General features: G+C 58.3%; 43 protein-coding genes (1 of these 43 running past the window's edge). 25 read left to right on the forward strand and 18 right to left on the reverse strand.

Features of this window, described 5'->3' with window-relative positions:
• Positions 1 to 222 precede the first annotated feature (222 nt).
• The 6 genes from treC to tadA all read left to right on the forward strand — a co-directional run bounded on the left by treC (position 223) and on the right by tadA (position 8,269).
• Positions 223 to 1,872, forward strand: a complete 1,650-nt coding sequence (gene treC / locus FQ185_RS25370) for an alpha,alpha-phosphotrehalase (RefSeq protein ID WP_149419830.1) — start codon at positions 223 to 225, stop codon at positions 1,870 to 1,872.
• Positions 1,873 to 1,979: 107 nt separating this feature from the next.
• The gene (locus tag FQ185_RS25375; protein ID WP_149419831.1) at positions 1,980 to 3,203 is read left to right on the forward strand and encodes a carbohydrate porin; all 1,224 of its coding nucleotides are present in this window, start codon (positions 1,980 to 1,982) and stop codon (positions 3,201 to 3,203) included.
• A 62-nt stretch (positions 3,204 to 3,265) separates the two neighbouring features.
• On the forward strand, positions 3,266 to 5,800 hold the full coding sequence (ptsP, locus tag FQ185_RS25380; RefSeq protein WP_149419832.1) for a phosphoenolpyruvate--protein phosphotransferase: 2,535 nt from the start codon (positions 3,266 to 3,268) through the stop codon (positions 5,798 to 5,800).
• Positions 5,801 to 5,802: 2 nt separating this feature from the next.
• Positions 5,803 to 6,102 carry a PTS transporter subunit EIIB gene (locus tag FQ185_RS25385; protein WP_149419833.1) on the forward strand — a complete coding sequence of 100 codons (300 nt, stop codon included), beginning with the start codon at positions 5,803 to 5,805 and terminating at the stop codon, positions 6,100 to 6,102.
• Between the two features lie 293 nt (positions 6,103 to 6,395).
• Positions 6,396 to 7,772, forward strand: a complete 1,377-nt coding sequence (locus tag FQ185_RS25390; protein WP_149419834.1) for a multicopper oxidase family protein — start codon at positions 6,396 to 6,398, stop codon at positions 7,770 to 7,772.
• Positions 7,772 to 8,269, forward strand: coding sequence for a tRNA adenosine(34) deaminase TadA (gene tadA / locus FQ185_RS25395; RefSeq protein WP_149419835.1), 498 nt, complete (start codon positions 7,772 to 7,774; stop codon positions 8,267 to 8,269). Before FQ185_RS25390 ends, tadA begins: the two co-directional genes overlap by 1 nt.
• A 123-nt stretch (positions 8,270 to 8,392) precedes the next feature.
• Here the strand turns inward: tadA and cmoB are convergent, their stop codons facing one another.
• From cmoB to FQ185_RS25450, 9 genes are all read right to left on the reverse strand, one after another.
• Complete coding sequence (cmoB, locus tag FQ185_RS25400; RefSeq protein ID WP_149419836.1) at positions 8,393 to 9,349, reverse strand: tRNA 5-methoxyuridine(34)/uridine 5-oxyacetic acid(34) synthase CmoB; 957 nt, start codon at positions 9,347 to 9,349, stop codon at positions 8,393 to 8,395.
• The gene (gene cmoA / locus FQ185_RS25405; RefSeq protein WP_178113600.1) at positions 9,346 to 10,125 is read right to left on the reverse strand and encodes a carboxy-S-adenosyl-L-methionine synthase CmoA; all 780 of its coding nucleotides are present in this window, start codon (positions 10,123 to 10,125) and stop codon (positions 9,346 to 9,348) included. Before cmoA ends, cmoB begins: the two co-directional genes overlap by 4 nt.
• 125 nt (positions 10,126 to 10,250) lie before the next feature.
• Positions 10,251 to 10,886 (reverse strand): lysoplasmalogenase, encoded by a 636-nt coding sequence (locus tag FQ185_RS25410; RefSeq protein WP_149419838.1) that lies wholly within the window; start codon positions 10,884 to 10,886, stop codon positions 10,251 to 10,253.
• A 2-nt stretch (positions 10,887 to 10,888) separates the two neighbouring features.
• Entirely contained in the window at positions 10,889 to 11,281 is a 393-nt protein-coding gene (locus FQ185_RS25415) for a protease inhibitor I42 family protein (RefSeq protein WP_149419839.1), read from the reverse strand.
• 134 nt (positions 11,282 to 11,415) lie between these two features.
• Positions 11,416 to 11,844 carry a hypothetical protein gene (locus FQ185_RS25420; protein ID WP_149419840.1) on the reverse strand — a complete coding sequence of 143 codons (429 nt, stop codon included), beginning with the start codon at positions 11,842 to 11,844 and terminating at the stop codon, positions 11,416 to 11,418.
• Between the two features lie 176 nt (positions 11,845 to 12,020).
• Positions 12,021 to 14,438, reverse strand: a complete 2,418-nt coding sequence (lon, locus tag FQ185_RS25425; RefSeq protein ID WP_149419841.1) for an endopeptidase La — start codon at positions 14,436 to 14,438, stop codon at positions 12,021 to 12,023.
• A 723-nt stretch (positions 14,439 to 15,161) separates the two neighbouring features.
• Positions 15,162 to 15,524: a DUF6124 family protein gene (locus FQ185_RS25435; RefSeq protein WP_149419842.1), complete on the reverse strand. Its 363-nt coding sequence runs from the start codon at positions 15,522 to 15,524 to the stop codon at positions 15,162 to 15,164.
• A 503-nt stretch (positions 15,525 to 16,027) separates the two neighbouring features.
• The gene (locus FQ185_RS25440) at positions 16,028 to 18,439 is read right to left on the reverse strand and encodes a glucose/quinate/shikimate family membrane-bound PQQ-dependent dehydrogenase (protein WP_149419843.1); all 2,412 of its coding nucleotides are present in this window, start codon (positions 18,437 to 18,439) and stop codon (positions 16,028 to 16,030) included.
• Positions 18,440 to 18,652: 213 nt separating this feature from the next.
• Positions 18,653 to 20,035: a carbohydrate porin gene (locus FQ185_RS25450; protein ID WP_149419845.1), complete on the reverse strand. Its 1,383-nt coding sequence runs from the start codon at positions 20,033 to 20,035 to the stop codon at positions 18,653 to 18,655.
• Positions 20,036 to 20,319: 284 nt separating this feature from the next.
• On the opposite strand from FQ185_RS25450, the gene FQ185_RS25455 reads away from it, so the two are divergent.
• Both FQ185_RS25455 and FQ185_RS25460 read left to right on the forward strand, forming a co-directional pair.
• Positions 20,320 to 20,550, forward strand: coding sequence for a VF530 family DNA-binding protein (locus tag FQ185_RS25455; protein ID WP_149419846.1), 231 nt, complete (start codon positions 20,320 to 20,322; stop codon positions 20,548 to 20,550).
• Positions 20,551 to 20,552: 2 nt separating this feature from the next.
• Positions 20,553 to 21,224: a Pr6Pr family membrane protein gene (locus FQ185_RS25460; protein ID WP_149419847.1), complete on the forward strand. Its 672-nt coding sequence runs from the start codon at positions 20,553 to 20,555 to the stop codon at positions 21,222 to 21,224.
• 104 nt (positions 21,225 to 21,328) lie between these two features.
• Here the strand turns inward: FQ185_RS25460 and FQ185_RS25470 are convergent, their stop codons facing one another.
• Both FQ185_RS25470 and FQ185_RS25475 read right to left on the reverse strand, forming a co-directional pair.
• Positions 21,329 to 22,114 (reverse strand): siderophore-interacting protein, encoded by a 786-nt coding sequence (locus FQ185_RS25470; RefSeq protein WP_149419849.1) that lies wholly within the window; start codon positions 22,112 to 22,114, stop codon positions 21,329 to 21,331.
• Positions 22,111 to 22,686: a PadR family transcriptional regulator gene (locus FQ185_RS25475; RefSeq protein WP_149419850.1), complete on the reverse strand. Its 576-nt coding sequence runs from the start codon at positions 22,684 to 22,686 to the stop codon at positions 22,111 to 22,113. Before FQ185_RS25475 ends, FQ185_RS25470 begins: the two co-directional genes overlap by 4 nt.
• A 519-nt stretch (positions 22,687 to 23,205) precedes the next feature.
• On the opposite strand from FQ185_RS25475, the gene FQ185_RS25480 reads away from it, so the two are divergent.
• The 11 genes from FQ185_RS25480 to FQ185_RS25530 all read left to right on the forward strand — a co-directional run bounded on the left by FQ185_RS25480 (position 23,206) and on the right by FQ185_RS25530 (position 36,333).
• Complete coding sequence (locus FQ185_RS25480) at positions 23,206 to 23,697, forward strand: CS1 type fimbrial major subunit (protein WP_149419851.1); 492 nt, start codon at positions 23,206 to 23,208, stop codon at positions 23,695 to 23,697.
• A gap of 100 nt (positions 23,698 to 23,797) precedes the next feature.
• Positions 23,798 to 26,320 (forward strand): CS1-pili formation C-terminal domain-containing protein, encoded by a 2,523-nt coding sequence (locus tag FQ185_RS25485; RefSeq protein WP_149419852.1) that lies wholly within the window; start codon positions 23,798 to 23,800, stop codon positions 26,318 to 26,320.
• Positions 26,321 to 26,401: 81 nt separating this feature from the next.
• Positions 26,402 to 27,613, forward strand: coding sequence for a hypothetical protein (locus FQ185_RS25490; protein ID WP_256730501.1), 1,212 nt, complete (start codon positions 26,402 to 26,404; stop codon positions 27,611 to 27,613).
• A 54-nt stretch (positions 27,614 to 27,667) separates the two neighbouring features.
• Positions 27,668 to 28,408, forward strand: coding sequence for a molecular chaperone (locus tag FQ185_RS25495; protein ID WP_149419853.1), 741 nt, complete (start codon positions 27,668 to 27,670; stop codon positions 28,406 to 28,408).
• A 21-nt stretch (positions 28,409 to 28,429) separates the two neighbouring features.
• Entirely contained in the window at positions 28,430 to 28,918 is a 489-nt protein-coding gene (locus tag FQ185_RS25500; RefSeq protein ID WP_149419854.1) for a CS1 type fimbrial major subunit, read from the forward strand.
• Positions 28,919 to 29,346: 428 nt separating this feature from the next.
• Positions 29,347 to 29,823, forward strand: coding sequence for a CS1 type fimbrial major subunit (locus FQ185_RS25505; protein WP_149419855.1), 477 nt, complete (start codon positions 29,347 to 29,349; stop codon positions 29,821 to 29,823).
• A 111-nt stretch (positions 29,824 to 29,934) separates the two neighbouring features.
• A complete protein-coding gene (locus FQ185_RS25510) occupies positions 29,935 to 32,457 on the forward strand; it encodes a CS1-pili formation C-terminal domain-containing protein (RefSeq protein ID WP_149419856.1) in 2,523 nt (840 codons plus the stop codon).
• 5 nt (positions 32,458 to 32,462) lie between these two features.
• Positions 32,463 to 33,725, forward strand: coding sequence for a hypothetical protein (locus FQ185_RS25515; protein WP_256730502.1), 1,263 nt, complete (start codon positions 32,463 to 32,465; stop codon positions 33,723 to 33,725).
• 59 nt (positions 33,726 to 33,784) lie between these two features.
• Positions 33,785 to 34,531: a molecular chaperone gene (locus FQ185_RS25520; RefSeq protein WP_149419857.1), complete on the forward strand. Its 747-nt coding sequence runs from the start codon at positions 33,785 to 33,787 to the stop codon at positions 34,529 to 34,531.
• Positions 34,532 to 34,566: 35 nt separating this feature from the next.
• A complete protein-coding gene (locus tag FQ185_RS25525) occupies positions 34,567 to 35,070 on the forward strand; it encodes a CS1 type fimbrial major subunit (protein WP_149419858.1) in 504 nt (167 codons plus the stop codon).
• A gap of 12 nt (positions 35,071 to 35,082) precedes the next feature.
• On the forward strand, positions 35,083 to 36,333 hold the full coding sequence (locus tag FQ185_RS25530; protein WP_256730503.1) for a hypothetical protein: 1,251 nt from the start codon (positions 35,083 to 35,085) through the stop codon (positions 36,331 to 36,333).
• 76 nt (positions 36,334 to 36,409) lie between these two features.
• On the opposite strand, the gene FQ185_RS25535 is transcribed toward FQ185_RS25530, so the two are convergent.
• Both FQ185_RS25535 and FQ185_RS25540 read right to left on the reverse strand, forming a co-directional pair.
• Positions 36,410 to 41,080 carry a dermonecrotic toxin domain-containing protein gene (locus tag FQ185_RS25535; protein WP_149419859.1) on the reverse strand — a complete coding sequence of 1,557 codons (4,671 nt, stop codon included), beginning with the start codon at positions 41,078 to 41,080 and terminating at the stop codon, positions 36,410 to 36,412.
• A gap of 164 nt (positions 41,081 to 41,244) precedes the next feature.
• Positions 41,245 to 44,358 (reverse strand): transglycosylase domain-containing protein, encoded by a 3,114-nt coding sequence (locus tag FQ185_RS25540; protein WP_149419860.1) that lies wholly within the window; start codon positions 44,356 to 44,358, stop codon positions 41,245 to 41,247.
• Positions 44,359 to 45,144: 786 nt separating this feature from the next.
• On the opposite strand from FQ185_RS25540, the gene FQ185_RS25545 reads away from it, so the two are divergent.
• From FQ185_RS25545 to FQ185_RS25560, 4 genes are all read left to right on the forward strand, one after another.
• Complete coding sequence (locus tag FQ185_RS25545; protein WP_149419861.1) at positions 45,145 to 46,566, forward strand: amino acid permease; 1,422 nt, start codon at positions 45,145 to 45,147, stop codon at positions 46,564 to 46,566.
• Positions 46,567 to 46,774: 208 nt separating this feature from the next.
• A complete protein-coding gene (locus FQ185_RS25550; protein ID WP_149419921.1) occupies positions 46,775 to 47,149 on the forward strand; it encodes a GtrA family protein in 375 nt (124 codons plus the stop codon).
• Positions 47,146 to 48,087 carry a glycosyltransferase family 2 protein gene (locus tag FQ185_RS25555; protein WP_149419862.1) on the forward strand — a complete coding sequence of 314 codons (942 nt, stop codon included), beginning with the start codon at positions 47,146 to 47,148 and terminating at the stop codon, positions 48,085 to 48,087. The genes FQ185_RS25550 and FQ185_RS25555 overlap by 4 nt, the downstream gene beginning before the upstream one ends.
• 1 nt (position 48,088) lies before the next feature.
• Entirely contained in the window at positions 48,089 to 49,597 is a 1,509-nt protein-coding gene (locus FQ185_RS25560; RefSeq protein WP_149419863.1) for a glucosyltransferase domain-containing protein, read from the forward strand.
• A gap of 9 nt (positions 49,598 to 49,606) precedes the next feature.
• On the opposite strand, the gene FQ185_RS25565 is transcribed toward FQ185_RS25560, so the two are convergent.
• The 3 genes from FQ185_RS25565 to FQ185_RS25575 form a co-directional block, all read right to left on the reverse strand.
• Entirely contained in the window at positions 49,607 to 49,891 is a 285-nt protein-coding gene (locus FQ185_RS25565; RefSeq protein ID WP_149419864.1) for a putative quinol monooxygenase, read from the reverse strand.
• A 56-nt stretch (positions 49,892 to 49,947) separates the two neighbouring features.
• A complete protein-coding gene (locus FQ185_RS25570) occupies positions 49,948 to 51,567 on the reverse strand; it encodes an FMN-binding glutamate synthase family protein (RefSeq protein ID WP_149419865.1) in 1,620 nt (539 codons plus the stop codon).
• Between the two features lie 178 nt (positions 51,568 to 51,745).
• Positions 51,746 to 52,546 carry a LuxR C-terminal-related transcriptional regulator gene (locus tag FQ185_RS25575; protein ID WP_149419866.1) on the reverse strand — a complete coding sequence of 267 codons (801 nt, stop codon included), beginning with the start codon at positions 52,544 to 52,546 and terminating at the stop codon, positions 51,746 to 51,748.
• A gap of 126 nt (positions 52,547 to 52,672) precedes the next feature.
• On the opposite strand from FQ185_RS25575, the gene FQ185_RS25580 reads away from it, so the two are divergent.
• Positions 52,673 to 53,494, forward strand: a complete 822-nt coding sequence (locus tag FQ185_RS25580) for a carbon-nitrogen hydrolase family protein (protein WP_149419867.1) — start codon at positions 52,673 to 52,675, stop codon at positions 53,492 to 53,494.
• Between the two features lie 240 nt (positions 53,495 to 53,734).
• Positions 53,735 to 55,060 (forward strand): APC family permease, encoded by a 1,326-nt coding sequence (locus FQ185_RS25585; protein ID WP_149419868.1) that lies wholly within the window; start codon positions 53,735 to 53,737, stop codon positions 55,058 to 55,060.
• 124 nt (positions 55,061 to 55,184) lie between these two features.
• Here FQ185_RS25585 and FQ185_RS25595 read toward each other — a convergent pair whose 3' ends face one another.
• Together FQ185_RS25595 and FQ185_RS25600 are read right to left on the reverse strand one after the other, a co-directional pair.
• The gene (locus tag FQ185_RS25595; protein WP_149419869.1) at positions 55,185 to 56,591 is read right to left on the reverse strand and encodes an ATP-binding protein; all 1,407 of its coding nucleotides are present in this window, start codon (positions 56,589 to 56,591) and stop codon (positions 55,185 to 55,187) included.
• On the reverse strand, positions 56,588 to 57,671 hold the 3' portion of the coding sequence (locus tag FQ185_RS25600) for a DAHL domain-containing protein (protein WP_149419870.1). 728 nt of this gene lie beyond the right edge of the window; the window shows 1,084 of its 1,812 coding nt (coding positions 729–1,812); the start codon falls outside the window, past its right edge; its stop codon occupies positions 56,588 to 56,590. Before FQ185_RS25600 ends, FQ185_RS25595 begins: the two co-directional genes overlap by 4 nt.

Genomic DNA, 57,671 nt, shown 5'->3' on the forward strand with positions numbered 1-57,671 from the left:
GATCGGGATGATCATCGCCATGGTCGTACCGTTTGTTTTGACCTGCGGGTTGAGCATGAAGATTGTCCGGCCGGGGTATCGGGTTGCCTGATAGATCGTATTCGTCGGATCGCCGCCCGGAGCAGGCTCGCTCCCACATGGGAATGCAATCAACTGTGGGAGCGAGCCTGCTCGCGATGAGGCCCTAAGGGCCTGTACAAAACTTACTGAAGGAATAGCGCCATGCAAGACTGGCAACGTTCGGTCATCTACCAGATCTACCCGAAGAGTTTTCACAGCCACGCCGGCAAACCAACGGGTGATTTGCTCGGCGTCGTGGCCAAGCTCGACTACCTGCACTGGCTGGGTGTCGATTGCCTGTGGATCACGCCGTTCCTGCGTTCGCCCCAGCGCGACAACGGTTACGACATCAGCGACTACTACGCCATCGACCCGAGCTACGGAACCATGGCTGATTGCGAACTGCTGATCGCCGAGGCCGGCAAGCGCGGGATCAAGCTGATGCTCGATATCGTGGTCAACCACACGTCCATCGAGCACACCTGGTTCCAGCAAGCCCGCAGCAGCCTCGACAACCCGTACCGCGATTTCTACATCTGGCGTGATCAGCCAAACAACTGGGAGTCCAAATTCGGCGGTTCGGCCTGGGAGTACGAAGCCCAGACCGGTCAGTACTTCCTGCACCTGTTCGATCACACCCAGGCCGACCTGAACTGGGACAACCCCAAGGTGCGCGCCCAAGTGTTCAAGATGATGCGTTTCTGGCGTGACAAGGGCGTGGGTGGTTTCCGTCTCGACGTAATCAACCTGATCTCCAAACCGGCGGATTTTCCCGAGGACAACAGCGACGGTCGGCGCTTCTACACCGACGGCCCGAACGTCCACGAATACCTGCAGCAAATGCACCGCGAAGTGTTCGAGGGCCACGACCTGATCAACGTCGGCGAGATGTCGTCCACCAGCCTCGAACACTGCATTCGTTACTCGCGGCCGGAGTCGAAAGAACTGTCGATGACCTTCAACTTCCATCACCTGAAAGTCGATTATCCGAACCTGCAGAAGTGGGTTCGCGCCGACTTCGACTTCCTCGCACTCAAGCGCATCCTCTCCGACTGGCAGACCGGCATGCAGGCCGGTGGTGGCTGGAACGCACTGTTCTGGTGTAACCACGATCAGCCACGAGTGGTCTCGCGTTTTGGCCATGACGGTGAGCATCGGGTGGTATCGGCGAAGATGCTTGGCACCGCGCTGCACTTCCTCCAGGGCACGCCGTTCGTGTACCAGGGTGAGGAACTGGGTATGACCAATCCGGGCTTCGATCACATCGATCATTACCGCGATGTCGAGACGTTGAACATCTTCCGGCTCAAGCGCGAGGCGGGCGCAAGCGACGCCGACAACATGGCGGCGATCATGCAGAAGTCCAGGGACAACGGCCGCACGCCGATGCACTGGAATGCCGAACCGAATGCCGGCTTCAGCGTCGCTGAACCCTGGATTGGCGTGCCGGCCAACGCCGCGCAGATCAACGTGGCCGCGCAACGTGATGACCCGGATTCGGTGCTGCATCACTACCGTCAGCTGATTGCCCTGCGCCGCACTGAAGCGTTGATGTCCGACGGCGTTTACCGGCAACTGCTGCCCGAGCACACGCGAATCTGGGCCTATGTCCGCGAAGGCCATGGCGAACGATTGCTGGTGCTGAACAACTTTTACAACACGCCGTGTGAAGTCGAACTGCCGGATGAGGTCCTCAGCGAAGCGATGAGCCAACGCCTGGTGATCAGCAACTACCCGGACTGTCCGCCGCGAAAGCGACAGGTCTTTTTACGGCCCTATGAGTCGTTCGTCCTGCACCTGACCGACGACTGACGCTTAACCAAAAAAAGCACCGTTTCAAAAAACACGCAGAACGCTGCGCGGGGGAGTTTTGCGCGCCGATTTTGCCGAATCACACAATAAAAATAATTGGGTAGCTCTTGAAAACAACAATAAATCGCAGCCTTGCAGCGGCGAGTGTGTGCCTGGCGTTGCCGTTTTCGGCTCAGGCGCTGGAGTTTGGCGGTTACTTGCGTAGCGGTGCAGGAACCTCGGTCAACAGCAGTTCCCAGTCGTGTTTTCAATTACCGGGGGCACAAACGAAATACCGCTTGGGCAACGAATGTGAACAGTACGGGGAGCTGGAATTGCGACAGGACTTGTACACCCTGGACGATGGCTCGGTGTTCAGCGTCGACGGGATGGCTTCGTTGTATAACCAGTACGACCGCGGTCTGACCTTCGAGGGCGACAATGGCTCGGTGCGGATGCCGCAGCTGTACGCGCAGTGGTCGAATCTGCCGAGCCTCAACGGCGGTTCACTGTGGGCCGGCCGGCGTTACTACAAACGGAACGATATCCACATTTCCGACTTCTACTACTGGAATCAGAGCGCCACGGGCGGCGGTATCGAGGACATGCTGATCGGTGACCTGAAATACAGCTACGCCTTCTCGCGCAAGGACAACCTGTACCAGAAGGACTACATCAACCGACATGATTTCAACGTGGCCGGATTTAATACCAACCCCGACGGGGAACTGGAGTTGGGCCTGAGCTACATCGACAAACCCGACAGCCGCGACGCTCATCGCGGTTGGGCGATCACTGCTCAGCATGTGCAAAAGGGCTTTCTGGGCGGCAAGAACAAACTGGCCTTTCAGTACGGCGAAGGCCCCGGCACCGGGTTGGGCTATACCGGTAACGTGCAGCTGGATGACAGCAACAAAAGTTACCGTGTGGTGGAATTCTTCGATTGGCAGGTGACGCCACGCTTCGGCGGGCAAGTCGAGGCGGTTTACCAGAAAGACATTCGCCCGGACGGCAGCGATCAGAACTGGATTTCCCTCGGCGTTCGCCCGGCTTATGCGCTCACCGAGCAGTTCAAACTGGTGACCGAACTGGGCCACGATCAGGTCGAGGCCACGGGCGGCACGCGCAAGCTGAGCAAGTTCACCTTCGCCCCGACCTGGTCGCCCAAAGGTCCGGAATTCTGGGCTCGCCCCGAGGTGCGTTTGTATTACACCTATGCGAGCTGGAACGAGGCGGCCAAACGGGCGGCCAATGAACTGGCGGCGGGGTCGGCGTTGTCCGACACCGGCGCCTTCGGTACGGCGCGCCACGGTTCGAATGTCGGATTGCAGGTCGAGTACTGGTGGAAATAAGCGATGCTGTCGGAGCCTCGCGCTCCATCGGCACTTCAAAGAACAAAACAGCAGGTGACGTCATGGCCACACCCCAACAATTGCAACTGCTCGCGCCGCTGTCCGGCGTATTGATGCCACTGGACCTTGTACCCGATCCGGTGTTTTCCAGCCGCGTGATCGGCGATGGCCTGTGCATCGATCCGACTTCAACGACGTTGTGCGCGCCGCTGTCAGGGGTTGTCAGCAACGTGCAGGCCAGCGGGCATGCGATCAGCATCACCGGCGAAAATGGCGTGCAGGTGTTGATGCACATTGGCCTCGACACGGTGAACCTGGCCGGGAAAGGGTTCACGCGGTTGGTGGAGGAGGGCCAGCAGGTTGACGTCGGGCAGTCGCTGATCGAGTTCGATGCCGATTTTATTGCATTGCATGCCCGCAGCCTGCTGACGTTGATGCTGGTGGTCAGCGGTGAGCCGTTCACTTGGCTGACACCGGAAACGGGTTTGATAGAAAGCGGCCAGCCGCTACTGAGTTTGAAGCCCATCGAGCAGGCGACGGATGAGCCCGTGCCGGAAGAGAGCGAAGCACTGTTTTCCAAACCGGTGACACTGGCCAATCCGAACGGTTTGCACGCCCGCCCGGCAGCGGTGTTCGCCCAGGCGGCGAAAGGTTTTTCGGCGAGCATTTACCTGCATAAACAGCAGGCGAGTGCGAACGCGAAATCCTTGGTGGCAATCATGGCGTTGCAGACGGCACACGGTGACGTTGTGCAAGTCAGCGCGGCTGGCCCGGATGCTGAAGCGGCGATCAAGGCACTGGCCGAGTTGCTGGCGACTGGATGCGGTGAAGCGGGGGCGACCTCGGCGCCGGTTGAGGCGAATGCGATTGAGGCTTCATCGCTGACGGTGTTGCGTGGGGTGTGCGCATCGGCCGGGTCGGCGTTTGGCCAAGTGGTGCAGATAGCCGAACAACCCCTGGAAGTGAATGAATTCGGCGCCACACCACAGGTTGAACGCGATCATCTGTCCCGCGCCCTGGCCGAGGCGCTGCTGGCCCTGCAACAACTGCGCGACAACGCCATGGGCAGCGCGCAGGCAGACATCTTCAAGGCGCACCAGGAACTGCTCGAAGACCCGGGTTTGCTGGAGGCAGCTCACGTGCTGATCAACGAAGGCAAAAGTGCCGGGTTCGCCTGGCGCGCGGCCACCGAGTCGGCAGCAACCGTGTTCAAAAGCCTGGGTAATGCTTTGCTGGCGGAGCGGGCGGCGGACCTGGCCGATGTCGGCCAGCGAGTGCTCAAGCGGATCCTCGGCGTACAGGATCAGGCGATGGAGCTGCCGGAAGGGGCGATCCTGATTGCCGAACAACTGACGCCGTCACAGACCGCCGGGCTCGATACCCGCAAGGTACTGGGTTTCGCAACGGTCGGTGGCGGCGCTACCAGCCACGTCGCGATCCTCGCGCGGGCGTCCGGTTTGCCGGCGATCTGCGGGTTACCCGTTCAGGTGCTGGAGCTGGCCAACGGCACCCAAGTGTTGCTCGACGCCGACAAGGGCGAGCTGCATCTGGACCCGGATCTGGCGGCCATCGAGCAGCTGCAAGCCAATCGTCAGCGCCAGCAGAAGCGCCATCAACATGAGTTGGCGCACGCAACGCTGGCGGCGTGTACCCGCGATGGACACCACGTTGAAGTGACGGCCAACATCGCCTCACTGGCTGAAGCGGAGCAGGCCGTGGCACTGGGAGGCGAGGGCGTCGGTTTGCTGCGTTCGGAGTTTCTTTATCTGGATCGCAATCATGCGCCGAGCCATGACGAACAGGCATCCACCTACAGCGCCATCGCCAAAGTACTCGGACCTGCGCGCAATCTGGTGGTGCGGACGTTGGACGTCGGCGGCGACAAACCGTTGGCCTACGTGCCGATGGACAGCGAAACCAATCCGTTCCTCGGCATGCGCGGCATTCGATTGTGTCTGGAGCGCCCGCAGCTGTTGCGCGATCAGTTCAAAGCGATCCTGAACAGCGCCGGGCTGGCCCGTCTGCACATCATGTTGCCCATGGTCACGCAGCTGTCGGAGTTGCGCCTGGCCCGGCAGCTGCTTGAGGAAGAGGCGCTGGCATTGGGCCTCGCTGAACGGCCGAAACTGGGGATCATGATCGAGGTGCCGGCAGCGGCGCTGATGGCTGACCTGTTTGCGCCCGAAGTGGATTTCTTCTCGATCGGCACCAACGACCTGACCCAATACACTTTGGCCATGGACCGCGATCACCCGCGTCTGGCCAGTCAGGCCGACAGTTTTCATCCGTCGGTGCTGCGTTTGATTGCCAGCACCGTGAAGGCCGCCCACGCCCATGGCAAATGGGTCGGTGTGTGTGGCGCCATGGCCTCGGAAACCCTGGCGGTGCCATTGTTGCTGGGACTTGGGGTGGATGAACTGTCGGTGAGCGTGCCGTTGATTCCGGCAATCAAAGCGGCGGTTCGCGAAGTGGATCTGCTGGACTGCCAGGCCATCGCCCAGCAAGTGCTGGGCCTGGAAAGCGCCGAGCAAGTGCGCGAGGCGTTGCGGCTGTATCACGAGGCGACGGTCGATACTTCACTGGTACTGGAGAACTGAACATGTTCGAGAAAATGCAGCGGGCGTTCTGGAAAGCGTTGACTCCGGATCTGGTGGTGGATGAGCCGAAGGTGGTGGCTCAGGTTGTTTCGGGCCTGGCGCCGGAGGTCGTGGCGGCGTTGGGTGGTGTGGATAACCTCAAGTCGCAGCAGTCTGTGGCGTTGACCCGGGTTCGGGTGGAATTGCGGGATGTGGGGCGGATGGATCGGCAGGCATTGAATGTGGCCGGTGTGCCGGGGGTGATGATGCTGGGCGAAGGTGTTGTGCATTTGTTGATGGGGTTGGTGGTTGCCGGACGTTAAGTGATCAGCGTCAAGAGCCACCCCTCACCCCAGCCCTCTCCCCATGGGGGAGAGGAGGGAAGGGAGCCGATCTTCAAGCTTTTCAAACCTGAGTTCGACTCGATTTTTCAGGTCGATGTAGCTCCAAGAACAACACGGTCAGTCCCCTCTACCCCCTGGGGAGAGGGTTAGGGTGAGGGGCGGCCTCTGCGGCCATCCGCCGCCCCACCCTTACTGTTTCTCAACCGCAGGTGTATCGTATTCGCCTTTTACAGGCCCCGTGCTTGTCGCTGATACGTGAGGTAGTTGAGTTCATGTCCTTTACCCGTCGCCAAATCCTCGGTGGCCTGGCCGGTCTTGTTGTCGTTGGTATCGGAGCGGGGGGCGCATCGCGGTACTGGTTGGGCAAGATGGCCGACGCTGACGCCGGCCACGACTACGAGCTGATCGCCGCACCGCTGGACGTCGAACTGGTGGCCGGGCACAAGACCCCAGCCTGGGCATTCGGCCCCTCGGCACCGGGCACCGAGTTGCGCGTTCGACAGGGTGAATGGCTGCGGGTGCGCTTCATCAATCACCTGCCGGTCGCGACCACCATTCACTGGCATGGCATTCGCCTGCCGCTGGAAATGGACGGCGTGCCCTACGTCTCGCAGCTCCCGGTTTTGCCGGGCGAATACTTCGATTACAAATTCCGCGTGCCCGATGCAGGCAGCTACTGGTATCACCCGCACGTGAACAGCAGCGAAGAACTTGGCCGTGGTCTGGTCGGCCCGCTGATCATCGAAGAGCGCGAGCCGACCGGTTTCAACTACGAAAAAACCTTGAGCCTCAAGAGCTGGCACGTCGATGAGGAGGGTGCTTTCGTCGCGTTCAGCATTCCGCGCGAAGCGGCGCGTGGCGGCACGGCGGGACGCTTGTCGACCATCAACGGCGTCGCCCAGGCGGTGATTGATTTGCCCGCCGGGCAGATCACCCGCGTGCGTCTGCTCAACCTTGATAACACGCTGACCTATCGTCTCAACATTCCTGGCGTCGAAGCGCAGATCTACGCGCTGGACGGCAACCCCATCGAACCGCGTCCATTGGGCAAGGAATATTGGCTGGGACCTGGCATGCGTATCTGCCTGGCGATCAAGGCACCGCCGGCCGGTGAAGAGTTGTCCCTGCGCAACGGACCGGTTCGCCTGGGCACGTTCCGCTCGGTGGCCAACAGCGACGCACCAACCGAATGGCCGCCCGCGCTGCCCGCCAACCCGGTGGCCGAACCGGACCTGGCCAACGCGCAGAAACTCAACTTCAATTTCGAATGGGTGGGCTCGGTGTCGGTCAACGTCGATAACGGCAAGCCGCCGAGCCTGTGGCAGATCAACGGCAAGGCCTGGGACATCACCGACAAGACCTGCGCCGACCGCCCGATTGCCAAGCTTGAGAAGGGCAAAAGCTATATTTTCGAATTGAAGAACATGACTCAGTACCAGCACCCGATTCACCTGCACGGCATGAGCTTCAAGGTCATCGCCTCGAACCGGCACAAGGTCATCCCGTACTTCACCGACACCTACTTGCTGGGCAAGAACGAACGCGCGCAAGTGGCGCTGGTGGCGGATAACCCTGGGGTGTGGATGTTCCATTGCCATGTGATCGACCACATGGAAACCGGCCTGATGGCCGCCATCGAGGTGGCGTGATGCGTCAGATACGTCCCGCTGCGATCATCGACCGTAGCCGCGATCGAGACTTCATGCGCGAAGCGTTGGTCCTGGCGGCTCAAGGCGCTGCGCTGGGCGAAGTGCCGGTGGGCGCGGTGTTGGTGCAGGACGGCGAAATCATCGGCCGTGGCTTCAATTGCCCGATCAGTGGCAACGACCCGAGTGCACACGCCGAGATGGTTGCCATCCGCGCTGCCGCCCTGGCCGCGAGCAACTATCGCCTGCCGGGCAGTACGCTTTACGTGACGCTTGAACCGTGCAGCATGTGCGCCGGATTGATCGTGCATTCGCGGATTGCGCGGGTGGTTTACGGTGCGCTAGAGCCCAAGGCCGGGATTGTGCAGAGTCAGGGGCAGTTTTTTACCCAGGGATTTTTGAATCACCGGGTGCTCTATGAAGGCGGGGTGTTGGCTGAGGAGTGCGGGGCAGTGTTGAGCGAGTTCTTCAAGGCCCGAAGAGCCAAACCAGCAGACTAAACACCGCCCCCCTGTGGGAGCGAGCGATAGCGGACTGACATCCAACATCTTCGTTGGCTGAAAGGTCCTCATCGCGAGCAGGCTCGCTCCCACAGGTTTATCTGGTGTCTGGGAGATCGGCGGCTACTTACGGGCGACGATCACGGCGCGCATCGGCGCCGGCAGCCCTTCAACCGTTTTGCTGTGATCTTCCGGGTCAAGGAAATCACTCAGCGACTGATACTTCATCCACTCGGTCCCGCGTTGTTCCTCGACCGTGGTCACGCTGACATCAACGCATTTCACATCCGTGAACCCGGCACGCCGCAGCCACAATTCGAGCGCCGGCACCGACGGCAGGAACCACACGTTACGCATCTGCGCATAACGGTCTTCGGGTACCAGCACCTGTTGCTGATCGCCTTCGATCACCAGCGTCTCCAGCACCAGTTCCCCACCCTTGACCAGGCAATCCTTCAGCGCCAGCAAATGCTCGATCGGTGAACGGCGGTGATAAAACACGCCCATGGAAAACACCGTGTCGAAGCCTTCCATGTTCGGCGGCAGGTCTTCGAAAGGAAACGGCAGGTGCCAGGCATTGGGTTCGGACAAGTAGCGCTGCACCGCCTGGAACTGGCAGAAGAACAGCCAGTTCGGGTCAACACCAATCACGCTGTCGGCGCCAGCGCCGAGCATGCGCCACATGTAGTAGCCGTTGCCGCAACCGACATCGAGGATGCGTTTGCCCTTCAAATCCAGATGCGGTGCGACTCGTGACCATTTCCAGTCCGAGCGCCATTCGGTGTCGACGTGCACGCCAAACAGGTCGAACGGCCCTTTACGCCATGGCGACAAACCCATCAGCGCGGTGCGCATTTGAGCGCGGGTTTCATCGTCGCAATCGGTGTCCAGCGTCAGGCCATTCAGTAAATCGACGACCCTCGGCTGAATCTTCGGCAACGCGTCCAGCGCACTTTGCCAGCGCTCCAGGTCGCCGTGACCCTTTTCCATTTTCTTGTCGAGTTGCGCTTGCAGGGTGTTGGCCCAGTCGGCCAGCGGAGTACCGGCCAGACGGCGGGCGAGGGGGGACAGATCAATCATGGCAAGGCAATCAACGAGGCAAAGTTAAGACACTGGAACCACGGCACGACTTTCGAGAACCCGGCAGCCAACAGGCGCTCGCGGTGTTCTTCGAGGCTGTCGGGCTTCATGACGTTTTCGATGGCGCTGCGCTTCTGGGCGATTTCCAGTTCGCTGTAGCCGTTGGCGCGTTTGAAGGCCACGTGCAGGTCGGTGAGCAACGCGTGTTCTTCAGGATCGTTGAAGCGCAGCTTCTCCGAGAGGATCAAGGCACCGCCGGGCAACAGCGACTGTTGGATACGGCTGAGCAACGCGGTGCGCTGGTCCGGGGCGATGAATTGCAGGGTGAAATTCAGCGCCACCACCGAGGCTGGCTGAAACTCGAGGGCGAGGATGTCGCCTTCGATCACTTCCACCGGCAGCAACTCCTGAAACATCGAGTCCTGACCGTTGAGGTATTCGCGGCAGCGTTCGACCATCGCCGCCGAGTTATCCACAGCGATGACGCGGCAGCCATCGGTGCGCACGTGGCGGCGCAGGGCCTGAGTTACCGCACCCAGCGACGAGCCCAGGTCGTAGAGCACGCTGTTGGGTTGGGCAAACTGCGCGGCGAGCACGCCGAGGTTTTCAACGATGGTTGGATAACCGGGCACCGAGCGCTTGATCATGTCCGGGAACACCCGCACCACGTCCTCGTTAAAGGCGAAGTCAGGCACCTGGGCCAAAGGCTGGGCGAAAAGGCGATCGGGGTCTTTGCTCACGGCGGTTCCAGCGGCGTAGATGGAAAAGGCCGGCATTTTAGCCAACTTGGCGCGCGGATGCGCGGGTTGTCTGATAAACCGCCGGGCATACTTCGCACTGATCGTTCCCACGCTCTGCATGGGAATGCCACCCGGGACGCTCCGCGTCCCTTCGCGATCTGTCAGCGCGGTTTTTCAGCGAACGCCGACGCCGTGATCCCCCATTGCCCCAGCCAGTAGCTGAGGATGATCACGTAAGGCGCAGCATGAAACGGCGAAACAAATCGATTGATGCCAATCACGCTGTCGGAAAACACAAACGCCACGGCACCCGCCGCCGCCAGCAGCGCCGAGCGCTTGGGCACATCGGTGCCGAGCCGGGCCAGCGCCCGCCAGAGCATGGCGCTGATCGCCAGACCATAAACGATCACCGGCACCAGCAACGGCCCCAAACCGTTTGAAATCAGAATCCCCAGCAGCACGGCGCCAACACCGAGGGCCAGGATCAGCGGCAACACCGCCAATCGCCGGCAATCGCTCAAATAAGCTTTCAGATAGGCGAGATGGGCGACCAGAAACGCCCCGAGACCGAACACGAACAAATCCACCGGCCATGCCAGCAAGACATCGCCGACCAGAGAGAAAATCAAGCCAAGGCTGATCCAGCGCCGATACTCGCTGGGCGGTGCGTCGTGCAGCCAACCAAGCAGGGCCAGCACCGGCATCGGTTTGACCAGCAGGCATAGCAGCGTCGCATGCACGCTGAGGCCATACACAAAGCTCACCGCGCCCATCAACGCAAGAATCAGCCAACCCATGATCAGTTAACCGAGATCGCGCAGTCGAAGGTGTCCACGGCCGGCACTTCCGGCGCCCAAGGCTGCTGGGACGTCAGGCGCAAACGCCCGGTACCGGTAGCGACCGCTTGAAAGCGCCAGGTCGAGATCCCGGCCGCGCCGACGACGCCAGCGTCTTCCGGGTTGCTGTAAACCTCGGGGCTGAGCGCGCGCAATACGCCACCGGCCGAATCCTGGATCGCCCAGCGGTAACCCGTAGTCGGGTTGCTGGGCAGGGTCAGGATCAGGTTTTGCCCGTTGTGCAGCTTCGCCGGGCATTCGCTTTGTTTTTCCACGGTCACGTTCTGTTTCGGTTGCGTGGAACAGGCGGCCAGCAGGGCGAGGCTGAGGGGGACAAACAGGCGGGTGGGGGACATAAGGTCAGTGGCTCCGGCATTTACGACGAACGGCGAGCATAACTGAAGTAGCACCGGATGCTAATTGGACGGTGCCAAAAATCTCACCGACAACTTGCCCACGTCGTCGGCAGATTCCGCAATGCGTTAACCTCTTAGGGGATTTGAATGCCGAAGATGCTTTCAATATTTAACGATTTCTGATGGACCAAAAAAACAATGTCCAGATGCCCGTAATAAAGTTTTTTTATCGGGTCAAGGCATATCGTTATTTGTCCATCTTGCGGGGTGCTGTCAAAGTGCTGGCCGTCTTTCATGCCGTTGTAACTAACCTTGATGAGCTCTTTCTCCAGCGGATAGTTATAGCGTCCATTCGGAGGCAAATCCTGCTGCCCATTACCAAGAATGCTGTCCACAATATCTATTCTAAAATCAAAACCGGTCAGGTCCTGCCAGCGCGAGCCTTGCAGGGTGACAACGTTACTATAGATAGTCCCATATAGTTTGTTGGCGGGCAGAATTTCATGGTTAATGTCGAATTTCCATATGCCTGTGGCTGACTGTTGAGTGGGGGAGTTGTTCATACCTGCTCCGGGTTTGAATTTATAAAAAGATTCAGCCCGGTTAGTTTTGGAATTTGTCAGTCGTAATGTCTACTGTCATAAATAACAGTGTTTAGTAACGTTTCTCTATAGGTGTGCAGTATTTAAAGCATAAAGCGAAACGCTGCCAATCGAGGTTGACAGCGTCTCAGTCGAAGTCAGAACAATATCTTCGCCACATCCGCGAAACGTTTGGCAAAGTGCACGGTAATTCCCTCCTTGAGGTAATCCGGCAATTCGTCAAAGCTTCCACGGTTAGGCTCTGGCAGGATCAGTTCGAAGATCTTCTGCCGCCGCGCCGCGATCACTTTCTCGCGCACCCCGCCAATCGGCAGTACATGCCCGGTCAGCGTCAGTTCGCCGGTCATGGCGATGCCTTTTTTCGGTGCCTGGTTGCGGGCGAGGGAAAGCAGGGCGCTGGCCATCGTCACGCCCGCGCTCGGGCCGTCTTTCGGGGTGGCGCCTTCTGGCACGTGCAGGTGGACGAAAGCTTCGTCGAAGAACTTCGGATCCCCACCAAACGACTTCAGATTGGAGCTGACGTAGCTGTAGGCAATTTCTGCCGACTCCTTCATCACATCGCCCAGTTGCCCGGTGAGTTTGAAGCCCCGGTTGAGCGTGTGAATGCGCGTGGCTTCGATCGGCAGGGTCGCGCCGCCCATGCTGGTCCAGGCCAGCCCCGTGATGACGCCGGTACCGGACAGCACTTGCTCGTTGCGGAAGACTGGATGACCGAGTGAGGCTTCGAGGTCTTTCGGGCCGATCTTGATCACCGCTTTCGGCTCGTCGATCAATTTCACCACGGCTTTGCGCACCAGTTTGCCCAGTTCTTTTTCCAAGTGGCGCACCCCGGCTTCACGGGCATATCCGTCGATCAATGCTTTCAACGCGCTGTCGCTGATGCTCAGGCTGCCTTTGGACACGCCGGCCTTTTCCAGTTGCTTGGGCCACAGGTGACGCTTGGCGATGGCGATTTTTTCTTCGGTGATGTAACCCGACAGACGGATGATTTCCATCCGGTCCAGTAACGGGCCGGGGATTGAGTCCAGGGTGTTGGCGGTGCAGATGAACAGCACTTTCGACAGGTCCAGACGCAGGTCCAGGTAGTGGTCGAGGAATTCGACGTTCTGTTCCGGGTCGAGGGTTTCCAGCAGCGCCGAGGCCGGGTCGCCCTGGTAGCTCTGGCCCATCTTGTCGATCTCGTCGAGCATGATCACCGGGTTCATCACTTCGACGTCTTTCAACGCATGGACGAGTTTGCCCGGCTGCGCGCCGATGTAGGTGCGTCGATGGCCCTTGATCTCGGCTTCGTCGCGCATGCCGCCGAGGCTGAAGCGGTAGAACGGCCGGCCGAGGGATTCGGCAATGGATTTGCCAACACTGGTTTTACCTACGCCCGGCGGGCCGACCAGCAGCACGATGGAGCCGCTGATCTCGCCTTTATATGCACCGACCGCGAGGAATTCGAGGATGCGGTCCTTGATGTCGTCGAGGCCTGCGTGGTGTTTGTCCAGGACTTTGCGCGCGTGCTTGAGGTCAAGTTTGTCCTCGCCGTACACGCCCCACGGCACCGAGGTCGCCCAGTCGAGGTAGTTGCGGGTGACCGCGTATTCCGGCGAACCGGTTTCGAGGATCGACAGTTTGTTCATTTCCTCTTCGACGCGTTTTTGCGCCTGAGCGGGCAGAACCTTGCCTTCCAGGCGCTGTTCGAACTGTTCGATGTCGGCGCTGCGGTCGTCCTTGGTCAGGCCCAGCTCTTGCTGGATGACCTTGAGTTGTTCTTTGAGGAAGAACTCGCGCTGATGCTCGCCGATCTTGCGGTTAACTTCGGCGGAAATTTCTTTTTGCAGGCGCGCGACTTCGACTTCCTTGCGCAGCATCGGCAGGACTTTTTCCATGCGCTTGAGCATGGGCACGCAATCGAGCACTTCTTGCAGTTCGTTGCCGGTGGCCGAGGTGAGGGCGGCCGCGAAGTCGGTCAGCGGCGACGGGTCGTTGGGGCTGAAGCGGTTGAGGTAGTTCTTCAGCTCTTCGCTGTACAGCGGGTTGAGCGGCAGCAGTTCCTTGATCGCGTTGATCAGCGCCATGCCGTAGGCCTTGACCTCGTCGGTCGGCTCGGTGGGCTGGTGCGGGTATTCGACTTCCACCAGGTACGGCGGGCGATGGTGTTTGAGCCAGGTGCGAATGCGCACACGGGTCAGGCCTTGGGCGACGAATTGCAGTTTGCCGTTTTCGCGACTGGCGTGGTGAACCTTGACCAGGGTGCCATAGAGCGGCAGGACCGAGGTGTCGAAATGGCGCGGGTCTTCCTGGGGGGTGTCCATGTAGAACAGGGCCAGGGAGTGGTGCTCGGAATTGCTGACCAGGTCCAGGGTTTCGGCCCACGGTTCTTCATTGACGATGACCGGCAGCACTTGGGCCGGGAAGAACGGGCGGTTGTGGATCGGGATGATGTAGACCTTGTCCGGCAGGTTCTGGCCTGGCAGGGCGAGGCCTTTGCCGGTGGAGTGGTGTTCGGCGTTCTCTGGGTCGGCGTATTCGCTCGGGTCTTCGGGGAATTCTTGCTGGTCGCTCATGGGGCACCTGCGCAATTGGGTATGGGTGTTAGATGGGGCGGGTGGTGGGTGGTTTCAATGGCAGGGTGCTTTTCGTGATGTGTGTTCGGGTTTTTGACAGGTGCTTTGACTTGGCGGCCTTTGGGCCGACCATGTTGTGGGTTGACCGGGTACATATCCATTCCTGCGGTAACGGCGGCTGGCGGTTTCGCCCTTACGGCGACTCACTTTTTTTTCAAACGCCAAAAAAAAGTAAGCAAAAAAAGGCTCGCCCCGAGCGTCCGGCCCCTCGCTTGGGCTCGGCGTTCCTTCGCTCCGGTATCCATCCGGGGACACTGCCCTCCGGTCTGCTTCGCGACGACCTACATGCAGCGTGTTCGACTGCGTCGAACGGCGCTGCGCGCCACTCCCCGGATGAACACCTCCACTCAGCCTCCCGAAGGGGCGGGTGGGTCAAGATCAAGAGCTGCAGGCGAGCTAACGCTCGGCCTGATGAGTGGTTTAGAGCGGGCGGGTGTACGCCGAACACTGTGGGAGCTGGCTTGCCTGCGATGGCGGCCTGACAGCCGACCGGTCTCTTTCTGCTGCACCCAGTTGATCGTTCCCACGCGCAGCTAAGGAATGCAGCCAGGGACGCTCCGCGTTCCGCTTTCGGATGTGACGCAGAGCGTCATGGGATGCGTTCCTTTGCTGCGCGTGGGAACGATCAAACGATCAACAAATCGCGGCGAGGGAGCACTGCGTTTACTGAAGTGGTTCGATTTGATCCAGCACTCGGTTCGCGGTGATCTCCGCCAGCATGATGCTGTTTGAAATGCCTAGCAGGGCATTGCGTGCTCCACCGTCCAGATGGTCGACCAAGTGATGGACCATCACATCGACAGAGGCCAACGTCTCGACCAGATAAACCACCAGGGTTTCGGTCGTGGCGGCTGGGTCCACCGTGAACAGGGTGCTGGGCGTGCGTGGGGTGGCTTTGATGTCGGCAATCGACGGGAAGTGGAAATCGAGGGCGCGTTCAGCGGCTTCGTTGAGTTTGTTTGAATCGGCAGATTCGTAGGGGGAAACAGCGGCAGTTTCGGGGGGATTTGGTGTTGCTTTGAACATGGTGAAGCTCCATTCGAGGACCGGGAGTTCGCCACGACTGCGACCAAGCAGTTGGGTGGCGAACCATACGCAGGTTGGTCGACCAGGGAATGGAACCCGGCAGGGCCGAAGCCCTCCCACGCACAGCTCGCCATGAAGCAAGCACGAAAAGTGCGCCATTCTAAACCTGGGCGACCAAACCCGTTCGCTGAATTTGCAGCGACTCTCAAAGCCTATCTCCCCAACTTCCGAGACGACAACCGACAGAGCCTGTCGGAATCCTCTCCAGGCCCCGCTAAATCTGTAGGACATACGCAAATTTTTTCAGGCCGATCACGATCAAAATGCGGGAGCGAGCCTGCTCGCGAAGGCTGTTTAACATTCAACATTGGAGGTGCTGACACACCGCTTTCGCGAGCAGGCTCGCTCCCACAGGGGATGTGCGGTGGAACGGGAAATCCAGCGGCCACAAAAAAAGGCGACCCCCTCACAGGAGTCGCCTTTGCTTCAAACGCCGCTAAACCTTACTCGGACAGTTTGAACGCCATCACATAGTCACCTTGCTTGGTGCCCAGCGATCCGTGACCACCTGCAACAACAAGCACGTATTGCTTGCCGTCCTTGCCGGTGTAGGTCATCGGCGTGGTTTGCGCGCCGGCCGGCAGGCGGCCTTCCCACAACTGCTTGCCGTTTTTCACGTCATAGGCACGCAGGTACTGGTCGAGGGTGCCGCTCAGGAAGCCAACGCCACTGGCGGTGGTGAAGGTGCCGCCCAGGCTAGGCACGCCCATGCTCAGCGGGATCGGAACCGGTGAGCTGTCGCGTACGGTGCCATTCTTGTGCATCCAGATAGTTTTGCTGGTGGTCAGGTCGATCGCGGCCACGTAGCCCCATGCTGGCGCCTGGCATGGCAGACCCATTGGCGAGAGCAGGGCTTCGAGGACCACGCCATACGGCGCGCCTTTGTTCGGCTGCACGCCTTCGGTTTCGCTTTTACGCGGGCCCTGGGCGGAGATTTCGGCGGCCGGGATCATTTTCGATTTGAACGCCATGTAGCTCGGGTTTACGAAGGCGATCTGACGCACCGGGTCAACCGCGATACCGCCCCAGTCGAACACGCCGAAGTTGCCTGGATAAACGATCGAACCTTGCAGCGATGGCGGGGTGAACGGGCCGTCGTAGCGCATGGATTTGAAATCGATCCGGCAGATCAGTTGGTCGAACGGGGTGACGCCCCACATGTCGCGTTCTTGCAACGGCGGCGGCATGAGGTTGAGGTCGGATTTCGGTTGGGTCGGCGAAGTGTGATCACCTTCGACAGCGCCTTGCGGCACCGGTACTTCGTTGATCGGTACGATCGGCTTGCCGGTGCTGCGGTCCAGCACGTAGATGCTGCCTTGCTTGGTGGACGCGAGTACCGCTGGCTTCACGCCGTCTGCGGTTTTCAGGTCCATCAGGGTTGGCTGGCCGCCGACGTCCATGTCCCACAGGTCATGGTGGGTGAACTGCATGTGCCAGCGCACCTGGCCGGTTGCGATGTCGAGGGCGGTCAGGCCGGCGGCATGCAGTTCCGATTCAGGCGTGCGATTGCCACCGAACTGGTCCGGGGTCTGGTTGCCCATCGGCAGGTAGAGCATGCCGAGTTTTTCGTCGACGGCGAACATGGACCACATGTTCGGCGAGTTGCGGGTGTAGACCTTGCCGTCGGCAATCGGCGTGGTGTCGTCCGGGTTGCCGCTGTCCCAGTTCCACACCAGTTTGCCGGTGTGCACGTCGAACGCGCGGATCACGCCGCTTGGCTCGTCGGTGGAGACGTTGTCGGTGACGTGGCCGCCAATCACCACCAGGTCTTTGGTGACCGCAGGTGGCGAGGTGGAGTAGTAGCCGCCAGCGTTGAAGCCGCCGATGTTGGCGGTCAGGTCGACCTGGCCCTTGTCGCCGAAGTCTTCGCACATCTTGCCGGTGTCGGCGTCGAGGGCGATCAGGCGGGTGTCAGCGGTCGGCAGGAAGATCCGGCGTGGGCAGACGTTGCTGACTGGCGCCGGGCTGGCGCTGCCGGTCGGGCTTTGCTCGGACGCATAAACGGCGTCATCGTGATACGTCACGCCACGGCAGGTCATGTGCGCCCAACCCTTGAAGTTCGCCGCTTTCTGCGTGGAGAGCTTCGGATCGAAACGCCAGATTTCCTTGCCGGTGTCCGGGTCCAGTGCGATCACCTGGCTGTGCGGCGTGCACACGTAAAGCATGCCGTTGACTTTCAGCGGGGTGTTTTCGGCGGTGGTTTCACCCGGGTCGTTCGGCCCTGGCAGGTCGCCGGTGCGATAGGTCCAGGCCGGAACGAGCTTGTTCACGTTCTGCGGGGTGATCTGCGCCAGTGGCGAATAACGATCGCCATGGGCGCTGCGGCCGTAGGAGTTCCAGTCACCGTCGGGCATGGCCGGGGCGGTGTTGGTCATGCCTGGCACGCTGTCGCGATCCAGTTGGCCTTTGATTTCGCCGGGGTTGGTGAACTGGCTGGCCAGTGCAGCGACGCCAGCGATGACCACGGCCACGCTCAGGGCGCCGGTGCCCATCGGGGCAGCGCCTGCGCGCAACAGCGGACGGCGGAACCACGGCAGCAGCATGACGAGGCCCAGCGCAAACAACATCGCCAGACGCGGTACCAGCTGCCACCAATCGAGGCCGACTTCCCACAAGGCCCAAACGGTACTGGCGAACAACACCAGTGCGTAGAGGCCCAGCGCAGCGCGGCGTGCCGCAATCAGCAGCACGCCGGTCAGTGCCAGACCGATACCGGCCAGCAGGTAGTACAACGAGCCGCCGAGCATACTCAGCTTGATCCCGCCGGCCAGCATGGCCAGGCCCATTAGCAGAAGCAGGATACCGAGCAGGCTCGGCAACAGACGGCTTCGACTCAAAGCACCATCAGTGCTCATAGTGTGGTTCTCCGTGACGTTTTAAGTAGTCCCGCGCAAGTTCACTGTAGATGACGATCTGGCGTGGGCATGGTTCATGTAAAAAGTGTTTGGGCGCCGCATTCCCTGTGGGAGCGAGCTTGCTCGCGATAGCGCTGGGTCAGACAACATCAATGTTGGCTGTACTGGCCTCATCGCGAGCAAGCTCGCTCCCACAGGTTTTTGTGGTGTTGGTTAGAACGACGACTGGATCTTGATCCCGCCAATCAGTGCGTCATCGACCTTGTCCACGCCACCGGGGTGACGGATGTATTGCAGGTTCGGGCGCACGGTCAGCCAGTTGGTGACGTGCACGCCGTAATAGAGTTCTGCGCTGTATTCGGTGTCTTGCGGCGGCAGGAACGACGGGTCGTCGTAGTCGAACACGGCGCGGGCTTGATTGGTCGCCTCGGCGTTTTTGCGATAGGCCGGGTTGACGTGGACGCGAGCCATGGCGAAACCGATGTCGTCTTTGGCGCGCGCATCGAACAAGCCCTTGTAGACGACGCCTGCCTGGACATAGTTGTCGATGGCGTTGGTCTTCTTGTCGTGCATCGTGCCGTTGGCGAACACGCTCAGGCCGCGAGAGTTGTCGCTGGCGCGGCTGGTCAATTGCTGCTGCACACCGAGCCATACACCGTGTTTGCTAGACGCGCTGCGGTAAGCCTCGCCACTCAAGGCTGCCGGCTGACCGTTGCTGTCCTTGTAGGCATCAGTGGCCTTCGCATTGCTGTAGTAATAACCGGCGCGGTACTCGCCCGGCAGGCCATTAAGTTTCGGCGACCAGACCAATTCCACCGGCAGAATCGCGCCCTGAGTGCCACTGCCGCTGAGCTTGAAACCGTTGTCGCGATCGAGGTTCGACGGGTTCTGCTCGTAGGCGCCGACCTGTGCGTACAGCTCCGGTGTCAGGTGATATTTGACCCGCATCGCCCATTGGCTGACCGGCCAGTTGTACCAGATGCCGCCCACCCAGTTACCGACCTGAGAACCGCAGAACGCCAGGTTCTGGAAGTCGCAGGGGAAGCTGTTGAAGTCTTCGCCTTCGCCGAAACGACCGACCTTGATGTCGAGTTTCTGATCGAAGAATTTCTGCTGATACCACATCTGTGTCAGCCGCCAGGTCTGGCCACGACCCCAGACTTCCTGGGCCGAGGTGAAACCACCCACACGCGGATCGTTGATCCGGTCGTTGCTGATGTTGTTGCCGTTGCGTTCGGTGATGGTCAGCTGAAACTCAGCGTCGTCCCAACCCAGAATCTTCTGCAAGTCCAGATGGGTACCGAATCCGAACTGATCGCTGTAGCGAGCGGTTCGATCATGGTCGTAGCCGCCATGCAGGTTACTGCCCATTTCGCCGGTGTAATCGACTTTGAAGTCGTAGCCCTTTTGCGAAAGTTCGGTACGAGCGCCGTTCCAGTCGCCGAGCATCCACGGTGAGTCGCTATCAAAGGCCGGGGCCGCATGAACGCAGGTGGCGAGGCCGAAAGCGCTGAGGCTGCCAATCAGCTTCAGGGCTTTTCGGCTGGCAATAGCTGGCAAGACAGCGCTGTCTCGCGAAGTTTGAAAATCAGGCATAGAGAAGAAATTCTTGATCTTTTTCTGGGGGATGAACTGAAACGACAGGGATGAAGCGGGCAGCGGAAGCGTTTCAGCTTGACGGGCGTAAGGATAATGTCCTGTTACAAATAGAGAAAGGGCTTTTACTGACATGGATCCTTTCGGATTTGGTAACAGTGTCGCGCGGCGATCTGTCGCGGTTCACCTACATTTAATGGATAACGCCACAGGGCCCTTCCACCTGGCCACCCCCTCGGCTAAGGTGCGCGGCTTCCAATTCCTACTTCGCTCGAAGGCCCGGCATGACCGAACAGAACAACAACCCGCTGCACGGCGTGACACTGGAGCAAATCCTCAACGCCCTGGTTGAACACTACGAGTGGTCGGGGCTGGCCGAGCGTATCGATATTCGCTGCTTCAAGAGCGACCCAAGCATCAAGTCGAGCCTGACATTCCTGCGCAAGACCCCGTGGGCGCGGGAGAAGGTCGAAAGCTTGTACGTGAAGTTGATGCGCACCAAGCGTCCGCTCTGACTGTGGTCACCCAAGCGACGCCAGGTTCTGCCGCAAGGCGTCGTTTTGTAGCCGTGGCTGCGGTTCTTGGCTGGGCGGGATTGAGCATTCAGCTGTACCTGATTTTCTACTCACGCTGGACGCTGGAGGCCAGCCTGCTCGGTGGGCTGGTGAGCTTCTTCAGCTATTTCACCGTGCTGAGCAATACGCTGGTGGCGACGGTGCTGACGTGTGAGCTGACTTCCCGCGAGTCGGCGGCGCGACGCTGGTTTTTGCAGCCGTGGGTAAGCACCGGGGTTGCCGTGAGCATCGCCGTGGTCGGCCTGGCGTACAGCGTGTTGCTGCGCCATTTGTGGCATCCCGAAGGCTGGCAATTACTGGCCGATGAGCTGATGCATGACGTCATGCCGTTGCTGTTTCTTGTTTATTGGTGGTGCTGGGTGCCCAAGGGCACGTTGCGGTTGCGGCACATCGCGGTGTGGGTGATTTACCCGGTGGTTTACTTCGCGTATGCGCTGTTGCGCGGGCATTTGCTGGCGACTTATCCGTACCCGTTCATTGATGTGGAGAAGCTGGGTTATCCACAGGTGTTTATCAATGCGGGTGGGTTGTTGGTGGGGTTTGTGCTGATTGCGTTGTTGGTAGTTGGGTTGGATCAGTGGCTTGAGCGTCGTGGCAAGCATCGGGATTTGTAGTGTTTGGTATGCCGTCTTCGCGAGCAGGCTCGCTCCCACATTGAATCGGCGTACACCAACTCCTTGTGGGAGCGAGCCTGCTCGCGAAGGGGCCCGAGAGGAAATTACTCCTCGTCAGTATCATCCAGCCGCCAGTAACCGACCGCTTTGACAAACGGCTCATCCAACCCGTGCTCATCGAGCAACACCCGGCGGATCTGTCGCGACACTTTGGTTTCGGTCGCGATCCAGGCATACAGATTGCCGGTGGGGACTTGCAGCTGCTTCACGGTGGTCAGCAAATGGTCCTTGCCACCTTCGCGCAGCACCCAGATCACATCGACCTCGGCAGCGCTCTGGAGCGCTTGCTGCTCCTTGCCGTTTTCCACTTCCACAATCACCAGCGCACGCCGATTGGCTGCCAGACCTTCCAGCCGTCGAGCGATGGCGGGCAGGGCGGTTTCGTCGCCGATCAGCAGATAGCTGTCGAAGATGTCCGGCACGATCATCGACCCCCGTGGCCCGCCGATGTGCAGGAACTGCCCCGGTTTAGCCTGCTCGGCCCAAGTCGCAGCAGGGCCGTCACCGTGCAGGACGAAGTCGATGTCCAGCTCCTGCGAATTGAGGTCATAGCGTCGCGGCGTGTAATCGCGCATGGCCGGCATCGGCCCGTTACTTTTGCCGGCACCGAGTACCAGGGTCTCCAGTGCCGCCTGTTCCGCCGCGTTCTGCGGGAACAGCAGTTTGACGTGATCGTCCGTGCCGAGGCTGATAAAGCCTGCCAGCTCAGGGCCACCCAAGGTAATTCGACGCATGCGCGGGGTCAGGTCGACCACGCGCAACACCTCCAGACGACGGCGTTTGATCTCGTGCATGACGCGGTGAATGGTTTGGGTATCGACTGCAATCATTCGGTTTTCTCCTGTGCAGCTTGAACGGTGGGGCCGTCGACGATGGCTTTGGCGGTGTTGTTGAGCAGGGCGGCGACTCGCAGGATTTCTTCCGGGCTCCAGCGACCGTGGTGCAGTTGCAGCGCGTGCCGCAAGTTATGCACAGCCTCATGGATTTCGGCGGGGCGATCGTGGCCGCGCAACGAGCGTTTGCTGACGTCGATGCGCATTCGCACACCGTCCAGCGCAATGGCTTGCTCGCTCAGGGACAGGCGCCCGGCATCGGTGACGGCGTAGCGTTTTTTTCCGCCTTCAGCGTCGCCCTGGATCATTTCGCTTTCTTCCAGAAACGTCAGGGTCGGGTAGATCACACCGGGGCTGGGGCTATAGGCGCCGTCGAACATGCCTTCGATCTGGCGGATCAAGTCGTAGCCGTGGCAGGGCTGTTCGGCGATCAACGCCAGCAGCAGTAATTTCAGGTCGCCGGGGGCAAATACTCGTGGTCCGCGACCGCCGCGTTCGCGGCCGGGGCGTTTCTCGAAGCCGTCGCGGCCGTCACCGTGTTCGCGGTGGGGGGAATGATGGTCTCTCATTTTTGCGTTCTCTCGTCGTGTTTAGATACAACTTAAGATATATCTTAAGGCTCACGCAAGCACCGCCGACGAGTGGCATACAGCCCATTGGCGGTCTGTGAGCAAAAGAGTCGAGGATTTTTTCAATGCGCGAACAGCAACGGAAGCATGCACAACGTGAGGTTGGAAATACCTGTATGGATTGATCAAACGTATTTGTTCATAGAAATATGCGGTTTTGAAAAAAATCTAAGTGGTTTTTAGTCTTAAGCTGTTTCCTGTGAAATATTTTCACTTGTTTTTTGTTGGAAGTAATTATTTCTTTTTATTTGCTGTTTTTTTCTTCTTTGTTCAGTTCTCTATGAGCTACACCTGCTGTCGAATTTTCCTACTTACTTTGCTTTTCGTTTAGATGATCATCTGCCCCGTTAAAAGTTTGGCAACGATCTTGGTTTTGGCGTCCAGAAGTAAGGATTGTTATAGATTGTTTCTGTGTGGCTTTAACTTTTAAAAATATTTTTTCATACCAGGTACATAAGCATGTTCAAGAAAATCGCCTTCGTAATTCCAATGGCTGTTCTTTCTCTGAGTTCTGCCATGGCGTTCGCTGCTGACGACGCGCGCAGCTCCATTAACATAAGTGCCACCATTCCAAGCAAGGAGTTCCACGCCCAGCCACGGAACCCCAACTTCGGTGCCGACGAAAAAATGGCCTATAACCTGGTGACGGGAACGTTGGCGCCGCTGCGTGCGACTTATGATGTGCTACACATCAACGGGTCGGTGGCTGCCTACGTCCAGGGCGGTCCTCAGCCACTGTCCAATGGCGCCAGCAGCATCGATCTGACTTACACCTTCAATGGCGTGACCCTGACGGAGACGTCGCAGGAGGTTGTCGGCGACACCGAATCCAACGGCGGCATGCAGGCCGAACTGGTCATTGCCGCAGCCAAGCCCGCCGACACTCAACACGGACTGTTCACCGCGACCCCTGTGGTCATCTTCGACGCTATCCCGCGTGTAAGTCTGTAACAAGGTTTGAACTAAGGATTCATAACTGTTATCGGTCGACGGGCAATTTTTTGCCTGTCGATCGCAGTTTTCGAGTAGTTGTATTCAGAGTATTCAGTTCATGTTCCCGATGACTCTTGTCGTGGCGGCGCTCGCACTTTTTTTGTGCGCAACTGCCATGGCCGCGCCCATGGGTAACGGCCACACACTTGGAAGTCTGCTCGCACAGGCCAAAGGTCTGCCGATTGAGTTCGAAGAACATTTCTTTGATGTGCCGTTGGCGGTGCGCGTGGAACTCGACCAGCAGTTTCTTGGCGAGGCGATGGTCGTATTGGCTCGCGACGATAGTCTCACTCTTGTTGACTTCACCGATGTCGGTGACAGCACGATTAAGTCCGGTGAACGCGATATCTGGGCTAATTATCTGAGCCAGGGTGTGAAGCTCGGTGACTGTCCAGGCCAATGCCCCGGACAAATGCTGGCTATGCATTACAGTCTCGAAAACTCGCTGGTTTCCATCCTCACGCAAGGCGCCGAGCGTGACGATCAGGCGCAGCGTTATTACAACTTGCCCGAAGCAGGCAGCAGCGGCTTGATTGTACGTAACCAGCTAAACCTAAATGGCGGCCGGAACCTGAAACCCGGTGGACGATATGGCCTGGAGGCCAGCAGCAGCGTGGGCAAATGGACCCAAACCGTCAACTTGCAAATGTCTCGATCAGGCGGCATGGATGATCGGCTCAACCACGCGGTGCATGAGCTTCATACCCAACGTGAACTGGAAGGCCATTTTCTGCGTCTGGGCTACTTCACTCCCAACTCTGAAGGGTTGGCCCGGCAACCGCGAACGTTTGGCGCAAGTCCCGACACGGCGTTGGGTCTCATGTACGGAAGCTCTGACAGCCTGGTTATCAATAATCCAAAACCGGCGGTTTATCCGATCTACGTCACCGCCAATCGCCAGGGGGCGGTGGAGATTTACCGTGACGGCTTGTTGATCAACACGCAAGTTGTGCCGGCAGGGTTGCAGACACTCGATACCCGACCGCTGCCCGGCGGCATTTATGAAGTGGAAGTGCGATTGATTGAAGACAGTCAGGTCACTTCCAGTCATCGGGAACTGGTCTATAAACCCAACAACTGGCGCAATCACGACCAGCGCTGGCGCTACAACCTGTTCGCCGGCCGTGAATCGAGAGTGCTGAACAATTGGGATGAGCAGGCCGATGGCGATATGACTGCCGGCGCTGCGTTCAACTTTTTGCTGCATCCACGAGTGATCCTGGGCATGACGGGTCGGCAGGTGCGCGACAGCCTGCAATACGGCACCTCCATCGATTGGACCGTCATCAACAACACCAGTCTTTTCGCCAACGTTTATCAGACCGAAAACCACGGTACCGGCCTGGATCTGCAGGGGCTGTATTCCTACGCCGGGGGCAGCATTGTCGTCAGCCACAACCGTAGCTGGCTCGACACAAGCCGGCTATACGAAACGCTTCCCGACGGCACGCGGGTGCGTCAGCGCCATGTATTTGTCGGGCAGACCAGCAACTCGTCACTGTCGTTGAACCATCGACTCAACAGCAAGAACTCGGCCAGTTTCCGGCTGTCCCACAGTGATGGCAATACCCGAGGCATGGGTGTGGATCTGGGATGGCGCCAGCGCACGCAGCTATTGGGCAGCGATGCCAACTGGCAGTTGTCGCTGTTCGATCGGCCGGGCAGTTTCAGCTCTGGAAGCCGCCGCAATCGCGGGATCGATCTGAGCGTCAACATCGCGTTGGGAGGACCGGGGGAGCAGTGGGCCGGCAGCCTCGGTTCGCGTACCGCTCGCGAGGGTGGTCGCGATCACAATGCCTCACTGACCTATCGCACGGAGCTTAAGGATCACCTGCTGCAAAGTGTCTCCGCCACGGCGACCAGCGATACCTATGGCGTGGGTATGTCCGCCATGGCCACGATGCAATCGGATCTGGTCAGTGGCGATGGTTTCCTCCAGCGCTCCTCCTATAACAATGCTCTGACCGGGGGGTTGAACCTGGACAGCACCATCGCCGTCGGTGCGCGGAAAATGGTCATGACCAGCCAATTCCACCGCGACGGCGCGGGCATGATCATCGACGTGGAATCGGACATCGATGGCATTGCCCTGCGCGCCGACGATTTGAGCGGCGCCAGCGCGGTCTTGCGGGCAGGCCGCAATTTTGTGCCACTCACAGCTTATAAAAGCAGCTCGGTGAGCTTCGATTTCGAGGGCAATCACGTGCCTGCCGCGACCATCCAGCCAGCCCGCTCCAGCTATCACCTGAACAAGGGCGGCGTGGAGTACCGCAAAGTCACTATCAACAAAACCGTGACAGTGCTCGGGCGCCTCGTCGACTCCCAGGGCAAGCCGCTCAAGGGCCATCACATCATCAACCACGCCAGCCGTGGCGTGAGCGAAGTCGACGGGTTTTTCTCGATGGAAATGAACGCCGGCTCGCCGACGTTGCAAGTACGTTCCGGTAATCAGTTGCTCTGCCAGTTCCGTCTCGATCCGAACAACGCGCGTCGTGAAAACGATGTGCTGATGGTCGGGGATTTGCGCTGTTCGCCGCAGACGTTGGCGGATGTGACCTTCGAATCCCGAAAGGCTGGGTGACTGGGTTTTGTGTGTGTTGGAGTTTCAGGTGAGCCGACTATGAATTTATCTTTTTCGTTAAGAGCAATGGCGGTTTTCTGCGTGGCGGGAGGCTTGCTGGCAGGGCTTCATGCGCCACCGGCCGAAGCGGTGGTGCAGGAAATAAGTGCCAGGTTCGTGCCTGATCCGGCGAATCCAACGTTCAACACATTTGTCAACACGACCCCGCAAAGCGGCGTGTGCCCGAATCGAATGCCTGGTCGTTGCCAGAGCCTGGGCATTTTCAGCCTGCGGGTACCCGGCCTGGTGTTTAATTCCTCCCGGGCCATTCCTGCCGAGCATGCCAACCCAAGACAGGGGGCGACCTTCAGTGTGCCGTCCAGTTGGCGGAATCTTCAGGTTTTTCACTCCAGGACAGGCGAGCGTGAGACGGTTCAGATACGTGTCGCAGGCATTGGCGGGACCTGGCGGATGCAAAGGCCTCCGGGGGTGAGTGCCTGGGGGCGGCCCGGACTTCACTGGAACGCGCAATGGAGTATCGCGCCGGCTCCCTGTACCAGCACCGGCCTGGCACTTGCGGGTGTTAATTTTTCGTACTTTTTCTGGTTGATTCCCGAAGGTGCAGGCGCCTGTAGCAGATCGCCGTTCCAGGATATTCCGTGGTTCAACTTCACCTCGGTCGAATACGTTTATGAGCTCAGAACGCCTGATCCCCTTGGCATGTCGTCAGGGCAATACAAAGGCTCGCTGACCTATACCACAGGTCCTGGGGGAGACTTCGACATGGGCGATGTATTGCTGCCGAACGACACCACGGTGGCCCTGAATTTCACCCTGGATGTCGTCCATTCGCTCAAAGTTGAAATCCCGCCGGGCGGTAATCGCATCGAGTTGGTGCCACAGGGCGGTTGGCAAGCCTGGCTGAATCAGGGACGCAAACCGGTGCGCCTGTTCCGCGATCAGACCTTTCATGTCTCCTCATCAAGCCGCTTCAAAATGCAGCTCGAATGTCAGTACTCCGCTGGTAATACCTGCGCATTACGCGATGCCGATTCGACAGTCGTTATTCCGTTGAACACCAGTGTGACGCTACCCAATGGCCTGACCGATGCTGCGGGCCAAGCGGTACAGCGTCGGCCCTTGCGCCTTGATGGCAGCGGCACCGAGTTGTTCCAACCCGGATTTTATCTCGACCGAAAACCGGCAACCCTGCACTTTGAAATTGCCAGGGAACACGTCGAAACGATGTTGCGCGAGGGTGCTTCAAAAACCTGGTCTGGGGATGTCACGGTGATCTGGGACTCGGAAGTCTAGGCCGTGCTTTTGTTGTTCCGATATGTCTGAGTTTGATAATTGAGGGGGTATGTCATGAAACGCCTGTTGGTAGTTTTTGGTTTTTCGCTGTTGTCTCACGCAGTCCTGGCCGGACCGCAAATCAATGTCGGAGTGGTTTACGACTATCTCGATGGCGAAAAAAGTTCTTATTTGAAACGGGTATTCAATGGCGGCGACAGCACGGCGTTCGTCAAGATCAACATTCTCGAAATCATCTATGACGCCGATGGCACGGCTCGCGAAGTGTCACTGGCGAGCACCGCCGACGGCGCATCCCGCGACGGTTTGATTGCCAGCCCCGCGCGGCTGATCGTACCGGCCAACGGCATGCAGGGCTCGCGTTTGCTTTTCTTGGGCGAGCGAGAAAAGGAACGTTATTTCCGGGTGCGATATGTGCCGGTGGTACCGGAAAAGGAGGACGAGTTCGCGGTGTCTGCCCAAGAACGAGACGCCTATAAAAAAAGCCTGTCCGCCGGGGTCAATGTGCTGGCCGGTTATGGCACGGTATTTTTCGTTCGTCCGAAAGAAACACGCTTCGCCAGCGTGATCGAGAACGAAGCCAGTCATTACCGGATTCGAAACAACGGCAACAGCGTGGTGGTGATCGATGAGTTCAAGGACTGCTCGTTAAGCAACGAGCAGGAGTGTCAGCCAACTACAAAACACCACATCCTCAGCGGTCGGACTTTCCATTTCGAAAAGCAGGTTGGCCGTCACTATCGTTTCACGATGACTGAAGGCTCGAAAACTCAAAACCTGGCTGTCAAAGGTTAAGGCCGACAACAGGCGAACATCATGATCAAACAATTGATAACCCTCACTTCCATGGTGCTTGCGACGCTGACCAGTGTTGGTGCGCCAGCTATTGTCGAGCGCCAGACCTTTGCAGTGTCGGTCACTGTGCCGAACGCGGAGTTTTATGTAATACCGGTGAACCCAGGCTGGATCGGTCGTGAACAGAAACTGAACTGGAACCTGACCACGGAGGAGCTGAGTCCGCTGCGCAAATATTTCGATGTGAGAAACAGTAACGGCGCGATCGCTGTCCGGTTGAGCATGGAACCTTATCTGAGCAATGGCAGGGACAGCGACAACATCGCCCTGGCCGTCCGGTTCAACCATACGCGGCTCACGGTGGATAACACGCAGGTTATTTCGCAACTGGACGGCAAAACCGGCAAACGGGTCGAGTTGGAAATTGCCGCAATCAAACCGGTCTCCGGTTACAAGCCCGGTGATTACCACGGCAGCGTACACATGATATTCGAGGCCATTTCTCCTTGACGGAGGAGAATGACAATCTCGAACCCCTCCAGATCGAAAAAATAGTGGTTTTTTGTGCAGGCAAGAAGAGTGGAATTAGTGTTAACTCTCTAATCTTGATATATCAGCCTTTATTTACGGTTCTTGTAGTATTGGTCTTACAGAAGTTCCCGCATTTGGGTCGCTGTCAATACCAGGTATATAGGGTTTTTGTAGTACTGCTCTTACAGTCAACCATTGGGTTTAGTTGGTTTTTGTTTTTTTTCTCTCCACAGTAATGGTGTTCCGGCTACGAGGGTGTCGGAACTTGCCTGCTTACTTTCCAGATCAATTGGTCGATCATCTTTCGGCGTTGAAAGTTCAGCTGACTAAATGGCTGCTCGTGACAGTTTTTACTCATCCAAGAACTTTCAATGATTCGACTCTTTTAAAAAGACAGGTATTGACCAATGTTCAAGAAAATCGCGTTTGCTGCTCCTTTGGCTGTTCTGGCACTGAGCTCCTCGATGGCGTTTGCCGCCACCGAAGCCAAGCACTCCATCAGTATTGTTGCCCATGTTCCAACCGACGATTTCTACGCGGTGCCGGTGGATTCGGACCTGGTCAACAAGGATCAGGACATGAGCTACAACCCGTCTACCGGTGCGATGAGAACAGTCGACGGGCACTTTGACGTTCTGCACACAGCAGGCAAGGTTCATGCACGTCTGGAAGGTGCACCGAAACTGATTGCCGGTAACAAGACCATCGATTTGAAAGTGGAACTTAATGGCAGGGAACTCACCACCACGTCCCAGGAAGTGGTCGGTGCCGAGGAGTCTAACGTTCGCTACCGTGCGCCGTTCAAGATCAGCGCCAAAGGCACTCAGTTTGATGCCGGCGACTATACCGGCGTCGTTATGTTGGTGGTTGAACCTTCCGTCTAAGTAAGAACCGAGACGGCAGATCGTTTACTTATTCAAAGTAACGTAACCGGTTGGCAAATTTTTTGGTTTGTCAGCCGGACTTTGACTTCCTTGTAATCAGAGTACTTTTTCATGTTCCCGATGACGCCCATCGCGGCAGCGCTTGCGTTGTTGTTATGTAGCAGCGCATTTGCGGCGCCCACTTCTATTGAAAATACCCCCAGAAGTTTGCTGGCCCAGGCGAAGGGCCTGCCGGCGGATTTCGAGGAGCATTTTTTTGATGTGCCGTTGGCCGTTCGGGTCGAGCTCGATCAACAGCCCCTTGGCGAGGCGATGATTGTGTTGTCCCGCGATGACCGGGTCACGTTGCTCGAATTCACCGACACCAGCGAAAGCCGTTTCGGCGCCAGCGAGCGCGAAACCTGGGCTGATGTTCTCAAGCCCGGCGTGGCGCTGGGTGCTTGTTCCGGCCAGTGCCCGGAACAGATGCTGGCAGTTCACTACAACCTTGAAAATTCCTTGCTGTCGATCGTCACCGAAAATGCCGAGCGCGACACTGAAGCCAAGCGTTTTTACGATCAACCTGAAGGCGGCAGCAGTGGCTTGATGGTGCGTAACCAGCTCAATCTCAACGGCGGTCAGGATCAGGACCTGGGCGGGCGTTTTGGCCTGGAGGCCAGCGGCAGCCTGGGCAATTGGAGCCAGACCTTCAACATGCAACTGGCACGCCTTGGCGGCCCGGACACCAAGACCTACCACGCGGTGCATGAGCTCTACACCCAGCGCGAACTGCAAGGCAGTTTTTTTCGTCTGGGTTATTTCACCCCCAATTCCGAAGGCCTGACCCGTCAACCACGTTCATTCGGCACCAGCCCCGACACCGCCGTGGGCGTGATGTATGGCAGCTCCGATAGCCTGGCGATCGACAGCCCGAAACCCAGCGTCTATCCGATTTATGTCACCGCCAATCGTCAAGCCTCGGTGGAGATTTATCGCGATGGTTTGCTGATCAACACCCAGTCGGTACCGACGGGTTTACAAACCCTCGACACCCGCCCATTGCCCGGCGGTATTTACGAAGTGGAAGTGCGGCTGATCGAAGACGGCCAAACCACCTCGACCACTCAGGAGCTGATTTACAAACCGAACAATTGGCGCAATCACGACGAGCGCTGGCGCTACAACCTGTTCGCCGGGCAGGAAAGCAAACTGCTCAGCAACTGGGACCAACAGGAGAGTGGCGATGCGACGGCGGGCGCTGCGATCAACTACCTACTGCACCCTCGGGTGATTCTTGGGCTGTCGGCACGTCAGGTTCGCAACACCCTTCAGTACGGCAGTTCCATCGACTGGAGCCTGGCCAACAGCATCAACCTGTACGCCAATCTGTATCAAACCGAAGACCACGGTACCGGCGCCGATCTGCAAGCGCTTTACAACTATGGTTCCGGCAGCCTGGTGGTGAGCCATAACCGCAGTTGGCTCGACACCACCAACACCTATGACACTTTGCCCGATGGCACCCGAGTGCGCCAACGCAATGTGTTCACCGGCGAGACCAGTAATTCATCACTGGCGCTGAACCACCGGATCAGTCGCAAAAGTTCGCTCAACGCACGAGTCTCCCACAGCGACGGCAACGTCGAAGGTGTCGGCGTGGACCTGGGCTGGACGCAACGTACGACGGTGTTGGGCAGCGACGCTAACTGGCGGTTGTCGCTGTTCGATCGTCCGGGCAGTTACAGCAGTGGCGATGCGCGCAATCGCGGCGTTGATCTGAGCATCAACATGGCGCTGGGTGGTCCGGGCCAACAAGTTTCCGCCAGCATCGGCAGCCGTACGGCCCGTGACGGCAGTCGCGACAACAACGCGTCGATCGGTTACCGCAAAGACCTGCAAGACCACGTGTTGCAGAGCGTCTCGGTGACCGCGTTGACAGACACTTACGGCGTTGGCCTGTCGAGCCTGGCGAACTTTCGCACCGATGCGATCAATGGCGACGGCTTTCTCCAGCGCTCGTCCTACAACGGCAATTTTACCGGCGGCTTGAACCTGGACAGCACCGTGGTCGTCGGTGCTCAGCGCATGGCCCTGACCAGTCAGCATCAGGGGCGCGGCGCAGGGATGATCGTCGATGTCGAGTCCGATATCGACGGGATCGCGTTGCGCGCCGACGACCTCAGCGGTGGCAGCGCCGCATTGCGTCCTGGGCGTAATTTCATTCCGCTGACGGCCTACAAGAACAGCTCGGTGAGCTTCGATTTCGAAGGCAATCACGTTCCGGCGGCCAGCATCGAACCGGCGCGCACCCGCTATCACCTGAACAAGGGCGGTGTGGAGTACCGCAAGGTGCGGGTGATGAAAACCCTGACGGTGCTGGGACGCCTGCTAGATCCGCAAGGTCGGCCCCTCAAGGGGCATCACGTGATCAACCATGCCAGCCGCGGCGTGAGTGAAGTCGACGGGTTTTTCTCCATGGAGATGCATGCCGGTTCACCAACGCTGGAAGTGCGTTATGCCGACCAGTTGCTGTGCCAGTTCAGGCTCGATACAGACAGGCATCGCAGTGAGAACAACGTGTTGATGATCGGCGACCTGCGTTGCACGCCGGATACGTTGGCGAATGCAACTTCCACTGCCGACACGGCGAGCTGACAGACATGAATATTTTCACCAAGACTGGAAAAAAACTCAGTGTATGGACGTCACTGGCGATGCTGTGCGGGATATGTTCGTTACCGGCGCAAGCGGCTGTACTGAACATTGAGGCCACCTTTGTCCCGGATTCGGCAGCTCCGCATAAAAATGAATTCGTGAACAAAACCCCCTCTCAAGGTTTCTGCCTTCAACTCCCTCTGGCCTGTAAGGCGGAAGCAATATTCAGTTTGATCGCGCCGATTTCCTTCACGGCCAATGCGCCCATTCGCGCCAATCATACGGATCCACGCCAGGGAGGGATGGCCAGCGTGCCATCGCAATGGAGTGACGTGGAGGTGACCCACTCGTCCGGAGATAAACATACCGTCAAAGTCCGGATTGCCGGCATCGGACACGAATCGTTGTTGCCAATACCGATCGAGAAGATAACCGGGGCGACCGGAGGGGCGGGTTGGGACAGACTTTGGCAAGGTGGGTCCTGGATGTATGCCCCGTCACCCTGTCAGGGCGTTGGATGGTCCACGGTGGGGGAGTTTGGCTTTAACAGTTTCTGGAAAGTCCCCCAGGGTGCGGGAGTCTGTGCCAAACAGGCCCTGTTCGATATTCCGTTGCCTTTCAAGTATCAGTACTTCGTGTTTGGTTATCAGCTGATCACACCAAATCCCTTGAACATGCAAAGTGGTAATTACACCGGCTCAATCACGTTCAGCGTCGGCCCGCGACAAGATTTCGACATGGGTGATGTGATGCAACCGGATGACACTGCATTGACCCTTAATTTCAATCTCGATGTTCAGCACACACTGAAAGTCGACATTCCCCCCGGCGGCGAAAAAGTCCAGTTGGTCCCGGAAGGCGGCTGGCAAAGCTGGCTGCAGGCGGGACGCCGGCCGGTGCGGCTGTTTCGGGATCAGACCTTCAATATCTCGGCGTCGTCGCGCTTCAAGATGCACATTTATTGTAATGGCCTGGGAGGCTACGATTGCGTGATTGAGGATAGGGATGCGAGAAATGCGGTCGAGTTACAAGTCAGCGTCAGCCTGCCCGACGGTTTGACGGATCTCTCCGGGCAACCCGTCAGGCGCCAGCGATTGAGGAAAGGTGAGGCCAATGCGCAACAGTTCCAGCCCGGTTTCTATGTGGACCGAGCGCCGGGGATTCTGCATTTCGAAGTCCCGCAAAGTCAGATGGTATTCATGCTGAGTCCCGGTAAGAGAGGCTTCTATTCCGGCGGTGTCACGGTGATCTGGGACTCGGAGGTCTGATGGGCAGCACATCGATGAGGCGCGCCAGTGTTGTATTCAATGTCATGAGGTTCAAAGGTATGAAACGTCTGTCGTTACTGATGGTGCTGAGCGGGTTTTCCTTGGGTATTCAGGCCGGGCCGCAGATCAACGTTGGCACGGTTTACGACTATCTGGATGGTGACAAGAGCACGTACCTCAAGCGCGTGTTCAACAGCGGTGACAGCACCGCGTTCGTCAAGGTCAACATTCTGGAAATCATCTACGACGCCGACGGCACGTCCCGGGAAGTGCCGGTCAAGACCCAGGCGGATGCCAGCAGCCGGGATGGTCTGATGGCCAGCCCCGCGCGATTGATTGTGCCGGCCAACGGCATGCAGGGCACACGTTTGTTGCTGATGGGGAATCGCGATAGCGAACGCTATTTTCGCGTGCGCTTCATTCCGGTAGTGCCGGAAAAGGAAGACGAATTCGCAGTGTCAGGGGAAGAGTGCGAAGAATACAAAAAGACCCTGTCAGCCGGCGTCAACGTCATGACCGGGTTCGGCACGGTGTTCTTCGTACGCCCGAAAAACAGCCGCTTCGACAGCGTGATCGATGACAATCCGAACAACTATCGGCTGCGCAACAACGGCAACACAGTGGTGCTGATCGATGAGTTTCGCAATTGCTCGTTGAAGAACGAAACCGACTGCGAGCCAACCACCAAACACCATGTTCTTGCGGGCAAGACTTTTGAGTTCGAGAAGAAACCCGGGCGTGAATACCGCTTCAATCTGGTCGAGGGCGACGCCAAAAAGACGCTGCGCATCGCGAGCCCTTCGTGACGGCAAACAACCCTCATCTACAACAGGTACCTGACATGATCAAGCAATCGGCCATCGTCTTGTGTTTAGGCGGTATGACGCTGATGAGTTGTGTGGCGTTCGCGGCACGGGAAGAGCACAGGTTCGAAGTGTCGGTAGATATTCCGACCCTGCGGTTCTACGTCATACCGGCGGAGACGGACTGGATTCATCGAGAGCAAATTCTGCCGTGGAATATCAACACCTCAACCTTGGGCGGGCTGCGCAAAAACTTCGACGTCAAACACGACACCAGTGCCATCGAGGCGCGGCTGGAGAGCGAGCCGTACCTGTCCAATGGCCGTGACGAACAGAACATTTACTTGCGTGTCAGCTTCAACGGCATGGAGTTGAGCCACGACGCGCAACCGCGGCAAGTGGTATCGGCCGAACAGGCAATGACGGGTGGGCGTTTTCCCCTGGAGATACAGCCGAAAGTACCCGCTGGCGGCTATAAGCCGGGCAACTACTACGGGAATGTCCATCTGATCTTCAACGCCGTCGCGCCCGCAGGCATCTAAGGGACTTGTTCAGTGAAAAGTACTTCAAGGCTAGTCGCAACAGCACAGAGCTGTCTCGTCATCCTGGGCATTATGATCGCGTTGCTGCCCCTCTCCGCAGGTGCCGTGACGCAGCAAATCCGTGCGGTGTTCAAACCCGCCCCCGCCAATCCTCAATACAACGAATTCGAGAACAGAACGCCTCTCAGTGGCTTCTGTCTCGATAACCCGCCGCAGTGTCAGGCGGCGAAATTGTTCAGCCTGCGGTTGCCCATTGGCTCCTATTCGAATGCGACCATTCAGGGCGGGCATTCCAACGAACGTATGGGCGCCATGTTCAACATTCCGTCGCAGTGGCAGACCATTACTGTCACCCATCCCGCGGCGCCACCGCAGGTGGTGAAGTTTAGGGTTGCCGGAATGGGGGTGGCGTACAAATTGCCAAAACCGGCACCAGAACTGACAGATGGAGCCGGGCATAACTTTCTTTGGGAGGGATTTACCTGGAGTTACGCCGGTCCCCCGTGCACAGGCCTGATGGGGGCTGGCAATGACATCGGCTTCAACAGTTTCTGGAGGCACCCCATTGGCGCGGGTACCTGTGCCAAGAAGGCGATGTTCGATATTCCGCAGCCGTTCAACTATGAAACGTTCGATATCACCTATGAACTGATCACCCCGAACCCTCTGGACATGGTCTCGGGCCAGTACACCGGACAACATGTGTTTCGAGTGGGCCCGAACCAGGATTTCGATCTGGGCGATGTCATGGTTACCAATGACGACACGATCGTTCTGGATTTTCTACTCGATGTTGAGCACGAGCTAAAAGTCTCCATTCCTCCTGGTGGTGAAAACGTCCGATTGGTCCCGGCAGGTGGCTGGCAAAGCTGGTTGCACGCGGGCCGTAAACCGGTGCGGATTTTCCGCGATCAGACGTTCAATATTTCGGCCAGTTCTCGTTTCAAGATGTACCTGGATTGCCAATTCGGCCCGGGGTTGCCCTGCTACTTGAGTGACGGCAATAACGTCTCCGTCCCGATGGAGATCAGTGTCAGTTTGCCTGCCGGCCTGATGGATACCAGCGGCAAGCCGGTCAATCGACAGATGTTAAAAGTGGGGGAGGCGGACGGGGTGGTGTTTCAGCCCAGTCAGTACGTGGATCGAAAGTCCGGAACGTTGCACTTCGAACTGCATAAAGATGCGATTGAACCCATACTTTTACCGCAAACGGGCAAGCACTATCGCGGTACGGTGGTGGTTATCTGGGATTCGGTAGTCTGATGGCGACGCGTCATTAGCACGTGCCTGAATACGCTGAGTAAAGCAGTAACTGTCAGCGTATTCAGGCGTTTATCGATTATTGCCCGGAGCGCTCCAGAGCTTCACGGGTCAAGCGTCTCGACAGTTGTTTTTCTTCATACCCCAGATCGATCAGCAATTGGTCGAAAATCGCCTCGGCGATCGGTTCATCGGCAAAGACCTCTGCCTCCGTTAGCGGCAGATCGTGCATGAGTTCCCGCAAGCGATTTCGCAGTGCATTTCGTTCGAAGTTCGCCGACGCTGCCCACTCCCGCTGAACGCTACGCAAGGTCTCGAACTGCTCGCATTTGGCCAAATACTGACGGGTGTTGGTTTCAATCCGGACCGTATACCGTTCACGCAGATAGTCCTCCCAGAAATTTTGTTCGAGCATTCTGTTCACCAGCCCATCACCTTCGCCTAGCTCAAGAACTGTGTCGTAGGCTCTATCGATCATCGCGTCAGTGACGCCAGAAACCGGCCGGTAAAGCATACCTTCGGACTGCCAGGGCAAGTTCAAGCGCTGCGCCAGACCGGTGTGGTAGGCCAAGTAGACTTCAACCTCGTCGGGGTTGCCGCCGCGGGTGCTGATATCAATCCGGGCGATATCGTTGACCTGACTCAATCGCGCCGCACCTTTGGCCAACGTCACCAGTTTCTGTTCAAGCTGCGCCGGATCAGTGGAATAGGAATACGCCTCGGACGCGAGCACCTTGATCCCCATGTTGTTGAACAGTTGCGCCCCGGCATCGGCGCAGTCCACCGGGGCGATGGCCATGATGAATAGCTCTTCGCGCAAGCGCGAATCGACGTGCACTGCGTCGAGCATTCGCCAGACCCTCTGCAGCAGTTGATCCCGGACCTGGCCGCCGGCCCGGTAATCGGATGACAGCCGTGTGTCGAGCAGCACGGTCATGAACGGTTCTGCGTCGGGCTCGTCGATCAGTTCCGACCAGAGGCTCGCTCGATCGACACCCCAGCCAGGCACATCGTTCCAGAGTTCTGCGCTGTAATTCGAGCTGATAATCCATTCTGTTTGACTGTTTGCAGGCACGATGGGCTCAGGGGGGAGTGCCATTGAGCGGCGGATTTCTTGGTAGCGCTTCTGGTTCCGTTCTGACAGATTGCCGACATCCAGTCGGGTTCGCGCCACCACCCAGGCTTGCGGTGAGCCAGGCAGCACCTCAGGAATCAGCCTGATCGGGTTGTCTCGAATATCCAGCAGAAAGCCACGGGGCCTGGGCTTACGCAGGGTGCCTTCGGGCCAGGTCATGATCACGGTGTCTCTCAATCCCACGACTTTTAGCCGGGGCATGCGCGAGATATCCACAACCCGACCCAACGGGTTTTCATCGAGTCTGAGTATTTCCAGGTAGGTCAAGTGCTTCAGCCTTTCCACGGCGGGGGCGTCCAGCACGATTTCGTTGTCACTCAAGCGCAGGCGTTCCAGCCGGTGCATTGCTCCGATGTTTTCGGGCAGGCTCGTCAGGTCACAGCCTTTGGCGCTGAGTTCGCGAAGGTTGGGAAAGTCTTTCAACAAGCCGTTCGCCTTGGCGGAAAAGCGTGTGTTGTCGAGTTTCAGGATCGTGACTTTGTCCAGAAACCTTTTTAGCTGCGGTCGTTCCGGCCACTCGGATTTCAGGTCCAGGGGCAGCAGATCCTGTGACAGATCCAGCGCATAGCCGTGCAAATCGGTACGGCCACCGAGTTTCGTGTTTTTTCGCTCAAAGCAGTCGAGCAAGCGTTGGGCAATCTGCTGCCGGACTCCGCGCAAAGGAATCGGATTATCGGCATCTAGCCCGGCGGACTGGAGCTCCCAGAGATCGACGAATTTTCGAAGTATGTCGAGATCGTTTTCTTGTTCTTCCAGAAGCATCATCGGTTCGCCCGTTTCGATAAGGGCGTTGGCGAACGTGTCGACCTCGACAGTGCTGAAATGCGGATGAAGATCCTGAATGCGTTCATGCAGTGTTTTGCCTTCCTTGCTGAGCCCACCGCCACGAACCAACAGCATCGTTTCATGTTCGGCAACAGCTCGAATCGGCGGCGTTGCAAGGACTGTCCGCCTCTCGCTGGGTGGAGCTGACTTGGCGATGACCCACTGCCTGAAAAACTCGGCATCGCCCGGTTTGTAGCCCAACGCGTTTTTTCCTTCCTTGCCCATGGCATGCAGCAGGGATTCAAAAAAAACATCGGCATCATGAATCGGCTGATCCGAGGTATCACGCACCTGATATTTCCCCGCGTCATCGCGAATCAAAACCCTAACCTGAGTGGCGTCCTCGGGGCCGGCGCTGCAACGCAGCTCGCCATCGAATGTACGCTGGCGGATTTCAATGCGCAGGTCGCCAAACATATCGGTGTGTAGACGCAACGCCCCCAGCGCCAGACGTTCCGTGTCGATATTGCTCAATGTGTCGAGGCACAGACCTTGGGCTGCGCGGACCGATTGCATTTCGAACTGAAGCTCTCGTGCCTGGGTTTTGAGGCGCAAGGGCAGTCGAAGACTTCGCGCAATTTGCTGTCGCTCCGAGGGCGTTGCGCCCGCCATGATGTTTTCCACTACACGAGCAGGCAGCTCGGGAAAGTCGCTGAACAGTAAGATGGTTTCGGGGGATAACGCGGCTGTGGGGCTTGGCGCGGTGCCGAGTCGTTGCAGGGTATCGGCCAGCAACGGCGGCGGAGGGGCGTTCTCGACATGCATCCTGCGCAAGGCCGCTTCGTCGGTGCCGCTGATCTGACGAATCTGTTCCAGTTGTACGTCGTTGAAGGCATCGGTGGTGTGACCGATGCGCCTCATCAGTGTCGGGCCTTCCCATTCGCGCGGGTTTTCCGTTTCGCTGACCCAGGCACCTTGACCGTTGTGCTGCAGGGTCGGTGCATACGCATCTGCACGTTGTGGATGCTGGATGCGGTGCTGCCCGGTGGCCGGGTCTTCTTGCACTTCGAAGTGCTGATCGTCCAACCGCAAAATATGTTGGTCCTGATGCTGGTAAATGCCCCGTTCATCGGGGCTGGCGTCGGTCGGTAACGCAAGCTCTGTCAGCTGATACGGCGTCAGATCAGAATTCCACAACCGCATCTGGCCATTCGGCAGCTGCACCGGTTTCAGGCCTTCGAAGAATGGCGAGAGTTTCGCCCGTGCGACGTTTCCGAGGGTGGCGCCCGCCGCAAACGCGCCCAATTGCACCACGCTTTCCAGCACGCCAATGGCCTGCTCGCCAGCCTCGGCCAAATGGCCTTCGGCCAGGTCGACGAGGCCCTCGACCACTTCATCGGTCAGTTGATAGGCGATGTAGGCCATCATCAACTCGCCCAGGCCGGGCACCAAGGGTAATGCCACCAGCAGTGCGACATTGAATATGTCCGAGAGCATTTTTTCCAGGTTGTCCCACCAGGCCCAGCGGGCCATGCGGTCGGCATATTCGGTGGAAATTGCGATTTCCCGTGCATCGTTGAGGATCTTGTTCAGCTTCTGCTGGTAGAGGTAGCCCCATAGATCGCCGGTGAAGCGGGTCGCGCGATCGTCCTGAATCTTCGATAGGCGAAATTGCAGATTCGGGTTATCCACAGGCGTTTCGCGCCAACTGGGCAGGTTTGAACCCGGTGGTGCCGGTTGCCACTTCACCTTGCTCAAGCGGTCATTCAACCCGGCAAAAAAATGCCCACGTTGCTGATGGTCGACGAACTGGCTGAAGAACTGCTGATAGCTTTTGGGGGCGGTTGCATTACGTAGCTGGCGTGTCAGCTCAGCCATGAATTCGAGCAACGACGGGTATTGCCTGAGAGGGTGCTCGGGGTCATGAGGAACGTATGCAATCACTGGAACCGGAGAACTGGCGGTGTCTACATCGGGTGCGATCAGGACGATGCCGGTCAGGGACGCGTCCATCATGGACAGGTTGTAATAGTTGACGGATTGCCCGTGCCATTTAAGGTTTCTTCGGTCGTCGAGCATGCCCTGTACGACGTTGTGAGCGTCATGGTCGATGTCATTTTTCATCAGCGCCATTTGGGCCGCGGTACTGAGTGCGCTCTTGTGGCTGAGAATGACTTTATGGCGCAAAAACTGCCTGGCCACGCTGTTGGTCGAGAGCAAAAACTCTTTCAGGTGCTGTTCGTATCGGGCGCCGATGTTCAGTTCGCGACACAGTGATTTGAACTGATCGATGCTCATTTTGCGCTTTAGATGTTTTACGTCGAAATGCCCGCGGGCGTCGGGCCGGGTGATGAACTCCGAGTATTCGGAGAACGCCTCATCGTGGGAAAAATTGTGCAGCGCGGCATCCAGCAGCGAGACGGTTCGGCTGGTCGTTCCGCCTGAAAAGTCATGCACCCACCATGAGGTTTTTACGGGCGCGTACAACCGCAACCAGGTTTGTTCGACGTCTTCTTTGACGCCGTAACGCTCTTCCAAAGCCTCCTGCAGCAGCGGTTTGGCAAAGGCATACACATCTTGCAAATTGCTCAGCGCACGATCCACGTTGTTTTGCGCGGCCCAGGCGAGCTTGATGTCGTTCTTCAAGCGCTGATGATCCGCGACTGACGCACTCTGGTGCCACTCGGGAATCGTCACTCTTACGGTGTTCAGCGCTTTGATCCGAGACGATGAAGCATTCAGCATCCAGGGAGGAATGGCCTTTTTGACCAGTTCAAAGTGGATACTTTTATCGGAGAAGGTGGAGGGTGTCTGTTCTGACCGTTGTTGTGTCAGGGGAATAATGGGCATTGCTGATCGTCCGTGATCGAAAATGGAGCGACCAGACTAGGCAAGGGGAGTACCCGAAAAAAGCTCAAATATTCGGTCGAAACAGCACCGGTTTCGACTCGAATCCTCGAAAAATGAGGAGTGAAAAATACATAGTTACCCCACGCCCGACCGGTTTTTACTGTTTAACGTTCAGCGGTGACCACAGGGGCCTGGCACATGGTGTGAGTGCCCGGTTGCAGATACGGCGACAAGATTGGCGCCATGCCCTTGAGCACCTGCACCGGCAGCGCCGAGGTGAATTTGAAGTTCTCCGCCGAGCGCCCCGGGACGAAGGCGGTCAAGGTGCCGAAATGGTTGTCGCCGATAAAGAACACGAACGTCGCCGTACGGTTGATCGACTTGGAGCTGAGAATCCGCCCGCCGGAACCGATGGCTTCGATGCGGTTGTCGCCGGTGCCGGTCTTGCCACCCATGGCCAGCGGGCTGCCGTCAGCCAGTTTGAAACTGCCGGCCACGCGCTTGGCGGTACCGGCATCCACCACCTGGGAGAGGGCTTCGCGCATCGCCGCGGCAACCTCGGACGGCATGACCCGTTTGCCGACATCCGGGTCATTGGCCAGTCGGGTTTCATACGGTGTGTTTGCCGCGAAGTTCAGGCTGTCAATGCGCAATGTCGGCATCCGCACACCGTCGTTGAGAATGGTGCCGACCAACTCCGCCAGCGCTGTAGGGCGGTCGCCGGAGCTGCCGATGGCGGTGGCCAGCGACGGCACCAAATGGTCGAACGGATAGCCGACTTTCCGCCAGCGCTGATGAATGTCGAGGAACGCCTCGATCTCCAGCATGGTGCGGATGCGACTGTCACGGGCACCCTTGTGACGGCTTTTGAACAGCCAGCTGTAGACTTCCTGACGTTCAAACTGGCTGGCTTTGACGATCTGGCTGAACTTGGCATCGGGGTTGTTCAGCAGGTAACCCATCAACCACAAGTCGAGCGGGTGGACCTTGGCGATAAAGCCTTGGTCCGGCAGGTCGTACTTACCTGGCCGGTAATTCTCGTAGAGCCGTTCGAGGCGTTCGTCGGTGAGTTTTTCGGTGAGCTTGGCGCCTTTCAGGTGCGAGCGCACGAAGGTGTTGAAGCTTTCCTGACTGGCCTGTGGCAGCAAATACCGGTGCACTGCGGCCATGCGAATCGGTGTCGGGCGCATGCTGTCGAGGAAGGTGTCGAGCCGCGCCTGAGTGTCCTTGTTTTTGTATTTTTTCCAGAACTTCAGCAGGAACGAAGTACCTTCGCGATCGGCGAACGAGGCCAGGTATTCCTGACGTCTTGGGTCGCGGTCGTCCTTGAGCAATTCGGCGCTGTTGTTCGAGCCGGAATAGGTCGTGTAGCGCACCAGGTCACGCATCAGCCGAATGAACGGCAGGTTGATCGACTCACGGATGGCATCGCGTAGCGTCGGCAGGCGGCCATTGTCTTCGTTGCGAAAGTTATGGAACGTGTGCAGCCCGCCACCGGTGAAAAAGGCTTCGCCGGGGCTGGCGGAGTATTTGCGGTCCAGTGCTGCGCCAAGCATGGCCGGCAGGTTACGGTCTTTATTCTGGATCAGGTAATCGACGGCCCAGCGGCTCAGACGGTCCTGGTCCGGAACGTCGACTTTCTTCAGTTCCGGGACGGTCATCGTGGCGTATTTATCGTGCAGCTCGGCGATGATCTGCAGGTAGGTGGTCAGCACGCGCATTTTGGCGGTGGAGCCCAATTCCAGTTTGCTGCCTTCGTTGATATCAAATGGCTGATCGGTGCTGTCGGTTTGCACTCGTACCCGTGAACCGTCCGGGGTCAGCTCGAACAGCGTGAAGCTGTAGCGCACTTGCGTGGTGCTGGTGGGGGTGAGCAGGCGTTCGCCGATCAGGCCGATTTGCGCTGCATAAGCCGGGTCGGCCAGATGCTTGAGGTATTCGGTGGCCTGGGTTTGCAGCTCGCCTTGCAGGGTGCTGGTGGCCGAGAGGTCGAGGCGATCGAGGTCGTACAGCGGACGGTTGAGCAAACCACCCAGACGGCTGCGCGCCACGCTGATGCCTTTGTTGGTTTCGATCGGCTGGATGGTTGGCTGGGTTTGCCAGTCGCGATAGATCACTTTGCTGGCTAACGCCGCTGCCGCCAGGGGTGTGTCGATCACGCCGTTTTGCGCCAGCAGGCGAATGTGGCTGTCGGTGAGGTCGGCCAGTTCGTCGTGACCCTTGGTCAGGTAATGGGAAGGGCGGCGCTGGGCAATCATCAACGACAACATCTCACGCAGGGCCAAACCTTTTTCCGACATGCTTTTTGGATCGGTCGCGGCGCTGGCCAACCGTTCGTTGGCCTTGTTGAAATCGGCGCCGTACCAGACGCGCAAGCCTTCGGCCATGCCATACACTTCACCGTGGCCCGGCACGGCCGACAGCGGCACGCTGTTGAGGTAATCGCGAATCACGTTTTGCCGAGCCTCGAGCGTTTCCGGCCCGGCTTGATAAGCCCGCACGCTGGCGGAAATCATTTGACGGATTTTTTCCGCACCCGACACCGTCAAGCCATTGGGCGAGTGACGGTACTTTTCAAGTTGGGTGGCGAGGGTGCTGCCACCCGCCGACTGGCCCGGCAGGTGCATCAACTTGGCGACCTGGGACCACGCGGCCATGCCGAACCGTGGCCAATCCACAGCAGGGTTGGCCAGGGGTTGACGGGGGTCGAGCAAGAAGCGGTTTTCGATGAACAGCAAGCTGCTGACCACCACCGGTGGGATCGCCGCAAAGCTGGAATAGAGTTGTTGCGGATATTTGTACTGGTACAGCGGTGCCGCGCGGCAATCGGTGATCGACAACCCGGCCTGGATTTTTTCCGCGTAGGGCACGAAAAAGCCCTTGTCGCTGTAGTTCATTAGCGCCTGGGAAAAGCGCGTTTGCGATGAAACGACGTAATCACGCTTGAGCAAGCGTGGCAGGAACTCATCCAGGGAGCTGTAGCCCAGGCGCAGATCAAAAGGCCCCTCACCGGGGTAGCGAATTGCGTCGCTGGGGCCCGGTTGCATTGTGTAGTTCAGGGACGCGGCATATTTGCTGACTTCCCGGGCCTGGAATTTCGAGGTGCGCATTTCCTTGGCGGCCGCCAGACCCAGGACAATCAAAATAATCAGCAACAACAACCAGAAAGCCCCCCAGCCGTGCCGGGAACGACCAGGTTTTTCAGGTAAAGGCGCTTCATCCACACGTTCAGTCGGGACCACAGTTTTACTCGAATCGGTTTGCCATAACGCGCCCATAGTCACTGATCCATTCACGCAGATTGATCGGACTTGTCTGAAGCTTAGACGGTGGTTGGCGTTGGTGAAAAAATTGTGAGGATCCAAAATGCTTGATCGGGGCATATCCGGATTTTCGGTAGCGGCTGTTCTTTGATTGTGTACCTATCCATTTTTTTGGTAACGGCTACTGGCGGTTTTGCTCTTACAGCGAGTGACTTTTGGCAAACGCCCGGCATGCCGGCCCAGCCAAAAGTAACCAAAAGGTCTTGCCCCTGACGTTCGGTGCCGAGCCACAGCGAGGCACCGAACGTCAGGGGCAAGAGCCCTTGGTGACTCGTTGTAAGAGCGAAACCGCCAGCCGCCATCACCGCAAAAACGGATATGTACACAAAAGTCAGACCATCATCACCAAAACACCGCTCTCTTCAAAAGAGACAAACAACATCCTGAAACACCTGAACCAGAGCCATCCAAAAGATAAACAACGCCAACGCAGAATCATGACGATGCACCAATGTTGTGCAATACTCCCCCCGCTTCAACAGCGAGAAATCCTACAAAACCCAGACAATCTATCTCTGAAAACCGCCGTTTTGCCGAGATTTATAGCTGAATTTTGTCGTTTATAGAGTGAAAATCTCTGTCGCCAGCTTTTTATACTGCACGCCCCGCTGATCTTGCAGGTTTTGTCCTACAAGACGGTTCCGCCTACAAGGCAGGCCCGGTATCAGGAAGCGCCGGCTTACCGGTCTGCGCTTCGACACTCGGTGGTCATATCCAATAACAAGACGAGGTTGTACCCCTATGCCAGTTGGCAATCACCTGCCCAATGGCGAGACCGCTCAAGGCGGCCCGCTCAAACGCGAACTCGGCGAACGGCATATTCGCTTGATGGCGCTTGGTGCCTGTATCGGCGTCGGTCTGTTCCTCGGTTCGGCCAAGGCCATCGAAATGGCCGGCCCGGCAATCATGCTGTCCTACATCATCGGCGGTCTGGCGATCCTGGTGATCATGCGTGCCCTCGGCGAGATGGCGGTGCACAACCCGGTCGCCGGCTCCTTCAGCCGTTACGCCCAAGACTATCTCGGCCCATTGGCGGGCTTCCTGACTGGCTGGAACTACTGGTTCCTGTGGCTGGTGACCTGCGTCGCGGAAATCACCGCGGTGGCGGTGTACATGGGCGTCTGGTTCCCCGATGTGCCGCGCTGGATCTGGGCGCTGGCCGCTTTGATCAGCATGGGCTCGATCAACCTGATCGCAGTGAAAGCCTTTGGTGAGTTCGAGTTCTGGTTCGCCCTGATCAAGATCGTCACCATTATTGCGATGGTGATCGGCGGTGTCGGCGTGATCGCGTTCGGCTTCGGCAACGACGGCGTGGCGCTGGGGATTTCCAATCTCTGGGCCCACGGCGGCTTCATGCCCAACGGTGTGCAAGGCGTGTTGATGTCGTTGCAAATGGTGATGTTCGCCTACCTCGGCGTCGAGATGATCGGCCTGACCGCCGGTGAAGCGAAGAACCCGCAGAAGACCATTCCCAATGCGATCGGCTCGGTGTTCTGGCGGATTCTGTTGTTCTACGTCGGCGCGCTGTTCGTGATTCTGTCGATCTACCCATGGAACGAAATCGGCACCCAGGGCAGTCCGTTCGTGATGACCTTCGAGCGTCTGGGCATCAAGACCGCCGCCGGCATCATCAACTTCGTGGTGATCACCGCGGCACTGTCGTCCTGCAACGGCGGCATCTTCAGCACCGGGCGCATGCTGTACAGCCTGGCGCAGAATGGCCAGGCTCCGGCCGGTTTCGCCCAGACTTCGAGCAATGGCGTGCCCCGTCGCGCGTTGCTGCTGTCGATCTTCGTGCTGTTGCTGGGTGTGCTGCTCAATTACATGGTCCCGGAGAAGGTCTTCGTCTGGGTGACGGCGATTGCCACTTTCGGCGCGATCTGGACCTGGGTGATGATCCTGCTGGCCCAGCTCAAGTTCCGCAAAGGCCTGAGCGCCAGCGAACGTGCCGGCCTCAAATACAAGATGTGGCTGTACCCGGTCAGCTCGTATCTAGCGCTGGCATTCCTGGTGCTGGTGGTCGGCCTGATGGCGTACTTCCCGGACACCCGCGTCGCGCTGTATGTCGGCCCGGCATTCCTGGTGCTGCTGACGGTGTTGTTCTACGTGTTCAAGCTGCAACCGACCAATGTGTCGCAAGGTGCGGTGCGTTCGGCTTCGTAAGTTGTAACGTCTGAAACGCAAAAGCCCCGGTCCATTGGCCGGGGCTTTTTATTGACTGGCAATCATGTGTCGAGCGGCGGCGACCTGAACCGACCGATTCAACCGCTTGTTGAAATCCAGAGAACCGCTGGTCTGAAAGGCAGGTTGACCTGTGATTTCTGACAGTAGACAGGTTCAAAGTTTTATGACGCGAAACGGGGGAATCACCATGAGGCTCTTGTGGAAAGGATTTTCCAGCTACACGGTGGTCGGGGTGGCCAACACGCTGATCCACTGGCAAATTTTTTTCCTGCTGAGTGTGGGTACCGGCCTCAGTCAAGCGGTCAGCAATCTGGCCGCCTTTTGCGTGGCCGCCTCGTTCTCCTTCTACATGAACGCGCTGTATACCTTCGATGCCAAGGCGTCGGTCGGCGGTTACGTTCTGTTCCTGATAGCCATGGGGGCGCTGAGTCTGGGCATCGGCCATGCAGGCGACGTTTGGAGACTTCATGGTCTGCTGACGGTGGCTATTTTTTCGGCGTTGAGTCTGGTGCTGGGCTTTCTGTTTTCAAAGTACGTGGTCTTTCGCAGGCGTAACGCATGAAAGTCTCGTTGATCGTTCCGGTATTCAATGAAGAACAGGCGGTCAGCCTGTTTTATCAGGCCGTGCGTCGCGAGTTGAGGCTTGAGCAGACTGAGGTCGAAATCGTGTTCATCAACGATGGCAGTTCCGACCGCACGGCCGAGGAGGTCAAGGCCTTGGCGCAGGCCGATGAGCAGATATTGCTGATCAACTTCTCGCGCAACTTCGGCAAGGAACCGGCGTTGTTCGCCGGCCTGGAATACGCCACCGGCGATGCAGTGATTCCCATGGATGTCGATTTGCAGGACCCGATCAGCGTCATCCCGCGGTTGATCGACCAATGGCAAAAAGGCGCGGATGTGGTGCTCGCCAAGCGCCGGGATCGCGCCGCCGACAGTTACCTGAAACGCCACAGCGCTTCGCTGTTCTACCGTGTGCTGAACCGTATCGCTTACACCCGCATCGAAGAAAACGTCGGGGACTTTCGGCTGATGGATCGTAAGGTGGTCGACGTGATTCGCGCGCTTCCCGAGCACCAGTTGTTCATGAAAGGTGTGCTGTCATGGGCCGGGTTCAACACCGTGGTGGTGGAATACGAGCGCGCCGAGCGAGCGGCGGGCACCAGCAAGTTCAATGGCTGGAAACTCTGGAACCTGGCGCTGGAAGGCGTGACTTCGTTCAGCACGGTGCCGTTGCGCTTATGGACTTACGTCGGCGGCGGTATTTCGATTTTCGCGGTGCTCTACGCGGTGTACATGGTGCTGGACAAGATTTTCTTCGGCAACAGCGTCCCCGGTTATCCGTCGCTGATGACCGCGATTCTGTTTCTCGGCGGCGTACAACTGATCGGCATCGGCATCCTCGGTGAGTACGTCGGCCGCATCTATATCGAAGCCAAGCATCGGCCGCGCTACGTGGTGAAAGACATCATCGGCGGCAAAGACCGGCTCGGGATTTAGCATGGGCAGGTTCAGCGATTTTTTCAGCAAAGAACTCGGGCGTCGGCAGGTCTGGCTGTTTTTTCTGCTGGCGACCTTGTTGTATGTGGTGCCGCTGATCGTTGCGGACTATCCGTATATCGATGACAACTGGCGATCATTGTCGGCCGGTATGGCCTGGGCGGAGCAGGGACGGTTATTCACCGAGTTCTTCTACAACCTGCTGACTTTCAGCCATGCCGCGCCGAACATCTTTCCGCTGCCGCTGTTGATCGCCACACTGGCCATGGCCGCGGCGCTGACCAGCCTGACATTTCATTACTTTCGGCAACCGACGATTGCCTGCTGCCTGGTGACGCTACCGCTCTGGTACAACCCGTTCTTTCTGCAAAACCTGTCTTATCAATACGACGGGCCCGCCATGGCATTGAGCGTGGTGGCGGTCATCTATGCGATCACCTTTCGTCGCCCCTCGCGCATTCAGCAGTGGCTGGTGCCGTCCTTCCTGGTTGCCTTGGCGATAGGGCTGTATCAGGTGAGCTTCAATGTGTTTCTCGGGTTGTGTTGTCTGGAGATCCTCAGGGGCGCCAATGACAAACTGGCCTGGCCGCAATGGTGCGGGTTGATCGGCTGGAAAATCGCTCAGGCCTTCCTCGGCTGCCTGATTTACGCCGTCAGTGCTTATCCGTTCATTCAGCACAATCGCACCCTGCTGCTGAACTGGAACGCGGAGCCGTTGCTGCAACTGCACGTCAACATCGCCAGGGTGCTGGAAAAAGTCGTGCTGCTGTTTCATGGCGGATTTGCCTGGGTGTTCGCCGGGTTGTTGCTGTGCGCCATGGCTGGCGTGGTTCGCCTGGGGCTCAACGTCGTGGCGCGTCGGGACCGCATCGCGAACAAAATGCTGATCGGCCTGATCTGTGTGCTGGCATTACCGGCAGTAACCTTGCTGGTGTCGGGTATGGCGCTGTTTTTCCGGGACTTCAATGAAGGCGCCAGGACCCTGATGGGCTTCGCGGTCCTGTTGGTGCTGTTGTTCTATTTGAGCCATCTGGCGCTGGCACCCATCCACCAGCGGCTGCCGTTGTTGTTGGTGATTCCGTTGCTGGCGATGCTTTCGCTGTCGTACGCCTACGGGCGCGTGCTGACGGTGCAGAAAGCCTTCGCGGCCAGCGCGTTGTCGAATCTTGAACGCGACATCGTTTCGAATCGACAACTGCTCGAAGCCAAGCGCATTTACCTGTCGGTGACCTATTCCGATCACTGGTTGCTGGGGGCGGCGGGCTCGTTCAAGCAGATGCCGGTGTTGCACTATCTGCTGAACATCGACTTCTTCATGCTGGCCGAGAACCTGCCGAAAGTGGGGATCACCAACGTGGTGGCGGAGAAGGAGCGGCGTAACGCGACCCGGGTGGGTTACCAGCACTATCCGCCGCTGGTGGAGAGCCAGTACTACCGGATTTATCTGATTGGCGATTACGGTTTTATTGTCATGAAAGAGCCAGCGCCGGTTAAGAGGCTGCGCTGGTAATGGCAGGCGTCAGAACGCATCCATCAGCACGACAATGCAATCCCTGGCCTGGTAAGCATTGATCTGCGGTACCAGCCGCCGAAAGTGCTCAGACTGGCAATGAGCATCCAGCGCTGCCTGATTCGGCCATTGTTCGACGAAGATAAAGTGCCCGGAGTCTTTTTGATCGACGAACAGGTCGTAGGCGATGCAATCGGGTTCCAGTCGGGTCTTCTCGACCAGTTCGGCGTACCACGGGCGAACGGTTTCAATGTGTTCGGGTTTGATGAAATCCTGAGCGATGACTTTCAGCATGCTGTCCTTCCTTGGTGTAAAGCCAACCTCCGATGAGGTTGGCGTTCAATTGTTGTTTACGCGGCAGCCAACTCGTTCGGCTCAAAGCTGTCCGCCCGCGCCATCTGCCACATCCGCGAGTAAAACTCGCCATTCACTTCACCGGTCAGCAACTCCCCCGGTTTCAAGAACACATGCAACTGCGAGAACAGTTTGATCTCGGTCGCTGACATGCGCCGTACCAAATGCTTGGCCGACAATTGCGAAGGGTGTTCCAACCCGGCAGCGGCGAGCATTTCGGCCAGGGCCTTGAGCGTGTTGCGGTGGAAGTTGAAGACGCGTTGAGCCTTGTCCGGGACGACGAGTGCGCGTTGGCGCAGGGTGTCCTGGGTGGCGACACCGGTCGGGCATTTGTTGGTGTGGCAGCTTTGCGACTGGATGCAACCGATGGCGAACATGAAGCCGCGCGCCGAGTTGGCCCAGTCGGCGCCGATGGCCAGGACGCTGGCAATGTCGAAGGCGCTGACGATCTTGCCGCTGGCGCCGAGTTTGATTTTGTCCCGCAGGTTCAGGCCGACAAGCGTGTTGTGCACGAACAGCAGGCCTTCGCGCATCGGCACACCGATGTGGTCGGTGAACTCTACGGGCGCGGCGCCGGTGCCGCCTTCCTTGCCATCGACCACGATGAAATCCGGGAGGATGCCGGTTTCCAGCATGGCCTTGGCGATGCCCATGAATTCCCACGGGTGGCCCAGGCAGAACTTGAAGCCCACCGGTTTGCCGCCGGACAGTTCGCGCAACTGCTGGATGAAGTGCATCAATTCAATCGGCGTGGAAAACGCGCTGTGCCGCGACGGTGAGATGCAATCTTCGCCCATCAGGATGCCGCGGGTTTCGGCAATTTCCTGGGTGACTTTGTGCTTGGGCAGGATCCCGCCGTGGCCGGGTTTGGCGCCCTGGCTCATCTTGATTTCGATCATCCGCACTTGCGGCGTCTGCGCTTGTGCCGCAAAGCGTTCCGGGTCGAAACGGCCGTCAGCGGTGCGGCAGCCAAAGTAGCCGCTGCCGAGTTCCCAGGTCAGGTCGCCACCGTTTTCCCGGTGATAGGCGCTGATGCTGCCTTCGCCGGTGTCGTGGGCGAAGTTGCCGAGTTTGGCGCCCTGGTTCAGCGCCCGAATGGCGTTGGCGCTGAGGGAGCCGAAACTCATGGCCGAGATGTTGAACACCGAGGCCGAGTACGGTTGCGCGCACTGAGGGCCGCCGACCATTACCCGGAAACTGCTCGGGTCGCTCAATGGCGCCGGGCGCATGGAATGGCCGATGAATTCGAAGCCAGACTGATACACGTCGATCAACGTGCCGAAGGGTTTATCGGCGCTTTCATTTTTGGCGCGCGAATAGACCAGTGAACGCTGGGCCCGTGAGAAGGGCAGGGCGTCGCTGTCGGATTCGAGCAGGTACTGGCGGATTTCCGGGCGAATGCCCTCGACCAGATAGCGGATATTGCCGAGGATCGGGTAGTTGCGGCGCACCGCGTGGGGGCTTTGCAGCAGATCGAACAGGCCTACGAGGCTGAGAATGCCGGTGACGGCGGTGATCGGCCAGAGCCAGTCGTGCTCCAGGAAGGGCAGGCTGGCGAGGGTAAACATCACGCACGCGGCAAAGAAGGCGTAGCGGCTCAGGAGTGACAGGCTCATACGGGTTCCTTGGGTTCGGACTCAATAGTTTCAACGCAACAGGCGCATGGATACACACAGATCCCTGTGGGAGTGAGCCTGCTCGCGATTGCGGTGGTTCAGTCGACATCAATGCTGAATGAAAGACCGCAATCGCGAGCAGGCTCGCTCCCACAGTAAAAAGCACTCCGCGTTGTAATCAGGCATTTTGGGCCTGGAGAAATATCGAAAACAGCTCGGACTGGGACTTGATTCCCAGTTTGCTGTACATGTGTTTTTTATGGACTTTCACGGTTTCAACAGAGATTTCCAGCTTACGGGCGATTTCTTTACTGGAGCAACCGCTGAGCATCAACCGCCCGACATCCAGTTCCCGGGCGGTCAGTTGCGCGCCTTTGAGTTGCTGCACCGACGCTTCCAGCTGAACCCGCCAGTCGCCCTGGATCGGCGCCGGCGCAAGCGTCACCACTTCGTTGATTTCGTAGGGCAGGCGCTGGCGCAACAGGCCGAGCACCCAAGGCTGGATCAGCGACAGCAAGGCAATCTGCTGGCCGCTGAAACGCTGCTTGCTGCCCAGTGACAGGCACAGCGTGCGGTCGCCTTCGAGTTGGCAATTGAACTGGATTTCATCGGCCACCACATTCAGACGAAAGTAGCGCTGGTAATACTCGGTCAGCTCGAAATGCTCCGGCGCTACTTCCGACAGGCGATACAGCCCGGTGCGCGACTGCTCGCGACAGGCGATGTAGAACGGATCGAGCAGGTACAAACCGCGCAGGTAATCCTGGAACAACTGATCGGGGCTGCCATCCGCGCCCGGGCATTCGGCGAACACTTGCGGGTGCTGATCGGCGCTGAAAAGCAGCGCCACCCAGCTGTCGAAGGTCACGTACTGATCCAGCAACCGAACCAGCTGCGTCCAGAAATTGGGCTTGTCCAGGGCGTCGATCAGTTGCCCGACCGAGCGGTGCCACGCGATGTCGTCTAACGAGAGTGTCATGCATCTACCCCTATCGGGTTACCCCAGCCGCGTAATTCCCTGGCCGGTTGCTTGCTGCGCATACTGGCGCACAGACACCGGCCGGGCAATCTTTCTGCACCCCGGCATCCATAACAAGGAATACCCATGAAGGTCGAACTCGCCCAATTGGCGGGCCGTGACAACGACACGGCTTACAACCTCGAACGCGCCCTGACGGCGATTGCTGCCTGCGCCGCCGATACGCAGCTGATCATGTTTCCGGAAGGCCATTTAATGGGGTTTCCGTCCGCCGAAACCGTGGCCCGGATCGCCGAACCGCTGAACGGGCCGTCCGTCAGCGCAGTGTTGGCGGCTGCCCGTGAACGCAATATCGGCGTGGTGATCGGCGTGGCCGAGAACGACAACGGCCGCTTCTACAACACCACGCTGCTGATCACCCCCGAAGGCATCGCGCTCAAATATCGCAAGACCCACCTGTGGGCCTCGGATCGCGGTGTGTTCGAGCCCGGCGATCGTTACGCCACCTGTGAGTGGAACGGGGTACGGGTCGGCCTGCTGATTTGCTACGACATCGAGTTCCCGGAAACGGCCCGCGCGCTGGCGCAACTGGGCGCGGAACTGCTGATCGTCACCAACGGCAACATGGACCCCTACGGCCCGACGCACCGCACCGCGATCATGGCGCGGGCCCAGGAAAACCAGGCATTTGCGCTGATGGTCAACCGGGTGGAAGCGGGTGATGACGCACTGGTGTTTGCCGGCGGCAGTGCGCTGGTGGATCCGCTGGGCACCTTGTTGTTCGAGGCCGGGCGGGATGAGGGACAGTTTGCGGTTGAGCTGGATCTGAACCGGCTGACGGCGGCGCGGCAGGATTATCGGTATCTGGATGATCAGCGGCTGCGGTTGCCGGGGGAAGTGGTGGAGCAGATCGGCGGTGTCCGGGAGTTATTGATTCCTGAGCGTTGAACCAGCCCTCACCCTAACCCTCTCCCGGAGGGAGAGGGGACTGACCGAGGTGATGCAAAGCTCTACATCGACCTGAATAACCGAGTCGAACTCAGGATTTGAAAAGCATGGAGACCTGCTCCCTTTCCCCCTCTCCCCCCTGGGGAGAGGGCTGGGGTGAGGGGTGGCTTTTGAAGTAGACGTAAATTTTTGCCGAACTCGGCTCTGCCATAAATCCAATAAAATTCGGAGTAGTCGCTCATGGCTCGTTTGCAACGCACCCTGTCATTAGGGTCGGTGGTGCTGTTCGGCATCGCCTACATGACGCCGATCATTGTGCTCGGCACCTTTGGCATCCTCGCTCAATCCACCGCCGGCATGGTCCCTGCTGCTTATCTTGCAGCGCTGGTGGCGATGTTTTTCACCGCCATGAGCTACGGCCGAATGGCCTCGGCGTTTCCGGTGGCCGGCTCGGCCTACAGCTATGTGCGCAAGGCGATCAGCCCGAAACTCGGTTTCATTGCCGGTTGGGCAGTCCTTCTTGATTACCTGTTCCTGCCCATGGCGATCTGGCTGATCGGTGCGGCGTACCTCAACTCGGCGTTCCCGGCAGTACCGCAATGGATCTGGGTGCTGGCGTTCATCGGCATCACCAGCGCAATCAACATCGTCGGCCTGAAGCTGGCCAATGGCATCAACGCCTTGCTGATGCTGGTGCAATTTCTGGTGCTGATTGCGTTCGTCGCGCTGTGCGTCCACTACGTCGGCGGCGATGCGAGTACGCCGTTGTGGTCGGTCAAACCGTTCTTCAACGGCGACATGCAGATGCCCTTGATCATGAGCGGCGCGGCCATCGCCTGTTACTCGTTCCTCGGTTTTGACGCGGTCAGCACCCTGACGGAAGAAACCCGCGACCCGCGCCGCACCATTCCGCGAGCGATCATGCTGATTACCCTGATCGGTGGCCTGATATTCGTTGGCGTGTCGTATTTCGTGCAGATCGCTCATCCGTCGTTCCAGTTCGACAGCGTCGACTCGGCAGCCTATGAAATTGCCCGCAACATCGGCGGCGACCTGTTTGTGTCGATTTTCCTGATCGGCCTGATCGTCGGCCAGTTCGCTTCGGGTTTGTCGGCGCAGGCCAGCGGTTCACGTCTGTTGTTCGCCATGGGGCGCGACGGTGTGTTGCCAAAATCTTTTTTCGGCACCTTGCACGAACGCTTCGGCACGCCCGTCAACAGCATCCTGTTGTGCGCGGTGGTGGCGTTGCTGGCACTGAAACTGGACGTCACCACCTCGACCTCGTTCATCAACTTCGGCGCGTTCCTGGCGTTCAGCCTGGTGAACCTGTCGGTGATCTTTCACTACTGGATTGGCGGTGAACACAAAGGGCTGCGCGAGTTTGTGCTGTTCCTGTTGTTCCCGTTCATCGGCCTGGCGGCGGATTTGTGGCTGATGGTCAGCCTCGATCACCTGGCGATCTATCTGGGCCTGAGCTGGTTGGCGATTGGCGTGGTGTACCTGGCGGTGCTGACCGGCGGCTTCCGTCGCCAGCCACCGGAGATGGATTTCCAGGAAGCCACATAATTGCCTGACGGGTGAGGACACTGTGGGAGCGAGCCTGCTCGCGAAGGCGGTGTGTCAGTCACTATCAATGTTGACTGACATGGCCCCTTCGCGAGCAGGCTCGCTCCCACAGTTTGAATTGTGTTCAAGCGGCTGTTTTTGTTTGGTGCACCGGTAGCTCAACCCTGAAGGTGGTTCCCACCCCAACTTCACTGCGCACCGAAATATCCCCCCGGTGTTTCTTCACGATGCCATAGGACAGGGACAGCCCGAGCCCTGTCCCCTGGCCCACCGGTTTGGTGGTGAAGAACGGGTCGAAAATTTTCTTCAGGCTCTGCGGCTCAATGCCGGCGCCGGTGTCTGCGACCTCGATCCACACCGATTCACCTTCAACCCCTGTGCGCAGGGTGAGGGTGCCGCGTTCCGGGCCGATGGCCTGAGAGGCGTTGACGATCAGGTTCATGATCACCTGATTGATTTGCGAAGGCAGGCATTCGATGTCGGGCAGGTCCTGATATTCCTTGATTACATCGGCCTTGTACTTCAGTTCGTTGGCGACGATGTTCAGGGTTGATTCGATGCCTTGCTGCACATTCGCCCACTGCCACTCCTGGCTGGAGTCCACGCGGGAGAAGTCCTTCAAGTCTTTTACAATTTTCCCGACCCGGCTGATGCCGTCCTTGGATTCCTTGATCAGCAGCGGAATATCCTCGCGCAAAAACTCCAGTTCGACCCGCTCGCGCAGCTGCTGCAAACGCTCGATCAGCTTGCTGGAGCCGATCGCTTCTTCCGCATCCCGATAGGCGTCGAGCATTTCCTGCAATTGCTTGAAGTAGCCATCGAGGGTGCTGAGGTTGGAGGAAATAAAACCGATGGGGTTGTTGATTTCATGGGCGACGCCGGCCGCCAGTTGCCCTAGTGAGGCGAGTTTTTCCGATTGCACCAGTTGCGATTCCAGCTGTTTGCGTTCGTCGATTTCCCGCTGCAACTCGACGCTGGCCTCGGTGAACTGACGGGTGCGGCGTTCGACCATCTGTCCCAAATGGTTCATCTGTACGCTGGCCCGTTCGGTCATGTCCCATTTGGTCAGCAGGGTATTGGCCATTTGCTGGACTTCAATGTTGTCGAACGGCTTTTTCAGAATCAGCAGGCGATCGTGGGCCTGCAAGCGGTCCAGCAGTTCATCCCAGGAATAGTCGGAATACGCGGTGCACACCACGACTTGCAAGCGCGGGTCTTCCTGCCACAAATGTTCGATCGTCTTCGCGCCGTCCCAGCCTTCCGGCATACGCATGTCGACGAAGGCCAGGGCGTAGGGGCGGTGTTCCTGCAAGGCCCACTTGAGTTTGCCCAAACCTTCCTGACCGCCGTAAGCCGAATCCAGTTCGAACAGAACGCTGGTGGATTTCACTTCACTGCCGAACAGTGTGGCTTCCATCTCGTCCAGTTCAAGTGTCTGCACCGGCGCGGGCGTGAGGATCTTGCGAAAATCCACATGAATGGACGGTGTGTCGTCGATCAGCAGAATACGGCGGTTCGAAAGCTGGCTCATGCCTTCTCCGTGACTGTTTTCAGCGGGATCTGCAAGGTGAAACAGGCGCCCTTGCCCGGCCCGTCACTGTGTGCGGTGAGGTGGCCATTCATCTCGATGGCCGCCAGGGCGCAGCTGTGCAGACCGAAGCCGTGACCTTCCTTGCGGGTGGTAAAGCCGTGGGCAAAAATGCGTGTCATGTTTTCTTCGGCGATGCCTTCGCCGTCATCCTTGACGCTGACTTGCAGGGTCGTGTCCTTGACGATTTTTACCCCGAGGGTCATTTGCCGCGGGCGCTCGCTGAGCTCGGACATCGCGTATTTGGCGTTGCTGATCAGGTTGATCAGGATCAGCAGCAGCCGGTGCTTGTCGCCCATGACCTGCGGCACCTCGCTGTACTCCTTGACCACGGTGACGTGATGCCGGGTCAGGGCGCCGGAGTTCATGCGAAGGGCGTCCTCCAGCAGTTCGCTGATGTGCAGCGGTTCCATCAGGCTATTGGCACCGGCGTAGGACTGCTGGGTAGAAACGATGTCCTTGATGTGATCGACACTTTTGCTCAGCTGGGCGAGTTCGTCGGTCATGCCTTGTTGTTCGAGGGCAATGACCTCCACCAGTTGATTCAGGTAGCCGGGCAGTAACTTGCCTTTCTCGTCCAGGGTCAGAAAGGTCCCGAGGTCGCCTTGATGCTCGTTGATCAGTTGCATGGCTTTGCCCAGTCCTTGGGCTTTGCTGGCGCGCAGTCTGCGGGTGACCAGATCGGCCGAGATGTTCACGCTGTTGAGCACATTGCCGACGTTGTGCAGCACATTGGTGGCGATCTCGGCCATGCCGGCCTGGCGCGCGGTGTCGAGCAGTTCGCTTTGAGTATCCTTGAGTTCGCGGGTGCGCTCTTCAACCCGCAGCTCCAGGTCGTCATTGGCGGTCTTCAGGGCTTTGTTGACGCGATTGATCACCGTGAAACTGCGCATCAGGTGAATCGCCAGGTACACCAGCAGCAGCACCAACAGCACTGAAAACACCAGCATGTAAAAGTGATAGCGCTGGTCGGCGGCGTCGGCCCTTTGCTGGTCAGTGTTCAAAAGATTGGTAATGTCGTCC

Origin of the sequence: Pseudomonas sp. ANT_H12B (assembly GCF_008369325.1) — a bacterium.
Classification (GTDB): Bacteria; Pseudomonadota; Gammaproteobacteria; order Pseudomonadales; family Pseudomonadaceae; genus Aquipseudomonas.

What these genes read in the sequence shown, in the direction of transcription:
- cmoA (WP_178113600.1), bottom strand. Translation starts at nt 10,125, where the DNA reads ATGCCGGCCTTTTCCATCTACGCCGCTGGAACCGCCGTGAGCAAAGAC.
- FQ185_RS25550 (WP_149419921.1), top strand. Translation starts at nt 46,775, where the DNA reads ATGAGGCTCTTGTGGAAAGGATTTTCCAGCTACACGGTGGTCGGGGTG.
- FQ185_RS25495 (WP_149419853.1), top strand. Translation starts at nt 27,668, where the DNA reads ATGAAACGCCTGTTGGTAGTTTTTGGTTTTTCGCTGTTGTCTCACGCA.
- FQ185_RS25385 (WP_149419833.1), top strand. Translation starts at nt 5,803, where the DNA reads ATGTTCGAGAAAATGCAGCGGGCGTTCTGGAAAGCGTTGACTCCGGAT.
- ptsP (WP_149419832.1), top strand. Translation starts at nt 3,266, where the DNA reads ATGGCCACACCCCAACAATTGCAACTGCTCGCGCCGCTGTCCGGCGTA.
- FQ185_RS25540 (WP_149419860.1), bottom strand. Translation starts at nt 44,358, where the DNA reads ATGGGCGCGTTATGGCAAACCGATTCGAGTAAAACTGTGGTCCCGACT.
- FQ185_RS25580 (WP_149419867.1), top strand. Translation starts at nt 52,673, where the DNA reads ATGAAGGTCGAACTCGCCCAATTGGCGGGCCGTGACAACGACACGGCT.
- FQ185_RS25505 (WP_149419855.1), top strand. Translation starts at nt 29,347, where the DNA reads ATGTTCAAGAAAATCGCGTTTGCTGCTCCTTTGGCTGTTCTGGCACTG.
- FQ185_RS25515 (WP_256730502.1), top strand. Translation starts at nt 32,463, where the DNA reads ATGAATATTTTCACCAAGACTGGAAAAAAACTCAGTGTATGGACGTCA.
- FQ185_RS25450 (WP_149419845.1), bottom strand. Translation starts at nt 20,035, where the DNA reads ATGCCTGATTTTCAAACTTCGCGAGACAGCGCTGTCTTGCCAGCTATT.
- FQ185_RS25500 (WP_149419854.1), top strand. Translation starts at nt 28,430, where the DNA reads ATGATCAAACAATTGATAACCCTCACTTCCATGGTGCTTGCGACGCTG.
- FQ185_RS25525 (WP_149419858.1), top strand. Translation starts at nt 34,567, where the DNA reads ATGATCAAGCAATCGGCCATCGTCTTGTGTTTAGGCGGTATGACGCTG.
- FQ185_RS25560 (WP_149419863.1), top strand. Translation starts at nt 48,089, where the DNA reads ATGGGCAGGTTCAGCGATTTTTTCAGCAAAGAACTCGGGCGTCGGCAG.
- FQ185_RS25485 (WP_149419852.1), top strand. Translation starts at nt 23,798, where the DNA reads ATGTTCCCGATGACTCTTGTCGTGGCGGCGCTCGCACTTTTTTTGTGC.
- lon (WP_149419841.1), bottom strand. Translation starts at nt 14,438, where the DNA reads ATGAGCGACCAGCAAGAATTCCCCGAAGACCCGAGCGAATACGCCGAC.
- FQ185_RS25475 (WP_149419850.1), bottom strand. Translation starts at nt 22,686, where the DNA reads ATGAGAGACCATCATTCCCCCCACCGCGAACACGGTGACGGCCGCGAC.
- FQ185_RS25410 (WP_149419838.1), bottom strand. Translation starts at nt 10,886, where the DNA reads ATGGGTTGGCTGATTCTTGCGTTGATGGGCGCGGTGAGCTTTGTGTAT.
- FQ185_RS25390 (WP_149419834.1), top strand. Translation starts at nt 6,396, where the DNA reads ATGTCCTTTACCCGTCGCCAAATCCTCGGTGGCCTGGCCGGTCTTGTT.
- FQ185_RS25415 (WP_149419839.1), bottom strand. Translation starts at nt 11,281, where the DNA reads ATGTCCCCCACCCGCCTGTTTGTCCCCCTCAGCCTCGCCCTGCTGGCC.
- FQ185_RS25575 (WP_149419866.1), bottom strand. Translation starts at nt 52,546, where the DNA reads ATGACACTCTCGTTAGACGACATCGCGTGGCACCGCTCGGTCGGGCAA.
- cmoB (WP_149419836.1), bottom strand. Translation starts at nt 9,349, where the DNA reads ATGATTGATCTGTCCCCCCTCGCCCGCCGTCTGGCCGGTACTCCGCTG.
- FQ185_RS25435 (WP_149419842.1), bottom strand. Translation starts at nt 15,524, where the DNA reads ATGTTCAAAGCAACACCAAATCCCCCCGAAACTGCCGCTGTTTCCCCC.
- FQ185_RS25440 (WP_149419843.1), bottom strand. Translation starts at nt 18,439, where the DNA reads ATGAGCACTGATGGTGCTTTGAGTCGAAGCCGTCTGTTGCCGAGCCTG.
- FQ185_RS25480 (WP_149419851.1), top strand. Translation starts at nt 23,206, where the DNA reads ATGTTCAAGAAAATCGCCTTCGTAATTCCAATGGCTGTTCTTTCTCTG.
- FQ185_RS25595 (WP_149419869.1), bottom strand. Translation starts at nt 56,591, where the DNA reads ATGAGCCAGCTTTCGAACCGCCGTATTCTGCTGATCGACGACACACCG.
- FQ185_RS25555 (WP_149419862.1), top strand. Translation starts at nt 47,146, where the DNA reads ATGAAAGTCTCGTTGATCGTTCCGGTATTCAATGAAGAACAGGCGGTC.
- FQ185_RS25545 (WP_149419861.1), top strand. Translation starts at nt 45,145, where the DNA reads ATGCCAGTTGGCAATCACCTGCCCAATGGCGAGACCGCTCAAGGCGGC.
- FQ185_RS25455 (WP_149419846.1), top strand. Translation starts at nt 20,320, where the DNA reads ATGACCGAACAGAACAACAACCCGCTGCACGGCGTGACACTGGAGCAA.
- FQ185_RS25510 (WP_149419856.1), top strand. Translation starts at nt 29,935, where the DNA reads ATGTTCCCGATGACGCCCATCGCGGCAGCGCTTGCGTTGTTGTTATGT.
- FQ185_RS25420 (WP_149419840.1), bottom strand. Translation starts at nt 11,844, where the DNA reads ATGAACAACTCCCCCACTCAACAGTCAGCCACAGGCATATGGAAATTC.
- FQ185_RS25520 (WP_149419857.1), top strand. Translation starts at nt 33,785, where the DNA reads ATGAAACGTCTGTCGTTACTGATGGTGCTGAGCGGGTTTTCCTTGGGT.
- FQ185_RS25570 (WP_149419865.1), bottom strand. Translation starts at nt 51,567, where the DNA reads ATGAGCCTGTCACTCCTGAGCCGCTACGCCTTCTTTGCCGCGTGCGTG.
- treC (WP_149419830.1), top strand. Translation starts at nt 223, where the DNA reads ATGCAAGACTGGCAACGTTCGGTCATCTACCAGATCTACCCGAAGAGT.
- FQ185_RS25535 (WP_149419859.1), bottom strand. Translation starts at nt 41,080, where the DNA reads ATGCCCATTATTCCCCTGACACAACAACGGTCAGAACAGACACCCTCC.
- FQ185_RS25565 (WP_149419864.1), bottom strand. Translation starts at nt 49,891, where the DNA reads ATGCTGAAAGTCATCGCTCAGGATTTCATCAAACCCGAACACATTGAA.
- FQ185_RS25470 (WP_149419849.1), bottom strand. Translation starts at nt 22,114, where the DNA reads ATGATTGCAGTCGATACCCAAACCATTCACCGCGTCATGCACGAGATC.
- FQ185_RS25585 (WP_149419868.1), top strand. Translation starts at nt 53,735, where the DNA reads ATGGCTCGTTTGCAACGCACCCTGTCATTAGGGTCGGTGGTGCTGTTC.
- tadA (WP_149419835.1), top strand. Translation starts at nt 7,772, where the DNA reads ATGCGTCAGATACGTCCCGCTGCGATCATCGACCGTAGCCGCGATCGA.